Annotated in this window: 44 protein-coding genes (1 of these 44 running past the window's edge); 30 read left to right on the forward strand and 14 right to left on the reverse strand. The window is 60.5% G+C overall.

Annotated features, from left to right (window positions below):
* Positions 1-157: 157 nt before the first annotated feature.
* The gene (locus LAN70_17835) at positions 158-613 is read right to left on the reverse strand and encodes a YbhB/YbcL family Raf kinase inhibitor-like protein (GenBank protein ID MBZ5513011.1); all 456 of its coding nucleotides are present in this window, start codon (positions 611-613) and stop codon (positions 158-160) included.
* A 347-nt stretch (positions 614-960) separates the two neighbouring features.
* On the opposite strand from LAN70_17835, the gene LAN70_17840 reads away from it, so the two are divergent.
* From LAN70_17840 to LAN70_17885, 10 genes are all read left to right on the forward strand, one after another.
* Positions 961-1,680, forward strand: a complete 720-nt coding sequence (locus tag LAN70_17840) for a Crp/Fnr family transcriptional regulator (GenBank protein ID MBZ5513012.1) — start codon at positions 961-963, stop codon at positions 1,678-1,680.
* 177 nt (positions 1,681-1,857) lie between these two features.
* Positions 1,858-2,376, forward strand: a complete 519-nt coding sequence (locus LAN70_17845; GenBank protein ID MBZ5513013.1) for a cyclic nucleotide-binding domain-containing protein — start codon at positions 1,858-1,860, stop codon at positions 2,374-2,376.
* A gap of 291 nt (positions 2,377-2,667) precedes the next feature.
* Complete coding sequence (locus LAN70_17850; protein MBZ5513014.1) at positions 2,668-3,627, forward strand: DmsE family decaheme c-type cytochrome; 960 nt, start codon at positions 2,668-2,670, stop codon at positions 3,625-3,627.
* Positions 3,628-3,643: 16 nt separating this feature from the next.
* Positions 3,644-6,271 (forward strand): MtrB/PioB family outer membrane beta-barrel protein, encoded by a 2,628-nt coding sequence (locus tag LAN70_17855; protein MBZ5513015.1) that lies wholly within the window; start codon positions 3,644-3,646, stop codon positions 6,269-6,271.
* Between the two features lie 310 nt (positions 6,272-6,581).
* Entirely contained in the window at positions 6,582-8,606 is a 2,025-nt protein-coding gene (locus tag LAN70_17860; protein MBZ5513016.1) for a hypothetical protein, read from the forward strand.
* A complete protein-coding gene (locus LAN70_17865; GenBank protein ID MBZ5513017.1) occupies positions 8,593-9,546 on the forward strand; it encodes a cytochrome b/b6 domain-containing protein in 954 nt (317 codons plus the stop codon). The genes LAN70_17860 and LAN70_17865 overlap by 14 nt, the downstream gene beginning before the upstream one ends.
* Before the next feature lie 28 nt (positions 9,547-9,574).
* Positions 9,575-11,599, forward strand: a complete 2,025-nt coding sequence (locus LAN70_17870; GenBank protein ID MBZ5513018.1) for a cytochrome b/b6 domain-containing protein — start codon at positions 9,575-9,577, stop codon at positions 11,597-11,599.
* Between the two features lie 183 nt (positions 11,600-11,782).
* Complete coding sequence (locus LAN70_17875; protein ID MBZ5513019.1) at positions 11,783-13,327, forward strand: NapC/NirT family cytochrome c; 1,545 nt, start codon at positions 11,783-11,785, stop codon at positions 13,325-13,327.
* Positions 13,328-14,047: 720 nt separating this feature from the next.
* On the forward strand, positions 14,048-15,292 hold the full coding sequence (locus LAN70_17880) for a radical SAM protein (protein ID MBZ5513020.1): 1,245 nt from the start codon (positions 14,048-14,050) through the stop codon (positions 15,290-15,292).
* A gap of 149 nt (positions 15,293-15,441) precedes the next feature.
* Complete coding sequence (locus tag LAN70_17885; protein MBZ5513021.1) at positions 15,442-16,293, forward strand: YwiC-like family protein; 852 nt, start codon at positions 15,442-15,444, stop codon at positions 16,291-16,293.
* Between the two features lie 37 nt (positions 16,294-16,330).
* On the opposite strand, the gene LAN70_17890 is transcribed toward LAN70_17885, so the two are convergent.
* From LAN70_17890 to LAN70_17900, 3 genes are all read right to left on the reverse strand, one after another.
* Positions 16,331-16,672, reverse strand: coding sequence for a histidine triad nucleotide-binding protein (locus LAN70_17890; GenBank protein ID MBZ5513022.1), 342 nt, complete (start codon positions 16,670-16,672; stop codon positions 16,331-16,333).
* A gap of 141 nt (positions 16,673-16,813) precedes the next feature.
* Positions 16,814-17,575, reverse strand: a complete 762-nt coding sequence (locus LAN70_17895; GenBank protein ID MBZ5513023.1) for a septal ring lytic transglycosylase RlpA family protein — start codon at positions 17,573-17,575, stop codon at positions 16,814-16,816.
* A 17-nt stretch (positions 17,576-17,592) separates the two neighbouring features.
* Positions 17,593-17,826 carry a hypothetical protein gene (locus tag LAN70_17900; protein MBZ5513024.1) on the reverse strand — a complete coding sequence of 78 codons (234 nt, stop codon included), beginning with the start codon at positions 17,824-17,826 and terminating at the stop codon, positions 17,593-17,595.
* Between the two features lie 434 nt (positions 17,827-18,260).
* Between LAN70_17900 and LAN70_17905 the strand changes: the two genes are divergently transcribed.
* Positions 18,261-20,414, forward strand: coding sequence for a radical SAM protein (locus LAN70_17905; protein MBZ5513025.1), 2,154 nt, complete (start codon positions 18,261-18,263; stop codon positions 20,412-20,414).
* Between the two features lie 150 nt (positions 20,415-20,564).
* Here LAN70_17905 and LAN70_17910 read toward each other — a convergent pair whose 3' ends face one another.
* Positions 20,565-23,528, reverse strand: coding sequence for a hypothetical protein (locus LAN70_17910; protein ID MBZ5513026.1), 2,964 nt, complete (start codon positions 23,526-23,528; stop codon positions 20,565-20,567).
* Positions 23,529-23,871: 343 nt separating this feature from the next.
* On the opposite strand from LAN70_17910, the gene LAN70_17915 reads away from it, so the two are divergent.
* The 3 genes from LAN70_17915 to LAN70_17925 all read left to right on the forward strand — a co-directional run bounded on the left by LAN70_17915 (position 23,872) and on the right by LAN70_17925 (position 26,808).
* Positions 23,872-25,491: a radical SAM protein gene (locus tag LAN70_17915; protein ID MBZ5513027.1), complete on the forward strand. Its 1,620-nt coding sequence runs from the start codon at positions 23,872-23,874 to the stop codon at positions 25,489-25,491.
* Positions 25,492-25,573: 82 nt separating this feature from the next.
* Positions 25,574-26,299: a hypothetical protein gene (locus LAN70_17920; GenBank protein MBZ5513028.1), complete on the forward strand. Its 726-nt coding sequence runs from the start codon at positions 25,574-25,576 to the stop codon at positions 26,297-26,299.
* 77 nt (positions 26,300-26,376) lie between these two features.
* Entirely contained in the window at positions 26,377-26,808 is a 432-nt protein-coding gene (locus LAN70_17925) for a nuclear transport factor 2 family protein (protein MBZ5513029.1), read from the forward strand.
* Between the two features lie 92 nt (positions 26,809-26,900).
* Here the strand turns inward: LAN70_17925 and LAN70_17930 are convergent, their stop codons facing one another.
* The 5 genes from LAN70_17930 to LAN70_17950 all read right to left on the reverse strand — a co-directional run bounded on the left by LAN70_17930 (position 26,901) and on the right by LAN70_17950 (position 33,594).
* A complete protein-coding gene (locus LAN70_17930; GenBank protein MBZ5513030.1) occupies positions 26,901-30,014 on the reverse strand; it encodes a hypothetical protein in 3,114 nt (1,037 codons plus the stop codon).
* Between the two features lie 10 nt (positions 30,015-30,024).
* Positions 30,025-31,089, reverse strand: a complete 1,065-nt coding sequence (locus LAN70_17935) for a prepilin-type N-terminal cleavage/methylation domain-containing protein (protein ID MBZ5513031.1) — start codon at positions 31,087-31,089, stop codon at positions 30,025-30,027.
* 5 nt (positions 31,090-31,094) lie between these two features.
* Positions 31,095-31,670, reverse strand: coding sequence for a prepilin-type N-terminal cleavage/methylation domain-containing protein (locus tag LAN70_17940; protein MBZ5513032.1), 576 nt, complete (start codon positions 31,668-31,670; stop codon positions 31,095-31,097).
* On the reverse strand, positions 31,667-32,233 hold the full coding sequence (locus LAN70_17945; GenBank protein ID MBZ5513033.1) for a hypothetical protein: 567 nt from the start codon (positions 32,231-32,233) through the stop codon (positions 31,667-31,669). Before LAN70_17945 ends, LAN70_17940 begins: the two co-directional genes overlap by 4 nt.
* A 146-nt stretch (positions 32,234-32,379) precedes the next feature.
* Positions 32,380-33,594 (reverse strand): hypothetical protein, encoded by a 1,215-nt coding sequence (locus LAN70_17950; GenBank protein ID MBZ5513034.1) that lies wholly within the window; start codon positions 33,592-33,594, stop codon positions 32,380-32,382.
* Between the two features lie 454 nt (positions 33,595-34,048).
* Here LAN70_17950 and LAN70_17955 point away from each other — a divergent pair, with 454 nt between their 5' ends.
* The 13 genes from LAN70_17955 to LAN70_18015 all read left to right on the forward strand — a co-directional run bounded on the left by LAN70_17955 (position 34,049) and on the right by LAN70_18015 (position 48,461).
* Positions 34,049-34,630, forward strand: coding sequence for a hypothetical protein (locus tag LAN70_17955; protein ID MBZ5513035.1), 582 nt, complete (start codon positions 34,049-34,051; stop codon positions 34,628-34,630).
* A 390-nt stretch (positions 34,631-35,020) separates the two neighbouring features.
* Complete coding sequence (locus LAN70_17960; protein ID MBZ5513036.1) at positions 35,021-35,452, forward strand: hypothetical protein; 432 nt, start codon at positions 35,021-35,023, stop codon at positions 35,450-35,452.
* Between the two features lie 153 nt (positions 35,453-35,605).
* On the forward strand, positions 35,606-36,601 hold the full coding sequence (locus tag LAN70_17965; GenBank protein MBZ5513037.1) for an A/G-specific adenine glycosylase: 996 nt from the start codon (positions 35,606-35,608) through the stop codon (positions 36,599-36,601).
* A 120-nt stretch (positions 36,602-36,721) separates the two neighbouring features.
* Positions 36,722-37,216: a TlpA family protein disulfide reductase gene (locus tag LAN70_17970; GenBank protein MBZ5513038.1), complete on the forward strand. Its 495-nt coding sequence runs from the start codon at positions 36,722-36,724 to the stop codon at positions 37,214-37,216.
* A 340-nt stretch (positions 37,217-37,556) separates the two neighbouring features.
* Positions 37,557-39,350, forward strand: a complete 1,794-nt coding sequence (locus tag LAN70_17975) for a M28 family peptidase (protein MBZ5513039.1) — start codon at positions 37,557-37,559, stop codon at positions 39,348-39,350.
* A 36-nt stretch (positions 39,351-39,386) separates the two neighbouring features.
* A complete protein-coding gene (locus LAN70_17980; protein MBZ5513040.1) occupies positions 39,387-41,660 on the forward strand; it encodes a hypothetical protein in 2,274 nt (757 codons plus the stop codon).
* A 179-nt stretch (positions 41,661-41,839) separates the two neighbouring features.
* Positions 41,840-42,505, forward strand: a complete 666-nt coding sequence (locus tag LAN70_17985) for a hypothetical protein (GenBank protein MBZ5513041.1) — start codon at positions 41,840-41,842, stop codon at positions 42,503-42,505.
* Positions 42,506-42,520: 15 nt separating this feature from the next.
* Positions 42,521-43,216 (forward strand): PEGA domain-containing protein, encoded by a 696-nt coding sequence (locus LAN70_17990; protein ID MBZ5513042.1) that lies wholly within the window; start codon positions 42,521-42,523, stop codon positions 43,214-43,216.
* 249 nt (positions 43,217-43,465) lie between these two features.
* The gene (locus LAN70_17995) at positions 43,466-43,921 is read left to right on the forward strand and encodes a hypothetical protein (GenBank protein ID MBZ5513043.1); all 456 of its coding nucleotides are present in this window, start codon (positions 43,466-43,468) and stop codon (positions 43,919-43,921) included.
* A 68-nt stretch (positions 43,922-43,989) separates the two neighbouring features.
* Entirely contained in the window at positions 43,990-44,907 is a 918-nt protein-coding gene (locus LAN70_18000) for an alpha/beta hydrolase (GenBank protein ID MBZ5513044.1), read from the forward strand.
* 87 nt (positions 44,908-44,994) lie between these two features.
* Positions 44,995-45,642 (forward strand): hypothetical protein, encoded by a 648-nt coding sequence (locus LAN70_18005; protein ID MBZ5513045.1) that lies wholly within the window; start codon positions 44,995-44,997, stop codon positions 45,640-45,642.
* A gap of 199 nt (positions 45,643-45,841) precedes the next feature.
* Entirely contained in the window at positions 45,842-47,557 is a 1,716-nt protein-coding gene (locus tag LAN70_18010; protein ID MBZ5513046.1) for a DUF262 domain-containing HNH endonuclease family protein, read from the forward strand.
* A gap of 157 nt (positions 47,558-47,714) precedes the next feature.
* Entirely contained in the window at positions 47,715-48,461 is a 747-nt protein-coding gene (locus LAN70_18015) for a hypothetical protein (GenBank protein MBZ5513047.1), read from the forward strand.
* Positions 48,462-48,624: 163 nt separating this feature from the next.
* Here LAN70_18015 and LAN70_18020 read toward each other — a convergent pair whose 3' ends face one another.
* The 3 genes from LAN70_18020 to LAN70_18030 form a co-directional block, all read right to left on the reverse strand.
* Positions 48,625-49,011 (reverse strand): response regulator, encoded by a 387-nt coding sequence (locus LAN70_18020; protein ID MBZ5513048.1) that lies wholly within the window; start codon positions 49,009-49,011, stop codon positions 48,625-48,627.
* 131 nt (positions 49,012-49,142) lie between these two features.
* On the reverse strand, positions 49,143-49,538 hold the full coding sequence (locus LAN70_18025) for a hypothetical protein (GenBank protein ID MBZ5513049.1): 396 nt from the start codon (positions 49,536-49,538) through the stop codon (positions 49,143-49,145).
* 580 nt (positions 49,539-50,118) lie between these two features.
* On the reverse strand, positions 50,119-51,840 hold the full coding sequence (locus tag LAN70_18030) for a TonB family protein (GenBank protein MBZ5513050.1): 1,722 nt from the start codon (positions 51,838-51,840) through the stop codon (positions 50,119-50,121).
* Between the two features lie 267 nt (positions 51,841-52,107).
* On the opposite strand from LAN70_18030, the gene LAN70_18035 reads away from it, so the two are divergent.
* From LAN70_18035 to LAN70_18045, 3 genes are all read left to right on the forward strand, one after another.
* Positions 52,108-52,602, forward strand: a complete 495-nt coding sequence (locus LAN70_18035) for a hypothetical protein (protein MBZ5513051.1) — start codon at positions 52,108-52,110, stop codon at positions 52,600-52,602.
* Between the two features lie 369 nt (positions 52,603-52,971).
* A complete protein-coding gene (locus LAN70_18040) occupies positions 52,972-53,493 on the forward strand; it encodes a carbonic anhydrase (protein MBZ5513052.1) in 522 nt (173 codons plus the stop codon).
* 212 nt (positions 53,494-53,705) lie between these two features.
* On the forward strand, positions 53,706-57,221 hold the full coding sequence (locus tag LAN70_18045) for an N-6 DNA methylase (protein MBZ5513053.1): 3,516 nt from the start codon (positions 53,706-53,708) through the stop codon (positions 57,219-57,221).
* A gap of 46 nt (positions 57,222-57,267) precedes the next feature.
* Here the strand turns inward: LAN70_18045 and LAN70_18050 are convergent, their stop codons facing one another.
* On the reverse strand, positions 57,268-57,671 hold the 3' portion of the coding sequence (locus LAN70_18050) for a ferritin family protein (GenBank protein MBZ5513054.1). The gene runs 127 nt beyond the window's last position; only the last 404 of its 531 coding nucleotides appear in the window; its start codon lies beyond the right edge, outside the window; its stop codon occupies positions 57,268-57,270.

The following is a 57,671-nucleotide window of genomic DNA, read 5'->3' on the forward strand; positions in this document are numbered from 1 at the left end:
CGGCAGGTTTGCCGGGCCGCGCCCCTTTGGCCCTTGAGCGACGATGTGACCCAACTGCCGCATAACCTATCGCGACACGATAAAAGGGGAAAGATAGCGGGCGTAACCAGGCGCGGTTACCTTTGTGGATTAACTTGTCAACTACAGCGGCAGGCGGTCAACGCGCGTAGTGCCCCATCAGTTCGCCGCGGGCAAGAATATGCCCTTGCAGGGCGCGCTCAAGTTCGCCGCGGCCGGCGCCTGCTTTGACCGCGGGCGCGTTGTCGAGCGCAAATAAACGGAAGAAATAGCGGTGCGGCTTCCCCGGCGGAGGACACGGTCCGCCGTAGCCGACCTTGCCGAAATCGTTGCGGCCCTGGCGGGCGCCGTCCGCCAATTCCGCGGTCTTCGGCAGGTTCTCCGGCAACTCCTGCGTGCCGGCGGGAATGTTCCACACCACCCAATGGGTAAAGGTGCCGCCGGGAGCGTCGGGATCGTCGAGGATCAAGGCAAACGACCTCGTGGCCGGCGGGGCGCCGCTCCAAGCCAGTTGCGGGGAGGTATTCTGGCCGTCGCATGTTTCCCGTTTTGGGAATTCGCCGCCAGGGGATATCAATTTACTGTTGACCTGCATGGCTCCCTCCGGAGGCGCAGCGTAATTTGTCGCGTCAGCACCGGCGGTGAAACGCGCGGAACCGCCGAAACCCCAGATTTGATGCGCGTCTTCCGCGGTTCGCATGTACACCGATGCGGTGAGCAAGGTCACAATCAGGAGCGACATTCGCCTCATACCCAGCCATTTCATCAGAAGCCGAACGGATTGCCAAGCGGCTGTGGAGCGTGCGCCGGAAAACGGCGGAAACCCTGTGTCCATGCGGGTTTCCGCAGGCGCGCACGAACGTCCGTTCGGAGCGCCGGACGGCCCCTCGAAGTTTTTCCTTGACCGGAAGGGTAAGATGGAATGTCACAGGGGGTTGTGTCGTGTTATCACCTTATGGACTCGATATCATAGAAAGCTGCTTCACCTGTAAAATGCGGGCCGACCGGATATTCTGCGATCTGCCCACCGCCGCCCTGCAATCATTCGAAGCCATTAAATACGCCAGTGCTTATCCCAAGGGCGCAGTCCTGTTTGTCGAAGGCCAGGCTCCCCGGGGAATCTTCGTTCTTTGCAAAGGCCGGGTGAAACTCTCCATCTGTTCCACCGACGGAAAAACGCTGATCCTGAAAATCGCCGAACCCGGCGAAGTGCTCGGGCTCAGCGCCACCGTTTCCGGCAAACCGTACGAACTCACGGCGGAGACGATCGATCCCTGCCAGGTGAACTTCGTCAAGCGCGAGGATTTTCTGCGCTTCCTGCGCGAGCACAGCGAAGCCTGCTTCCGCGTCGCCGAGCAATTGAGCGACAAGTACAACACCGCTTGCCACGAGATCCGCTCGCTGGGGCTTTCCCACTCGGCGGCGGAAAAGCTGGCCAAGCTGCTGCTGGAATGGAGCTCGCGAAACGGGGAAGCGAACAAGCAGGAGCCGCGCGTGAAGATGGCGCTCACGCACGAAGAGATCGCGCAGATGATCGGGACCTCGCGCGAGACGGTCACCCGTCTGTTCGCCGAATTGAAGAAGCGGCAGATCGTGCACGCCAAGGGCTCGACGTTGCTGATCCGCAACAAGGCGGCCTTGAAAGCCCTGGCCAGCGTCTAGGGACGTCGCCAGTCTTCGCCCGAACTCCGCCGCGCCATGACCGGATGCGGCGGAGGAAGCGTCCTTCTAGTTCCTGCCGAAATCCGCTCCGAGCGTTGCTTTTCAGGTTATGCATCACTATAAACGGTGATAGCAGTCACTGTTTTGGTTCCCCGCAGCAAGCATGATTCCAGTGTTATGGAAAGCGCCAAGAACCAGAGCTGCTTCACCTGCGAGCTGCGGCCGGACCGAGTTTTTTGCGACTTGCCGGCCGAAGCGCTACAGGCATTCGACTCCATTAAGACCACCACGAGGGTGCCGCGCGGAGCGATCTTGTTCGCCGAAGGCAAACAGCCGCGGGGAATCTATGTCTTGTGCGAAGGGCGCGCCAAGCTCTCGGTGTGTTCCGACGCTCGCAAGCGCCTGATGCTGCGCGTTGCCGGGCCGGGCGAGGTGCTGGGCCTGAGCGCCAGCATGGCGGGGCGACCCTACGAAGTGACCGTGGAAATGCTGGACGCTTCGCAGGTAGCCTTTGTCCGCCGCAAAGACCTTTTGCACTTCCTGCGCGAACACCGCGTGGCCTGCCTGCAGGTGGTTCACCTGCTCAGCCAGGACCTGCACCAGGCGTATGACCGGGTGCGGTCGATCGGACTGTCGCGCGCGCGCCGGCCCCACCTGGTGCACCCCGCCTCGCACGCCGCCGCGCACAGCAACTGACAGATCACCGAGGATCCTGCAGACGCCCGCTCCGGCGGGCGTTTTTGCTGGTGCGGGAAGGTCGCAAGGCGCCGTGAGTTACGGCACAGGGGCATGTCCGGCCGGAAGAATTGGATCACTCAGCTATGTGAGCGGCCTCACAGCCTCTCCGCTCACAGTTGTCCGATGCTGTCGCTGCAGGTCCGGGGTCCGATGCGGATCCGCCCCGGTGCTGCCTAGGAGCTAATTGCAATGGACGAATTCAAAAATCTTAAGCGGTTCGCGGTCTCTCTGGCCGCTGTGATGCTGGTCATGCTGGTAGTGACTGGCGTCAGCACCGCCGGCACGCAGCCCAAGGCGGCCCCCGCCCCGGCCGTCGGCGGCGACTACGTCGGTAGTGACATCTGTATCTCTTGCCATGATGATCAAAACCGTCGCATGAAGAACACGGTGATGGGCAAGGTTTTTGCCAAGCCCCACACAGCCGACGAAAAACTCGGATGCGAATCTTGCCACGGACCCGGCAGGGCTCACGTGGAAGCCGGCGGCGGCAAGGACACCATCCCTGTCCGTTATGGCAAAGACACCCGGAACTCAGTCGAAGAACAGAACCAGTCTTGTGTGCAGTGCCACAAGAGAGGTAACCGCATGTTCTGGGCCGGCAGCCCGCACGAATCGCGCGGTATGCGGTGCGTCGACTGCCACAACGTAAAGCAGCAGCTGAAGAGATCACTGGCCGGCGAGACATTCTTGACTGAACCGCTGAAGGACACCGGAGGTCTGGTCAAGCCCGAGACCGAGCTCTGCTTGCAGTGCCACCAGATGCGGCGCGCGCAACTGCAGCGCTCTTCGCACATGCCGTTCCGCGAAGGCAAAGTCACTTGCACCAGTTGCCACAACCCGCACGGCTCGCCCAATCCGGCACAACTGAAGCAGGCCACCGTGAACGAGAACTGCTATAGCTGCCATGCCGAGCGGCGCGGCCCCTTCCTCTGGGCGCATCCGCCAGTGACGGAAAACTGCGACACCTGTCACGAGGCGCATGGTTCCACCAACCCGCAGTTGCTGAAAACGCGCATTCCGCGGCTCTGCCAAGAGTGCCACAACGAATTCGCGCACGGGACGGGAACAATCGGCTACCCCTTGGGCAATGTCTCCAACGCTGGTAAGCCCATGGGCTACCCCAACAAGACCACGAACCGTGGCTGTGCGAACTGCCACTCCAAAATCCACGGGACCAACGCCCCGTCGGGTAAATTCTTTTTGCGCTAGGAGATAGGAGAGAGCAATGAAACTTTTCAAGCTGTTTGCGCTTTGTACACTGCTCGCGCTCCTGCTTGTTCCGGCTGCGGTTATGGCACAGGAACAGGCTCCCGAGCGCGGCGTCGTGGAGTTCGGCTTCCGCGGGGTCACGGGAACGGTTTACGGTCGCACCAATCCGGGTGACGTTCCGTTCAGCAACAATTTCCGTCCCGATCTGTTGAACTCCGGCCTCAACACTTATTACGATTATCGAAACGCCTTCTACATTCCTAAATTCAACTACCAAAGCGATACCTTTCTTGGCTCCACGAGCTATCTCAAAATTCAGTCGGCCAGCAACGGCCTCGCCTTTGAGGGAGGAACTCTGGGTCGAGATCAGACCGTCCTGGTTACACTCGGTCAATACGGCCACTACAAGGCCCAATTCCGCTTTGACGAGACGCCGCACATCTTCAGCGGTACCACGCGTACGCTGTTCAGTGGCGGCGGGGGCGCATGGAACGTGAATCCTGCGCTGCAGAGCACGCTGTTCGGCGCCCTCTGCGGCAGTGTTAGTGCGTCCCATGGATGTACGGTCACCCCCTCTGTCAGCGCCATTTCCAACGCGTTGAGCAGCGCGGCAGCCGGTGCCACATACTTTACGCAACAGGAGAGCCGGAAAGCGGGTACTGGTCTGTTCAGCTGGAACATCAACCCCGACCTGAACATCTCTGCCGTGTTCTCGCGGGAGCACCAGCTCGGCACCCGGCCCATCGGCTTCGTCATGGGCAACGGCTCGACTGGCTACGCCGCGGAAGCGCCGGAGTCGATCGACTACTACACCAACAATGCCAAAGTCACCGCCGAGTTTGGTCAGAAGCACTGGGACGCACTGTTTGGGTACCAGGGGTCGTTCTTTAAGAACGACACTCCCAACATGGTGGTGATGAACCCGTTTTCGAACACTTTCACCCAAGTTACTTCGACCATGAGCAGCACGGTGGGTCCGGCCACGGGGCGAATGGATCTGTACCCGGACAATAACTACCAGCAATTTGTGAGTCAGGGTGCAGCCGAGCTTGGCAAACACATCCACTTGATGGCTAACATCACTCCTGGGTGGATGTCCCAGACGGCCAGTTTCCAGCCTCTAACGACGAATACTTATCTCACCTCAACCCCACCGGCCGGTTATCCGAGCTTCCTGCCGACGCAGAATCTCAACGGCAAAGTGGGCACGCTGGCCATGAACTACACCGCCGTAGTCAAGGCCGCGAAGAACCTGGTATTCACAGCGAAATACCAACATTATGGCTACGACAACAACACTCCGGATTTGCTGGTTAGGCCCACGGTGGCCGACACCTCGTTCTTAATCAGCAGCTCCTTCCACGGTTCGACGGCAAACTGCTATGACCCGGTGGCGGGGCCCGGCAGCGTGAATGTTGTTAACGCTGCTTATACCTACTACTGTCCCGGCGAACAAAGCTCGTTCACCAGTAAGCTGTTGGATTTGGGCGGCACCTGGTTCTTCACCAAGAAGAACTCGGTGAAGTTCGGCTATCAGCGGGGGTGGATGGATCGCACGAACCGCGAAGTTGCCGAGACCATCGAGGGTTCGTTCTACGGAGCGCTGGACATGCACCTGCAGAAGCATCTGTTGCTGCGGGTTTCGGCGCGTCACCAGAACCGCTTGCCGCAAGGCGGCGCCGAGGCCTACGAGGCCGATCCCAGCAACCTGTATGCGCGCATGCCCGACCAATCCACGCGCGTTCGTAACCGTGGCGATGTGTCGCTGCAGTGGGATGCCACTCAGAAGCTGAGCCTCTCGGCCTTCTGGGGAACGCTGCAGGACAACTACAACCAGCGCAACTCGGTCAACAGTTTGGTGCCGCTCGGGGATGCCACCTATAGCCAGGTGATAGTGGCCGGCACGAAGCCGACACCGATCTATGGACCGTATTACGCCTATGGGTTGCTGAACAACATCGGGCGGAACTACGGCTTCGATGTCAACTACGCGCTGACGCCCAAGGTGGTCTTGTTCGCGGAGTACGGGCGTGAGAAGAACACCGGCGCCATACTCCAGGGGAGGGGACTCAACACCCCCGCAACCTGTACACCCACGGGCACCGGCTTCGTCTATCCCAGCTCGTGCGACCCGATCAACGACCTCCTGACCGCCAACAAGGATGTGGTTAACAGCTACTATGGTGGAGCGGATATCACTGTTTCCAAGAAGTTCGACCTCAGCCTGTATTACAGCCTGTCGCTGGCGCAGAGCTTCGTAAACAGCGATGGTGTGAACTGCCAGATCGGCAACGGCTGGACGACAGGGACGTCCTATTGCGACACGCATTTCACGAACTGGAGCCTGGACACGGCTGCCAATCCTGCCGTGAACTTCGGTTATCCGCAGAATGTCAACCGAGTTCACGAGGTTGGTGCCGTTGCCAGGTTCAAGTTGACGCAGAACCTGGTGCCGAAGTTCCAGTACATCTTCCGGCAGTTCGGCAACAGCGATTGGCAGACCGGTGTCATAAATCCCTATAGCTTCAACATTGCCAATGACCCGACCGCCGCGACGGCCCTGCAGAAGCAGCTGTTCCTGGGGGCGGATCAGCCGTCCTACAGGGCGCACATCTTCTCGGCTACACTGGAGTACCACTTCTAGTTCGTAGTTATGTACTTACCAACCCTGCGAGGGCGGCCCACCGGCCGCCCTCTTTTTTGCTCCGCATGCCCCGCTCTTCGGGCGATTCATCATGATGCGACAGGTTGCGGCGCGGGCCGCTTGCGCCGGTGATGCGGCTCACGCCCGCTAGTGATGACCACAGCGGGGGTGACTGGAGTCACCTTCAGACGTGAGGCGTCTCACAGCCGGTTGGTCGCCGATCTGAGAACGTAGAGTTGACCCCGCCTGCGTGACGTACGTCACCGGCGCTAGGGTCGGGGCCGACCACGGCACGTCGAGCAGGTACTGGATGACCGTATTGCGACACACCAAGACCCGGACGCAAATCCCGTTGGCGCTGCTGTTCACCGCGGCCCTGCTGTTCGCCGGCGGCGTCGCCCGGGCCGAGGACAACCCCAACGACACCTGCCTGGCCTGCCATGCCGACAAGTCGCTCACCACCAAGCGCGCCGGGCGCACGGTTTCGCTGTTCGTCGAGGCGAAGAAGTTTTCGTCGTCCATCCATGGATCGCTCGCCTGCACCAACTGCCACGCCGATCTCGAGGGCAAGGACCTGCCGCACGAAACGCCGCTGAAAAGAGTGGACTGCGGCGCCTGCCACGGCGAGGAGGCCAAGCAGCACGCCAAGTCGCTGCACGGCCGCGCCGTGGCGCGCGGTGACGCGCTGGCGCCGCGCTGTGTGAATTGCCACGGCAACCACGACATCCTTTCGGTCAAGGACCCGCGCTCGCCAGTGTCGCCGCTGCAGGTGCCGTTCACCTGCGGCAAGTGCCATCGCGAGGGCACGCCGGTGCAGACCCAGCGCAAGATCGAGCAGCACAACATCATTGAGAATTATGCGGAGAGCATGCATGGCGAGGCCCTGCTGAAGAAAGGCCTGGTGGTGGCGGCGAACTGCGCCTCCTGCCACACGGCGCATAACATCCTGCCGCACACCGATCCCAGCTCCTCGATCGCGCGGGCCAACATCGCCAAGACCTGCACCAAATGCCACGCGCGCATCGAGGACGTCCACCGCAAGACGATCAAGGGTGAACTTTGGGAGAAAGAGGCGCACGTGCTGCCGGCGTGCGTGGATTGCCACCAGCCGCACAAAGTGCGGAAGGTCTTCTACACCCAGGGCATGGCCGACGCCGACTGCATGCGCTGCCACGCCAACGAGAACCTCAAATCGCGCGATGGGCGGCCGTTGGCAGTACACGTTGCCGAGGTGGCGTCTTCGCGGCATGCCAAGGTGGCCTGCAGCCAGTGCCACTCGGAAGTGAACGCCTCGCGCGTGCGTCCGTGCGAGACCATCACCACGGCGGTGGACTGCTCCAAATGCCACGAGCAGATCGGGCAGGACTATCAGCGCAGCAAGCACGGTCAGCTCTTCGCCAAGAAGGACCCCAACGCGCCCGTCTGCAAGGAGTGTCACGGCACCCATCGCGTGCTCGGCAAGCACGATCCGGAATCGGTGACCTTCCCCACCAATATCCCCACGCTATGCGCGCGCTGCCACCGCGAAGGCAAAAAGGCTGCGATGCGCTATACCGGCGTGCAGCACGACATCATCCCGCACTACCAGGAGAGCATTCACGGCAAGGGCCTGCTGAAGAGCGGCCTGACGGTGACGGCGACCTGCACCAACTGCCACACCGCGCACCGCGAGTTGCCCAAGTCGGACCCGGATTCGTCGGTCAATCCGCAAAACCTTCCCGCCACCTGCGGCCAGTGTCACCACGGCATCCAGGAGCAGTTCATCAACAGCATTCACTCGCGGACCGTTTCCAGCACCAAGGAAGAGCTGCCGGTGTGCAACGATTGCCACACCGCGCACCAGATTCGGCGCGCCGACGAGGACGGCTTCAAGCTGGACATCATGGCCAAGTGCGGCCGCTGCCACGTCGAGATTGCCAAGACGTATTTCGACACGTATCACGGCAAAGTATCGCGGCTCGGCTATACGAAAACTGCCAAGTGCTACGACTGCCACGGCGCGCACGACATCCTGAAAGTCACCGATCCGCGGTCGCACCTCAGCCGCGCCAACGTCGTGCAGACCTGCCAGAAATGCCACGCCAGCGCGACGCGGCGCTTCGCCGGCTACCTGACGCACGCCACCCACCACGATCCCAAGAAGTACCCGTTCCTGTTCTGGACGTTCTGGGGCATGACCTCGCTGCTGCTGGGGACGTTCGTCGTCGGCGGCGTGCACACGTTGTTGTGGCTGCCGCGCGCCTTCCAGATGCGCCGCGAACTGCGCGCCGAGGAAGCCGCACGGAAAGCCGCCGAGCAAGAAACGGCGGAGGAGAAGCACGATGGCGACCGCTAAAGAGCAGATCGAAACCGTCGTTGCGGAACCCAAACCCGCGGCCCCGATCGCCGCCGCCGCGCGGGACGCCGCGGTGATCGCCAGCGACGAATGGGGCCCGGAAGCGCCGCCCGACCGCCGCGAATTCGTCCGCTTCACTCACCTGCACCGGGCGCTGCACGCCTGCATGATCGTCAGCTTCATCACCCTGGCGCTGACCGGGTTGTCGCTGAAATTTTCCTACACCGGCTGGGCGCGGTTTATGTCGCGCATGCTGGGCGGATTTCAGACCGCCGGCTTCATTCACCGCACCGCCGCGGTGATCATGTTCGCCGCCTTCATCACTCACATCGTCGATCTGTTCAAACTGAAGAAGCGCGAGTACGGATCGTGGAAGGCGCTGATCCTGGGCCCGAACTCCATGCTGCCCATGAAGCAGGACCTGCTGGAGTTCATCGCCACCATGAAGTGGTTCGTGGGGCAGGGCGAGCGGCCGCAGTACGGGCGCTGGACGTACTGGGAAAAATTCGATTACTTCGCCGTCTTCTGGGGCGTGTTCATCATCGGCTCCACCGGCTTGACGCTGTGGTTTCCGGTGTTCTTCACGCGGGTGATTCCCGGGTCGTTCATCAATGTCGCCACCATCATTCACAGCGACGAGGCGCTGCTCGCCACCGGGTTCATCTTCACCGTCCATTTCTTCAACACCCACCTGCGGCCGGAAAAATTTCCCATGGACACCACCGTGTTCACCGGGCACATGCCGCTGGCGGAATTGAAGCGGGACAAGCCGCGCGAGTACCAGGCGTTGCTCGCCAGCGGCCGCCTGGAGCAGCATTTGGCGGATCCGCAGCCCGCCATCGTGGTGAAGACCATTCGCGTGTTCGCCTGGGTGGCGTTGTCCATCGGCTTCAGCATCGTGGTGTGGATCATCTACGCGATGCTGTTCGCGTACCGCTAGCCCGGTGCGCAGAGAGAAGGGTCCTGGCATGTTGAAACCGAGCCGTGCACGGATGGCGATCGCGCTGGCATTCATACTCCTCTTATTCAGCGCGATTTCGTGGGCCGCGAAGCCGCCGAAACAGCCGAAAATCACCGACGCCGAATGTCTCGCTTGCCACGCCGACGCGAGCCTGACCAAGGAAGTGGGCGGCAAGCAGGTCTCGCTGGCGGTGGAGGAGGCGAAGTTCAAGGGCTCGGTGCACGGCATGTTCGCCTGCACCGACTGCCACACCGACATCAAGTCGGCGCCGCACGACACGCCGCCCGCCAAGCCCAAGTGCGCCACCTGTCACGCCGATGAGGACGCCGCCTATAATCGCGGCTTCCACGCGCAGGCGGTGAAGAGCGGCGACAAACTCGCCGCCTCCTGCCAGGATTGCCACGGCAACGTGCACCAGATCCTGCCCGCCACCGATCCCAAGGCGAAGGTGCATCGCTCCAACATTCCGGCCACCTGCGGCGTCTGCCACGGCCAGAAGTTCGTGATGGAGGCAAGCGGCCACAGCGCGCAGCCGTTCATCAACTACGAGGAGAGCGTGCACGGAAAATCGGTCGCCAAAGAAGGCGACAAAAGCAAGGCCGCGGTCTGCACCGATTGCCACGGCGCGCACGAGATCCTGAACGGCGGCAATCCGAAGTCCTCGATTGCCAAGGCCAACGTTCCCTTTACCTGCGCCAAGTGCCATGAAAAGGTCGAGCAGGAGTTCATGAGCAGCATTCATGGACAGGCGGTGACGCGCGGAAACTGGCAGGCCCCGGTGTGCACCGATTGTCACGGCATTCACACCATCAAGGCGCCGAGCGATCCCGCATCTTCGGTGAGCGCCTACAACCTGGCGCGCAGCACCTGCGCGCGCTGCCACGAGAGCGTGCGCCTGGCGGGCGAGTTCGGTGTCGAGGGCCGTCGCGGCAGCACCTACCTGGCGAGTTATCACGGGCTGGCGTCGAAGGCGGGATCCAACGTGGTCGCCAATTGCGCCAGCTGCCACGGCGCGCACAACATCTTGCCGTCCTCCGACCCGAAATCCACCATCAACCACGCCAACCTGATCAAGACCTGCGGCCAGTGCCACCCGGGCGTCACCGAAAAATTCATCCAGGGCAAAGTGCACGTGGACGCGCCGCTGTCCGCCGATATCGGCAGCGTCGCGGTGCGCTGGATCCGCCGCATGTACCTGACGCTGATTCTCTTCACCATCGGCGGCATGCTGCTGCACAACCTGATTATCTGGCGGCGCAAGTCTCTGCTCCGCCGCGACGCCCACCGCCGCATCGTGCGCCGCATGGACGCGAATCAGCGGGTGCAGCACCTGACGCTGCTGATCAGCTTCTTCGTCCTGGTGCTGACCGGCTTCGCGCTGAAGTATCCGGACTCCTGGTTTGCCGAGTTGCTGAGCTTGAATGAGACCGTGCGCGGAATCCTGCACCGCACCGCCGGCGGTGTGCTGATGGCCGTGGGCTTGTACCACGTCGCGTACCTGATCCTCAGCGCCGCGGGCCGGCAGCTCATGTTTAGCATGCTCCCCGAGCCCAAGGACGCGCTCGACGCGCGCGACACCATGCTCCACTACCTCGGCTTCAACGTTTCCAGACCGCAGTTTAAGCGCTTCAACTATGCCGAGAAGGCCGAGTACTGGGCCCTGGTCTGGGGCACGATGGTAATGGCCAGCACCGGCCTGGCGCTGTGGTTCAAGGTGCAGGTCGGACACTTGTTTCCCCGGTGGTGGCTGGATGTCGCCACCGCCATCCATTTCTACGAGGCTGTCCTGGCCACGTTGGCCATCCTGGTCTGGCACTTCTACCAGGTGTTCTTCGACCCCGACATCTACCCGATGAATTGGGCGTGGTACGACGGCCGTATGTCGGTGGAGCACTACCAGGACGAGCACGGCCTCGACAGCGAGACTGTCCGCCGCGCCGTGGATGCCGCGGCGGCGGAGAGCGGCGCGCCCGAGCCGGTGCCGGCGCCGGAACCGTCCGAGGACAAGCAGCCGGTCGGCCCGCGCCCTTGAAGAGCCGGAATGCAATCCGGCGGGCAGGGATGGCCTGTGGCACAGGTCACACGCGATTGTGACTTGCACCACAGGCCATCGTTTGTCAGCGGTTTACATTTGACGTAAGCTGCGCGGTTGCTTTTTTTGCCGGCGCAGCCCTGCCGGTGCAGTACTGCTACAGGAAATCCAGGAGGATTTTGGATGGCCGACCAGCCCCCCGATGCCGTAGCCTCGCCCGCTTCCCCGCAAAACCCGCCGCCGGGCCTGTTCCGAAACCCGATCAGTCTGATCGGCGTGGCACTGGCGCTCATCAGCGCGGCCAATATCGCATTCCTCATTTTTATTGATTACATCTCCGCCCGGCCTAGTCCTTACATCGGCATTTTCGCCTACATGATCCTGCCCGCGTTCATGGTGCTGGGACTGCTGCTGATCCCGGTGGGCATGTGGGCAGAGCGCTCGCGCCGCCGTACGCAGGCGCCGTCCATGGCGCGCTACCCGCGCATCGATCTCAATGATCCGCAGCAGCGCGGCGCCTTCGCGTTTTTCGTCACCTTCGCCATTGTGTTCGTCGCGCTGAGCGCGGCCGGCAGCTACCGCGCCTACGAGTTCACCGACTCGGTCCAGTTCTGCGGCCAGCTTTGCCACTCGGTCATGAACCCCGAGTTCGTCGCCTACAGCCAGTCGCCGCACGCGCGCGTGCGCTGCGTGGATTGCCACGTCGGCCCCGGCGCCGGATGGTACGTGCGCTCCAAGCTCTCCGGCGCCTACCAGGTGTATTCCGTCACCTTCCACAAGTATCCCAAGCCGATCCCGACGCCGGTGCAAAGCCTGCGCCCGGCGCAGGAAACCTGCGAGCAGTGCCACTGGCCGCGCAAGTTCTACGGCGCGCAGTTGAAGGTGTTCTATCACTACGGCAGCGACGAGAAGAACACGCCGCGGCAGATCCGCATGCTGATCAACACCGGCGGCGGCGATCCCACCACCGGTGCGCCTTCCGGCATTCACTGGCACATGAACATTGCCAACGAGATTACCTACCTTGCCAGCGACAAGCAGCGACAGGTGATTCCGTGGGTGCAGGTGAAGGACCAGAGCGGGCGCGTCACCATCTACCAGTCGAAGGACAACCCGCTCAAGCCGGAACAGATTGCCGGCATGCCCAAGCGGCGCATGGACTGCGTGGACTGCCACAACCGTCCGACGCATATCTATCCCTCGCCGGACCGCTCCGTGGACGAGGCCCTGCTGGCGAAACGCATTGATCCGGCGCTGCCGTTCATCAAGCAGCAGGCGGTGGAGGTGCTCAGCGCCAAATACAACACTACGCCGGAGGCGATGCAGGCGATCGCTACCAGCCTGGAAAAGTTCTATAACGAAAAATATCCGGCGCTGACCAAGAGCAGGGAACTGGAGATCCGCAATGCCATTGCGGAGGTGCAGCGGATTTTCAAATCCACCATCTTCCCCGAGATGAAGGTGGACTGGCGCGTGCACCCCAACAATATTGGGCACTTCCTTTCCCCCGGATGCTTCCGCTGCCACGATGGCGACCACGTCAGCGCGGGCGGCGGCAAGGCGCTCACGAAAAATTGCGACACTTGTCATACCGTGATCGCGGAAGTGGAGAGCGGACAGCCCGTCTACGGCAGCACGCAGGGCATGGCGTTCAAGCACCCGGTTGACCTGGGCGACATGACCGCCGTCAATTGCTCCGACTGCCATACCGGCGGCGTCGGACCGTAAGGCAAGTTTCTAGTTGCTGGTTTCTAGTTGCCAGATCGCGAGGGCAGCGGATTTATCGCTGCCCTTTGTTTTGTCTGTCTAGTACTGGTTTCAAGAGTCGGTTTTTCGGAAGGGCACGGCTTTAGCCGTGCTGCTGAGGCCGCGAAAATAGTGGGCTTTAGCCCCTGAGGGACATTTTTCCTGAGGACTGTGGCCCACATCTGCCTCGGCCAATGTGGGTCTTTTTCTGTCGTGGTGTTCAGCGCGCGAGTCGCAGCGGCGGATGAGAATAGCCCGGCGCTGAAGCAGGTAGGAGCGGACGCGATTGCAGTTGGGCGGCTCCGTAACTTGTGCTAAGCCGATTTATCGCTAGTTACGGAAGTCGGTCAAAAACAATCCTGTGAAGAATGGCAAAACCTACTGTCCAGCCAACAGCTTCGAGAGCCGAGATTCCTACGTTCGTCCAAAATGGTGTTGTGCGCCAACTCCACGCCATCCCGCAGGTAAAGAAAACAACGAACGCAATTGGCCCATCAATAACGAGGCGCTGCCATGTCTTAAGCTTTGACCGTTCGGCGCTCATTCTGAGCCGCATTATGCTCCCTGCGTAACTGTCGTAAACACCCTTATTACAAGTTACGCCCCAAAGCCCCCGTGACCCTCCTCACACCAATTTGTGACAACTGTCACGGCCTCATGTTCTCCCCGGGTCTACGCTGGAGCAGGTAGAGGAGACCGAGGATGGATACCGGGACCGCGCAAAATCCGCAGCCGTCGAAGCCGCGGCTGATCTTCTGGGAAGTCACCAAGGGCTGCAACCTGCGTTGCATCCATTGCCGCGCCAGCGCCACCGAGCTGAGCTCGCCGACCGACCTGCCGACCGCGCGCGCGCTCGACATCATCACCCAGATTGCCGCCTACGCCAGCCCCATCCTGGTGCTGAGCGGAGGCGAGCCGCTCTACCGGCGCGACATCTTCCAGTTGGCCCGCTTCGCCACCGATCGCGGGCTGCGCGTTGCCCTGGCCACCAACGGCACCATGGTGACGAAAGAACTGGCGCGCCGCATCGTGGACTCCGGCGTGCGCCGCGTTTCCATCAGCCTGGACGGCGCCGACTCGCTGACCCACGATACCTTTCGCGGCATCCCCGGTGCGTTTGACGCCGCCGTGTACGGCTTGCGCAACCTGAAAGAACTGGGCATGTCGGTGCAGATCAACATGACGATCGCGCGCCACAATGCGCGCCAGTTGCCACAGGTCCTGGAGTTGGCGCGCGGCCTCGGCGCCGACGCGCTGCACACCTTTCTCCTGGTTCCGGTCGGCTGCGGCGTGGACATCGCCGCCGAGCAGATGGTTGCGCCCGAAGAATACGAGGCCATGCTGAACTGGTTCTACGACCGCTCTCTGGAAGGCGGCATCGAGCTGAAGGCGACCTGCGCGCCGCACTATTTCCGCGTCGCACGCCAGCGTCGCGCCGCCGAACGACGCGCATCCGAAAGCACGCCGCAATCCCCGGCGATTGGCCCCGCCGACATGATGATGCCGGGCTCGGCCGGCGTGGTGATTCATCCCCACGGTTCGCATTCTCCCTCGGTCGCGAAGAACGCGGAACACGCCGGCATGGGCGGTCACCCCGACGGCATGCACGCCATGACCAAGGGCTGCCTGGCCGGCACCGGCGTCTGCTTCATTTCGCACGAGGGCGAAGTATTCCCCTGCGGCTATCTCCCGGCGGTCGCGGGCGACCTGCGCAAGCAGAGCCTGGCCGACATCTGGGAAAACTCGGTGGTGTTCAACCAACTCCGCGATACCGACAACCTGAAAGGGAAGTGCGGCTGCTGCGAGTTCCGCAATATCTGCATGGGGTGCCGCGCGCGCGCCTACGCCGCTACCGGCGACTACCTGGACGAGGAGCCGTTCTGCGTATACCAGCCGCGCAGCGAGGCACTCAAGGCCCGCAAAGCGGCTGCCGTGGCCAACGAGTGAGTCTTGTACGATACGGGAGATCGCGCCGCCAACCATGCCAACCAGCCGTTCCGGCGCGGTCTCCTGCAACCCACGCGGGTGCGGATGTGGGGACGTGGCCGCGACTAAAGTCACAGCGTGGCGTGAGAATCATCACTAGGATCTCGGACATGGCTGCCGCCGCCGTCAAACCCGTTCCGGTTACGCCCGCTCGCTTCCGCGCTCTCATCATCCCGCGCGAACACGGCGCCTGGGGCCTGCTGCTGATTCCGCTGGTCACCGGGGCCTGTGCCGGCCTCGCGGTGGCGCAGAACTGGATATCGCTGGCGGAGTTCACCGTCGCCGCGCTGGCGTTGTTCTGGATGCGGACTCCGGTGGAGAGCGCGCTGGGCACGTCGCCGATCCGCGCGCAGTCGGCGTCGGAATCAAACCGGCTGTTGTTGGCGATCGCGGCCCTGGGCTCGGTTGCCATGGTGTGCATCACGGCGCTGCTATGGAATGGCGCCGATCGCGGGCTGCTGGTCCTGGGCGCGGTCGCCGCCGTCGCGTTTGTCGCGCAGGCGCTGGTCAAGCGCCGCGGCCGCAGCGCGCGCATGCCGGCGCAAATGATCGGGTCGTTGGGCCTGACCGCCGCCGCGCCCGCCGCCTGGTACGTGCTAACCGGCCAACTGGATGCACGCGCTTTCGGGCTGTGGCTGGCCAACTGGATCTTCGCCGGAAACCAGGTCCATTTTGTCCAGCTCCGCATTCACTCTGCCCGCACCGCAAGTCTCGGTGAAAAATTTCTGCGCGGGCGCTGGTTCTTCTTCGGGCAACTCGCGATGGTCGCCGCGCTGCTGTTCGCCTGGCGCGTCCACCTCCTGCCTGGATTGGCGTTGGTAGCCTTCCTGCCCCTGCTCGCACGCGGATTCCTGTGGTTCAAGTCCGGCGCGCAATCGCTCGCGGTCAAACGGCTGGGCTGGACCGAACTTGCCCACGGCGTGGCTTTCGGCTTGCTGCTCATCGCCGCCTATCGCCTGTAATGCGATCCTTGGCGAACGCCGGACGCTGCATTTCTGCTTATCCCGGCGGCCACTTCATGTCGCGCCCGCCCAGCAGGTGGAGATGCAAGTGGAAGACGGACTGGCCCGATCGCGCGCCGACGTTGTACACGGTGCGGTAGCCGTCCTCGATGCCGCGCTCGCGCGCAATCTGCGCCGCGACCAGGTGCGAATGCCCGATGATCTCCGCATCCTCCGCTTTCGCTTCCTTCAAGCCGCGAATGTGCTTCTTGGGAAGAATGAGCACGTGCGTCGGCGCCCGGGGGTGAATGTCCTCGATTACCAGCACCTGCTCGTCTTCGAAGACCTTCCGGCACGGCGTCTTGCCGGCAATCATGTTGCAGAACAGACAGTCGGACATAAAAGAAAGTGGTCAGTCGCTAGTGGCCAGTGGCCAGCAAGACCGTTGAAGATACTAACGATGGCGAGGGTTGTAGATCAAATTTGACCACTGACCACTGGCCACTGACCACTGACCACTGGCCACTGACCACTGACCACTCTAATCCAGCCTCACCAAAAACGTGTGATCATGCGCCGCGGGGCTGCTGTCGGCGACTTCTTGCGCGCGGCGTTTGTCGTCACCCTGCACGCGGACCCTCACCCACCAGTCGCCGACGGGGCTGCTGAAGGCGAGCACTTTCGCAGTGTGATAGCGCCGGGCGAGTGTGCTCTGGATGCGGCGCGCCTCTTCTTCCTCGGGAAAACCGCCAAGCTGCACCGCCCAGCGCCCGCCGGTGCGGATCGTGGCCGGCGCCTGCAGCACTTCCAGCTTCACCAGCGCGGTGCCGCGGCGCCAGACATCAATCGCCTTGGCGGCGGCGGCGGAGAGATCGATGATGCGGTCTTCCACGAACGGGCCGCGGTCGGTGATGCGCACCGTGACACTCTGCCCGGACTTCATGTTGGTGACGCGCACGATGGAATTCAGCGGCAGGGTCAGGTGCGCCGCCGTGAGCGCGTTCATGTCGTAGGTCTCGCCATTGGCCGCCTTGCGATTGTGAAAGGGCGCGCCGTACCAGCTCGCCTTTCCCATCTGCACGAACAGCGGTTTCACGTTCGGCTCGAAAGGAGGCTGGGTTTCCGCCGGAGTCTCAGCCGTTGCAGGCGGAGGTGGCGTCGGAACCGGCACGCGCGCCTGCTTCTTGTGTCCGCAACCCAGAGCACCGAAGAACACAGAGACACAGAGACACAGAAGGAAGAATCGCCGAATGCCGAATGCCGAATGTCGATTATGGAATTTGTGGAGGGGCCACGCGGCCATCGGCCTGCGGCCATCGACTACCGACGTTTCTTCTGCGTCTGTTCCAGAAAGTCCGCGAACTTCTCGATTTCCTTCGATGCCCGGCGCAGTCCGCGGCTGGAGTGCTGGCGAACTTCCGGCACCACCTCGTCGTTGAGGTAGCGGATGAACTTTTCGGTCTCCTGCTCCAGCCGGCGGGCAGCTTCTTCCAGCTTGCGTCCGGCGTCCTCGAAAGCAGGTCGCGGAGAACGGCGTTTGTCGGATTGAGTCATTGCAGTCTTCCACGCTCGCAGCGCAGGGCCAGGCCCATTCATTATCAGCCTTACGAGATTGCACAATCAATCGCTCGTACCTCTTGCGTTACTGAGGTAGGCTGCGGAAGGACCATATTCCTCCCGGTGCCAACTCCCCGATCAGATGCGGCTTCCATCCGAGGAGAACGAGCCCACCAATTCTCCTTGTTTTCAAGCAGTTAGCCGCTCAGTTGTGGACCCCGTTTAATGCACATGCGCTCCACTGGACAGCCAAATCCTCCCTTTTCATGCTTTATGAATGAGGCAGCACGCCAGAAGCCGCTACCATAGCCACAGTGGGGCCGCAGTGTGCCGGGCCGTGGGGCCGGCGTGCGGGAGTTTCTCCATCTGCGATGGGGTGCATTTCATCTCTAGTTGGTTGTGGTTGTGCCACCGCGAAAGGGTGATTGACGATGCCAAAGCCGATCAAGTTTGTCGAGTTGGGGTTGGTGTACGCCGCTAAGGCGGCCTGGGGGGTGTTTGAATTCGGCAACCGGTTCAACCAGAAGCCCTCCTTCACGCCCAAATGGTCCGACAAACCTCTTCTGAAATCCTACGAAAAGCAAAAACCGCCGCTCGGTTGGCCGCGCGCCACTGACTCGCTGTGCCCGAAGTGCGTTCCCGAGATCCGGCAGCAGATCCTCGACGGCAAGCTGCCGCACGAGATCCTGCTCAACGAGAAGGTCGGCGAAATCAGGGCGCAGATTATCGAGCGCGACGGCAAGATCCTGATGGTCAAGGATTGCCCCAAGCACGGCCACTTCGAAGACGTCATGTCGATTGATTCGGCGATGTTCAAGCACATCGAAGCCGTCTTCCCGGGCCGCGACATGCGCTCCCACAACGACGAGAAGCTGCACCACCACGGCACCAGCACGGTGAAGTGGGGCCGCGGCGCCGTGCTCACCATTGACCTGACCAACCGCTGCAACATGATGTGCGATCCCTGCTTCATGGACGCCAACCAGGTCGGATTCGTGCACGAGCTGACGTGGGAAGAGATCAAGACGCTGCTCGATAACGCCATTTCCATCAAGCCGAAGCGCCAGATGTCGGTGCAGTTCTCCGGCGGCGAGCCCACGCTCTCGCCCTATTTCCTCGACGCCGTGCGCTACGCGCGCAAGGTCGGCTATACCTCGGTGCAGGCGGCGACCAATGGCATCGAGTTCGCCAAGAGCAAGGAATTCTGCAAGCAAGCGGCGGAAGCGGGCCTGCGCTACGCGTACTTGCAGTTCGACGGCATCGGCAATGCCGCCAACGCGCACCGCAAGGTCGGCAACCTGTTTGACGTGAAGTTGAAGGCGATCGAGAACCTGTTCGAAGCGGGCGTGGACATTGTGCCCGTGGTCACCATCGTCAACGGCATCAACAACGAGCAGGTCGGGAACCTGGTGAAATTTGCGCTCGACAACCCGAAGGTGATCTCGTTCATCTCCTTCCAGCCCGTCTCGTTCACCGGACGCGACGAGGCTATTACCGACGATCGTCGCGCCGCGCAGCGCTACACCCTGTCGCACCTGGCGCACGACGTTAAAGACCGGACCGGCCTGGGCGAACCCGCGCGTGATTGGTTCCCGCTTTCCTTCATGGGCACCTTCTCCGACTGGGCTGACCTGGTACACGGGCCCACCGCCGAGTGGGGGCAACTGAGTTGTGGCTGCCATCCCAATTGCGGCGTCGGCATGGGCATCATGGTGGACAAGATCACCAAGGAAGCCGCGCCGATCACTGCATTCATCAATGCCGACCAGTTTGCCAAGGACGTCGCCAAGGTCACCGACGGCGGCCGCACCAAGTTCTGGTCATCGGTCGGAATGGCGCTGGCGCTGATGCGCAACTACAACCCGTTCACCACCACCACCCACTTCACGATTTTCGAGTTCCTGAAGAAGCTCGACAAGAGCTTCGGCGTCAGCAAGAAGGCGCAGAGCGGCGGCTATGGCAAGGTTAGCGCCGACCGCACTCTGGAAGACGTGGAGAAGCGCCGCAACGACCGCTGGAACGTCCTGTTCGTCGCCGGCATGTGGTTCCAGGACCTCTATAACTACGACTTCCGGCGCACCGAGCAGTGCATCATCCCCTACGCCACGCAGGAAGGCGAGATCAGCTTCTGCGCCTACAACACCGGCGTGGGCTGGCGGAACATCATCGAGAAAATGCACATGACCGCCACCCTCACCAAGTGGTACGAGGAGCACGGGCGGCACGAAATCTTTGCCGGCGGCAAAAAGGTCTCCATCAGCGACGGCGTGCAACTGAAAGCGCTCAAGCTGAACAGCGACCTGATCACCGAAGAAGAGCAGCACGATCTCGAGCACCTGGGCATCGCCAAGAACGCGCGCGAGGAGAAAACCCGCGCCCGCGACGCCAGGCAGAAGAACGATCCCGCCTACAACCAGAAGATGGAAAAGTTGTACCGGGAAGTCGTGCTCAAGGAAAAGCAGCCGGAAGGATTCATCCCGCTCACCACTCTCGTGCCTGCAAACGGCAATGGCAACGGAAACGGCAATGGCAACGGGAACGGTCACGCCAAGCACGAAGAGCACGAGGCCGTGCTCGGCGACTGAATTCTGGGTGTCACCTCCGTACAGGCCGCCGGAAATCCGGCGGCCTTTTTTCGGCTCAATCCTGAGTTGTTGTCATCCCGAGCGCAGCGAGGGATCTAGGTTTGCTCGGTGTACTGCACTGAGGCGTCGCATCGCCAGCGAGCTCAGACATCATTTCTGCTGAAGCTGTTGCCCCATCTTCGCCCGCAACTCCTGCCACGCTTCCTGCGCCTGCTGGGTGGGCGCAGCACCCGCCGTGTCCACCACCTCGAGCAAGCTTGCTAGATTGTTGAGCGTCCGGGCGAGCGGGTTGGCTTCTCCGGGCGTCTGCGCCTGCTTTGCCGACGCAAGCTGTCCGCGCTGCTCCAAAGCCGCATACGCCTGCTGCATTGCCGCACCAATCTCGGTTTCCAATTCGAACTGCTTTTGCAGGTCGGCGGCACTGACCTTCAATCGAGGGTCGAGTTTCACCGCGAGCGGCTGCGAGTAACTCTTGCCGTCAATCGTCATGCGCACCTCGTACTTGCCCGGCATCACCAGCGGCCCGCGCGGCGGGCTATTTACCCCAACCCCGTAGACGGCGGAGATGTCGTAATTCTTATGCAGGCTGGGCGGGTCGGGATAACGCAGGTCCCACACGAAGCGATGCTCGCCCGCGGTCGTTTCCACTCTCGTCGGCGCGACAAACCAGGAACTCGTGAATGCCACATTCCTATCCGCCTCGAACGGCTTGTCGGCGGATGAGAACCGCCGCACCAGCTTTCCGCTGGCGTCCAGAATTTCCAGCGTGACTTCCTTCGCGGGTTGCGCGAGATAGTAGTCGAGGATCGCGCCCGCCGGCGGATTCTGCCCGGCCGGTTCTTCTGGAGGAAGCGGCGTGTCACGGCCGACGTCGCTGCGCACGCGCAGCGCGGTCTGCGGCGCGAACAAATACGCAGCGGATTTCGCAAGCTCGGTCGTGATCTGCCGCAGCGGCGTGAGGTCATCAAGAATCCAGAACGACCGCCCATGCGTGGCGATCACCAGATCGTCGTCATGCACCACGAGATCATGCACCGGCACGATCGGCAGGTTGAGCTGCAACGGCAGCCAGTTGTCGCCGTCGTTGAACGAGACATACACGCCCATTTCGGTAGCCGCATAGAGCAAGCCCTTGCGCTTGGGATCCTCGCGCACGGCGTGCACGAAAGCGGGCGTGCTGATCCCAGCCGCAATCGGCTGCCAGCTCTTGCCGTAATCGCGCGTGCGATAAATGGCTGGTGCGTAGTCATCGAGGCGGTGCCGGTCCACCACTGCGTATGCGGTGCTGGCGTCGAAAGGCGATGCCTCGATCATGCTGATCTTGCTCCACGGCTGTAGATCGCGTCCGGTCCACGTGTTTCCCCCAGCGCGCGTAACGAAAATCCGCCCCGTGTCCGTACCTGCCCAAATCACATTCGCATCGAGCGGTGATGGAGCGATGGTGTACACCGCGCCATAGCAGCGCTCGATTGCGTTCCGCGTGTTGGCCGGCTCCTTCGCAACCGAGGGCGGCCGCGCCACATCGGCAGCAGAGCATCCCGTCAAATCCGGGCTGATCGGCTGCCATGAATTTCCGCGATCGGTGGACCGCAGAACATACTGCGCGCCCATGTAGAGCGTGTGTGTATCCTGCGGCGAGAACACCACCGGCGACGTCCAGGTAAAGCGCAGCTTGCGTTGGCTGATCTCCTCGCCGAAGCTGGTGACCGCGGTCGGCGAAATATCCTGCGACTGCCCGGTGATTTTGTCGAAGCGATAGAGCCGTCCATAGGTGTCACCGGCGTAGACGGTGTTAGGGTCGGCGGGGTCGGGTGCGATGTAGCCCGCTTCGCCTCCGCCAACGGAATACCAGTCGCGATAGGTGATTGATCCGTAATCGCTGCGGCTGGCGGTCGCCACCGTGCCGCTGTCCTGCTGCGCGCCGTAGACGTAATAAGGAAACTGGTTGTCGGTGGTGACGTGGTAGAACTGCGCCGTTGGCTGGTTGAACCATGATGTCCAGCTCTTGCCGCTGTCCACGCTCACGACCGTGCCCTGATCGCTGGCGACAATCATGCGCGCGGTGTCGTCGGGATCGAGCCACAGAAAATGATAGTCGTCGCCGCCGGGCGCGCCCTTCAGCGCGGCGAAGGCCTTGCCGCCGTCGCTGGATTTGTACAGCGCCACATTGGGCACATAAACGACATCCGGGTTATTCTGGTCGGCGGTGACCTCGCCGAAATACCATTGCCTTCCGAAGATGCGCCTGTCGTTGCTCACCCGCCGCCAGGTTGCGCCGCGATCGTCGGATCGATAAAGTCCGCCTTCGTTGCCGTTCAGCGTGTCGAGCAGCACGTACACGACATTGCGTGACGTCGCAATCCCGGCGCGGCCCCAATCGGCGGCGGGCAAGCCGCCTCCTTTGATCTGCGTCCACGTCGTGCCGCCGTCGGTGGATTTGTAAAGCCCGCTGCCGGGACCCTGGATGGGCGCGTAGGTGCTCCATGGCGGCCGGTGAGCGTTCCACAGCGTGGCATAAATGATCTTTGAATTATCGGGATCGAATGCCAGGTCAATCGCGCCCGTGTTCTCGTCTTTGAACAGGACCTTTTGCCAGGTGCGGCCGCCGTCGGTCGTGCGGAAGACGCCGCGGTCCTGGTTCGGCCCGTACGCATGCCCCAGCGCCGCCACAACAACAATGTTCGAGTCCTTTGGGTCAATCAGTACCCGGCCGATGTGGCGCGTGTCTTCCAGGCCGATGTGCCGCCAGGTCTGTCCGGCATCGGTGGATTTATACACGCCATTCCCGAAGGAAATGTCGGAGCGGATGGACGCCTCGCCGGTGCCGACATAAAGGATGTTGGCATCCGAAGGCGCCGCCGCCAGCGACCCGATCGAGGCGATCGGCTGCGCATCGAAAACCGGGAACCAGGTGCGGCCGCCATTGGTCGTCTTCCACACTCCACCGCCGACCGCGCCGAAGTAGTAGACGTCACGCTGGCCGCGGATACCCGTGGCCGTCAGGCTGCGCCCGCCGCGGAACGGCCCGATCATGCGCCAGCGCATGCCGGAGTAAAGCGTAGGAGGGATGTTCTGGCTGGCAGCACGAACGGAGAAAACAAGGAGAGCGAGCATCAGCCATGCGGCGCAACCGGCAGATTTTTGACGGAGCATAGGTCGGAGTACGAAGTATACCAACCGCGTCCGTACGCTGGCTGAGAGCTGAAAGCTGACAGCTGGCAGCTTGATTGTGATCCACCTCACATTCATGCGTGACGAACCGGCATTCGCGGCCGGTTTCCGGGTGTGAACGGCCCTGCCGCCGCAGCGAACGGCGGCGGGCCGCATTGGAGCGGTTTTGGGGATTTGTCCCCGCCGGGGTTCTAATCAAGCAGTCAGCGGAAGTGTGCCGGACCGCCGGTCCGCCGATGCCGAGGACTAGCCAAGCGAGGAGGATCCTGCCTTGAGCACGCAAACTATTCCAACATCGCCGAAACCGGCCTTCGCCCCGGGCCGCCGCGCGCAATTCAAGGTCATCCAGCCGCAGACGACCTACACCGGTTCGCCGATCACACCCCTGCAAAAGGGCCTGCCTCGGACCACGCAATCGCTGTGCCCGGAGTGCAGCGAGTTGATCGAGGCGATGTTGATCGAAGACGAGGGCAGGGTGTACATGGAGAAGTCCTGCGCCGCGCATGGCCGTTTCCGCGACCTCATTTCTCCCGACGCGAAACTCTATCTGAAAATGGAGAACTGGCACTTCGGCGACAATCGCGGCCTCAAGAACCCGGCCATTCGCAACGCCACGCGCTGCCCCGAGCAGTGCGGATTGTGTTCCATGCACATCTCGCACACCGTGCTCGCCAACGTTGATCTCACCAACCGCTGCAACCTGACCTGTCCCGTTTGCTTCGCCAATGCCAACGTGCAGGGCTACCTCTACGAGCCCGACATCAACCACGTGCGCCGCATGCTGCAGGCGCTGCGCGACGAGCAGCCGGTGGCTGGACGCGTGGTGCAGTTTTCCGGCGGCGAGCCGACCATCCATCCGCAATTCTTTGAAATCTGCGCCATGGCGCGCGACATGGGCTTCTCCCACATTCAGGCGGCCACCAACGGCATCCTGCTCGCCGACCTCGAGTTTGCGCAGAAGGCGAAAGAGAACGGCCTGACCACGCTGTACCTGCAATTCGACGGCATCTGCGACGACATCTACCGCCGCACCCGCGGCGCGTCGTTGATGGAAAAGAAGCTGGCGTGCATCGAGAACTGCCGCCAGGCCGGCATCAAGATCGTGTTCGTGCCCACCATCGTGCGCGGCATCAACGATCACCAGATCGGCGACATCGTGCGCATGGCCATCAGTAACATCGATTGCGTCTCCGGCATCAGCTTTCAGCCGGTCGCCTTCACCGGGCGCATCAACCGCAACGAACTCGAAGCCAAGCGCTTCACCCTCGGCGACTGGGCGCATGCCATGGCCGATCAGACCGGAATCTTCGATCCGTACCAGGATTTCTTCCCGCTCTCCTGCGTTTCCCCGTTCTCGCGGCTGGCCTCGTCGATGCGCGGCGAAGAAGTTCCCACGCTCACCTGCAACCCGCATTGCTCGATGGGCACCTACCTTTTCATTGACGATAAGACCAAGACCGCGGTGCCCGTGACCCGCTTTATTGACGTCGGCGGCATGCTCCAGGACATGGACGAGTTTTCGCGCTCCACGCGCCGCTCCATCCTGCAGATCTTCACCAAGGTGAAAGCGTGGAGGTCGCTGCGGCGCCACTTCAAGCCGCAATTCGCGCCCCCGGGGCTGACCTTCGAGAAATTTCTCCAGACGCTGCAGGGCATGACCGACAAGAAACTCGGCCGTGACGGCATGGATGGCCGCTACACCTACCGCACCCTGCTGGTCGCGGGCATGCACTTCATGGACCTGTATAACTACGACGTCGAGCGCGTGAAGCGCTGCGTCATTCACTACGCCGCGCCCAACGGACTGATCTACCCGTTCTGCGCTTACAACTCCGGCCCCACCTTCCGCGAGAAGATCGAGAAGAAGTACTCAGTGCCGCTGGAAAAACCGCTTTGCAAGTTGTGAGTGTGAATGCGTTTCCCGGGAGGGATCTGCCCGCTTACTCCATACTTGCGGTGAATCGGCTGGCCGAAGTGGGAAGTATCCGATGAACGCGAGAATTTCAGTGGCTCTGGTGTTGTTGGCTTCACTGTCAGCCGCGGGGCAGCAGACTTCCCGTAATGCGCTGCCACCACTCCAAACAGTGCTTAGCCGCGACGTTACGCAGAGTTGGATGCTGGCGGTTACTTCCAACGACCTCAGCGTTAAAGCGAAGGGGTCCAGTCATCTAATTCCGGCTGCTAAGCAGTACTTCGACACATCATCGACCGAGCGGCAACACGTCCTCTTGCGCGCACGGCGGGACGCGGTTATGCATCTCGCCGGCGCGGACGGCGTGTTGGGGTCGTCGGATTTTGAAGGGTTCACCTATGATCCGGCCGATGTGCCATTCCGAGTTGCCGCTCACGCCGGAGCACCTGTCTTCATTGTGGTTGGACTCGTGATCGAAACTACGTTCAATTCCCGCTTGACAACGCCAAGGGGCCGTGCGTCCACCGTCGCATCACGCCACGCTCTTCCGGCCTTGGCCAGGATCGCCCGCGAGAAGAGTTTGGGGGTGAAATTCTGCGGCGTCCAAATCCTTTACGGTGTGCATGACAGAGACGCTCTTGATAGTGTCGGTGAGGCCGTCACGATCGTTGTGCCTCTGGTCTCTGCCTTGGCTTTTGCAGAAGGTCGGTTAAGCGAAGATCGGTTGGTCCGCGCCGCCGATGCCTATGTCACCTCGATGCACGCCGGGACCTTTCGGAAGGTCGAATTACAGCCCGAGTAATTGCGTAAGTCGTTCTTCAGTAGCGAACACCCACAACTCAGAACTCACAACTCACAACTGCTGTTACAATCCCACCCATGTTCAAACGCCTCAGCCCCATTGCCCTGCTGTTCATCTTCACGCCGGGATGCAACATGTGGAGCAAGCCGGCCTCCGGCTGGACCGGCGCCACCGGCGGCGAACAGATCGAGAAGCTTTTCTGGAAGGATGTGCAGGCCAGGAATTGGGCCGAGGTAGACCGGCGTGTCGCCGACACCTTCGCCGCCACCGGCCCGGGCGGGACCATGGACCGCGCCGCCTTCCTGCGCGATCTGCAAAAGGCGCCGCTGGCCGATTATTCCCTCAGCGAATGTACGTCCCAGCTCAATGGCGGCGACATGATGGTCACCTGCACCCTGCGGGCGAATTGGGCCGGCCAACCCTCGAATGCCTCGACGCTGAGCGTCTGGCAGCAACTGAAAAAGGGCTGGGTCATGGTGGCGCATTCGGAGAGCAAACTCGGCGGGTAAGGCTCCCGTGAACACCACCACCTCTCCCGCCGATGTGCCCCTTCCGTGCGCGTAGAATGCGCGCCATCAATGGAGCTTTCGATGGCGCACGGCTAGAACACCTGTTGGAACCCAACGTCCACTACATCGCGGAACTTGGGAGTTCCGGGCGGTAACTTCGTCAGGTCCAGGAAGTCCTGATCGAAAGTATACTGACGCCTCGGCGGCGAGTAGACCGTGTTGCAGCACTTGAAGATTCCCGTCGCGTACTGCGAATAGTACAGGCTCACCATCGATCCCATGTAGTTCGAGTTGGTGCCGCCCCAGTTTTCCAGATAGCGCAGGAAATTGTGCACACCGCCGTCGGTGCCGTAATCCGGCGGCACGGGGGGTGTTCCGCCCCACGTCGGCAGGGGGAAGTTGATATTTTTCCCCGATGCAATCGCAACCCGGAAGTAGGTGGTGGCCCCAGTGCGGCCGGCAACGTCCGTCGGACTGGTAAAGCTTTTCAGGTCGGTCCAGTTAATGGAAAGGAGTGTCACGGTGTCGGCAATCACGGCGGAGGAAGCGTGCGCGCCGGTGAAGTTCCAAGTGCCAATATTAGTACAACCCGCACCCGTGCAGTTCGCGGCGTTGGCATTGTAGTCGCCCAGGATGTAAGCCGGGTTCTCGGTGGCCAGGGTGAAACCACCGCCGCCAACGGGCGTGGAATCCCAGCGCACTGGAACGTTGCCCTGGCTGCCGTCGACCAGTCGGACCGCATGTCGCGCACCGGAGATCCAATTCTTGCGCGCCATGTTCATACAGTTGACAGAAGTGTTCGGGTTGCCGGAGTTAGCTGCGCCAAAGCCCAGGCCAAGGTCCGTGGCGCCCCAAACGTCCAATTTGCCGTTGCCGTCCGCATCCTCGCCGGTATCCGGGGTTCCATTCGGTGTACCGGCGGCGACGGCGGGATTGATCACGTCTTCAAACCCATACTCGCCGTTCTTCACACTCCCGGCGTTTGGATTGGCCAACATTCCGCGCCGATCCGAGAAGTACAGCACGTATCCGTTTTGCGTCACTGCTTCCGTCGACTTACCGTTGGTGCCGGTCGTGCCATTGAGCCATCTTTGCAGGTTCTTGACGTCAATTTCGACCGCGTTCATCACGCCGCTAACAAAGCAAGTCGTGGAAGCGCGCTGATTTTCGCGCAGTTCGCCTTCGCGAGCATCATAGAAGTTAATCGGATACCAGTTGTTGCGGGTGGCGCTGGTGGCGTCGTTTCCGTCGCCGTAATAGACGCTGTTCGAGTGGGTATCGGTCTGTGCTTCGGCTGGCTTCTCAATGCCCTTGCTGACCACGGTTTGGTAAATACAGGCTGGCTGGCGAAAGCCTCCGCAGGGCGGGTTGGTAGCTACTTGTGCACTGACTTGAACCCCATCCACCCGGGGGTCCAGGGAACCGTTTCCATTGCGATCTGCCGGCTGCTGAAACAGCAGGATTGCATTGGGATGCACCAGATTGGGGGCGGCGGCCGTGGGAGGAGTCAGGCCGCGTGCGAATCCCAGTTCCAACCACTCCTTCGTCACCGGCAAATAGGTGCCGTCGGTTTGGCGAATCTCCACCCGCAAGTAGCCGTCGATCAGATTCCATGTGGTCGGCGGAGCCGGTGGAACGGAGGGAGCGGGGGCCACGGGAAGTAACGCTGCGGCCTGTGCCGCGGTCGCGAAACAGGCCGGAGGGGCGGTCGGATTGCCGGTGCTGACGAATGGCGCATAGCCCGTGGTGGGCACCGTAAAGACCGCGGCCTTGGCGTTGGTAACATTAACCGGCAGCGTCTCGTAGTTCAACAAGGTGAAAGCGGCGCTCGCCGGTGCGGGGGTCGACGGCAAAGTTGTCCAATCGGCGGGTAGGCATCTCAGAGTGCTAAGAAAGGCATTGGTGCCCTGCCACCCGCTCGGGTCCTGCACCGCAGTCGAGGCTTCGGCAAAGTACGTCATGTACGGCTTGCCCGAACCGGAAGGCATGGCGGGCAACCCGGCTGGCACTGCCGCCGGTACACCTTTACTGTAATCAGGGGTGGACGCATTGGTCTGCACGTTAGCCAGGCGGATATTATTGGCGTCGCTGGCGCCTCCCGGAGAGAGTTCGGCGGGATCATCCGAGAGCAGCACGCGAATTTGTGCCTGATTGTACAAGCGCGATTCACCCAAAGCCGAAGTCACCGCCTCGCCCGCTGCCGGACGCCGCAAAATTTCGATAGGATTAACGCCACTCTGCACAAATGACAGGGACAGGGGCTTGACGCCGGTGCTGCCGCTCAAAATTATGCTGTGATAGGTTGACGTCGACACCGAAGTCCAATTGGGGTTGACATGGCCCGTTCCGCCATAGGTAGGGGTCGGACCACCAATCGAGCTGCCCTCGTTCGTCGGGGTTACTTGAAGGTTTCGGCATGCTGGTTTGGCGCCGTCACATCCGGCGGTCGTCGTCGGAATATAGACGGGTGACGTGCGGCCCTGGGCAACCGTACCCGCTCCATTCGCTATCTGGTCGCGGACCACATCTCCCGCGGCGCGGATGAAGGTGTGGAAGGTGAGGGAGGCCTCATCGGCCAGAAACAGATTCCCATTGGTCTGCGTACGACCGTTGAAGTCGAAAGCAGGACCGGGGAAAAAGCTGAGATCGCTTTGGGAAAACACTCCAAATTGGAAAACGGGGATCAAGGCCACTTCAACCTGACGGACCATGCTCACTTCTTCGCCGCCGGGCCGGTCCGCCGTCACCGTCAGTTTGAGAGGGACGATCTGTGCGATCAGGCCCGCGTTGGGCCCTTGACTGATGGTCTGCTGGCGCATATCAGGAGGCGTACAGGTAGATGGACGTCCAGGGGGATCTGGGAGCACGGGGCTGGTGATCCGGTATCCTAACGGGGCGTACGTCACTCCCACGTCCGCAGCCGAGGGAAACCCGTTTTCCAGTTTTATAATGTCACACCAATTCGGGGCGGCATTGAGCGTATATAGGTTACCGAGGTCGGCAGTGAGTTTTTCCATACCTGCCTCAGCTCCGTAATAGGCCAAGTTGTTGCCCGAATCGGTTTTCTGCAGGCGCTGATCGGTATTCACCTTGATCAGGACGGCAACTGCCAATGCCGACATCAGCAACAACAACAACAAGGCCGAGATCAGCGCAATACCGCGCTGGGCGTGGGTGCGATGCAAGCGTAAATGTTGGTCTGTCATTCCTGAAACCTCAGTTGTAACGGTCGTGGAAGCTCAGGTTGCGCGGACCAATGGAGGTGGTGAGGGAGAAGTGGTCGTAACCTCCTTGAGCATTGGGACGGGGGGAGCGCACCGACATGGTGATGTTGATTTTTCGAATCTGGTTCGGTACCGCAACGGCAGGAGATCCGACAGCCGCGTCGGGCAAGGCTGCCGTAAGAGTGCTGGTGTTGGTGTCGAAGACGTCGTAGGTGAATTGCAAATCCTCAATGTGGTCCGCTACCGGCGTCGGAGTTCTCGCACCAACTTGCCGCATCAACTGCGTATCCGGACCGTTGGGAGTGGTGATCTGCTGGATGAAGTAGGTGATCATCATGACGCGAGAAACGGTAATCGCAGGGTAATAGGGAGCGGCTCCGGGCACCGGGCTAAACTCCAAGGACTTGATATTGCCTGCGGTAGCGCCGGACTGGTTCATGTTCAATGGATCAAGGTTGGCAAAGGAGATCACGCCGGTGGCGGCGACATAGTTGGTCACCACCCCGACCGCAGCGCCGGTCGAATTCTGCAGCAGCAACACGTCGCCGACATTCAACCCGACATCGGAAGCATTGAGCGCCGGGGTTGTGCCGGCCGGCATGGTAATGCTGCTGCCATTTAGGGCAGCCACCTGAGTGGGGTAGGCACTCCAGTTCAGCCCAGGGTCAATGTAGGTGATGACAATAGCGTCACTCGCTCGCACTACGTTCGGCCCGACGCCGTTCGCAGGAGTGACCTTGTATAAGTATCCTTGCGTAAAGGCGTTGCCCGCCGTCAGGTAGCATTTAATGCTGTCGCAAGCGAATTTGGGATTCGTCCCGGAGGCTGCGCTGGGAATGGGAATCCCCCCAATGGGGATCCCGGTCCCTGCCTGGTTCAAATCACGCGCCAGTTGATTGGCCGCCCCTCTGAGTTCAGTCTGCATTTCCGACTGTTGATTCACAATCGTGGAGACTTGCACGGACTTCTGGTACAAGCTCGTGGCCGCCGCCATCACCACCAGCATGACGGCGATGGCAATCATCAGCTCGACGAATGTAAATCCCTTTTGCTTCATGGCGCTTACGGGTAACGAGAAATGAATCCGGTGACTACGTAGTCGCGCTGTGGACGTCCGGGACTGGTCACCCGCACCGTGACCGCGAGGCGCCGCAAGTCCGGATTGGTGCTGCCATCCGCATTCGTAACACTTGTGATCAGGATCTGGCGCCGGTAGTTAACCAACGGGACGGTTACATCGTCGGCGGTGCCAAGCTTGCCATCGGGACCGGGCAAAACGATGCGATCCAAAGTGGTTGTATCTTGCGCAGTTCCCACGATGCCGTTAGCCCCGGGCAAATATAAAAGCTGAAACCCGTCATTGAAGATTCCGCCGTTGGATACATTTTGGATGTCAGAAAAGGCAATCGCGGTATCATTGCGGGCGGCGTACACGCTTTCCAGCGCCTCACGCGCCTTTTGCTTGGCGACCAGATCCTCGCGCGAGTACCGCGCTGCCGATACCGCCTGCGCAAACACGGCCAGAAGGGCCATGAGGCCCACCGAGAGAATTACCACGGCGAACATGACTTCAATCAGGCTGAAGCCGGGCGAGGGCTTCGCCCTGGTTGGCGGACCCGATGTTGGCAACTTGTTCATTCGGTCCATACCTTCGCACCACCGCTCTCAATCAGACGCCATCCCTTGACGCGCCCGGTGGCGCCCAGAACCGAAACGGCACGGCTGGACATCAATTCACCCGGCCGGGCGACGTACACCACCCCATTGTTGAGGCGATTTGCCGAATCCAGGGCTCGACCGTCGGGCTGAAAAAAAATTTGCGTGCCACCGCCCCCAAAATCCAAATCGAAATCAATCGCCGCTCCCGTCGTCGGCAAGGAGTCCGGGGTCGTTCCGCTGCCCGAGGTCGGGATTCCCGTAATCGCGATAAATTCTGTGTCCACGGGCAAGTCGATGGTGCTGACGAAAAGGAACGACTGGATGTTGGTGGCTGGATCCACCACCACCTGATCCAGTTGAATGGTTCGAGAAGCCAGGAAGCTGAGGCGGTATTTCCTCCGTTGGTCAATCGCGAGCCCGCGAGCATTGCGGACTTGGCCGAGAGTCGTCTGCAGCGCATTTTCCGCTCTTGCGCTCTTCAACACGGGCGTGAACTGGATGAGCGCTCCCGCAGTGATGATCAGCACGATTGCGATCACCATGATCAGCTCAATGAGGCTGAATCCCCGCTGCGCTTGGCGACACTGGTTCACCCTATGCACCCCGCTCAACGTCGCAAATTTATCCCACTTGTCCGGGCAGCGCAAGAGCCAGCCCTTGACCAAAGTAGGGGTACCTCGGTTCTGGGCTATCTCGCAGAAAGGCTTTGGTAATCCTTCGGCCTACCAGACAGCAGGTGTAAACCACTGAAAAAGAAGATCGTTGCTGTCTCGGGTCCCTCCAATCTGCGCACCACCAAAATCCCGTCGCTGTCCGCTTGCCCAACCGGTGCGCGCCCCGTCCACTGAATGGACTCAATAGCATCGAGACGAATGGGAGCAACGATGCCAAGCTCCGGCAGAACGAGATCGAATCGCAGCCGGCCGTCGGCGAACAGCACCAGGCGGCCCGAACGGCCGTCGGCTCCATCAATTCTCTTCAGGATGTAGGCCACCCCGCCTGTTGCACTGTTAGTAAACGAGACAGGGATGCGGCCCGTCGACCGCGACCCGCGCTGTTGCATCCACGACAACGCACCGGGTTCGAAGTCAGCCGGTTGTGCCAGGCGCCATTGCTGAATGTCCGGTATCTGCGCGGCCTCGTCCCCTGAAATCCCGGCCGGATACAGTACCTGCGGTGCAGGGGCGCGGGGCGCTTTATGGGTTTTAGCAAGAACAAATAGCGAAAGAATCAGCAAAATCGGGATGCCGACATACGCAATGCGGAACCAGTTCCATTGCCGCGCAAATCCTGAGCCGGCCTTGGTGGCGGCTCCGCCCGGCATTTGTGCCGTAGCGTCGGCGATCTTCACCATGCCTTCGATCCGGCTGAGGACGTGTTGGTACACGCGATCCTCCGGCAAAACCAACTCGCTCAGCTCCAGGGTCCGATTTTCCAATGCGAGCAATGTTGAAATCGAGGAGCACAGCTTTTCGACTTCCGACATCACGTTAGACGTGAATACGATCCTTGCTTCCAAAGGGTGGTCGGTGCTGATGCGAAACCGTGCATCAAACCTCGGGTCGGCCGTGTGCAACGGCACTCGGCCAACTTCGCGCTGGTTCCGCGGAATGCAATACAGCGTAATTCTGGAAGGGATGGACATCCTTATATTGAGACCCGGTTTCAGATCCGACCGGGAAAACCGCACGGAAACCGGCCAGGAATGCGCATTCCCGCGGAGTACGACGTCTTCGCCGTCACGGTCGGCCTTGCCGTGAATCGCTGCACCGAGCAACCGCACATCGTGGGCGATCTGCCTGTACCCGCGCAATCTGAACTTGCCGAGCAAGACCTCGACTATGTACCCGAGCAATAGGATTGCTACTGCAAGGAAGATCACGATCGGCGCGCGTGTGTCCATGTGGCCTCGCCGGCGGCGCTAGGGAAATCCGCCAGGCAGGAAAGTTACGGCACTGGTCTTGCTGGTAATTCTATTCCACAGTGTCAATCTCGCAGAGCCATCATCGACTAGCGAATGAATAGCAAACGGGTTCTTGCCGGCAACCGGCACATGACCTGCATAACACGGGAGATGGCTGCTGCGCAGGGGTGGAGGCGAAAGGGGAGAGCGAACCTCCCGGGACGGTCGCTGTCCAGCGGACCGATTGCGCGTGGGGGGACCGAGTTCATACGTGCCTCTCCATTGGTCATTTGGGACGTTCGTACTCAACCGGATCGACATAACACTTCCGTAACCACGTTTTCGTGCGCCGTCGTGGTACCCGCCGGTAGTTATTGCTACCATCCGTCTTGTGCCCCGCAGAAGCAACTACAAGGCGCTGACCGCTCACGATATGAACTACCGAGGCAGGAAGATGAAAACACTTCTATTGGCAATCGCTGTACTGGGCTTTGCCTCGCCGGCAATTTGGGGGCAGGAAGCCGCGCTTGGAGACGTCGCCAAAGCCTCACGCTCGCACACCGGAAAAGCCGCCAAAGTGATCACCAACGATGACATACCCAGCAGGCCGCCCGAAGTGCAGCCCGCCGCGGCGGCGAAAGATGATTCCAAGCTGGTGGCGAAGAGGGCTTCTGCTGCGGGGACAAAGCCGGCAAGCTCTGCCGAGGATGGTGTCCCGTGCCCAGCCGACCAGTTGCCATACTTATTGGATCAGCAAGGCTCGATTCAATCCGGGATTGAAGTGTTGAAAGCAACCATCGCCTTCGAGTCGGATCCCAACCGTCTGGTCAGCACGGAAGCATTGTTGAGAAACGAGACCGCGAAACTCGCGACCCTGCAACAACAGATAGAGGCAGCCAGGAAAAGCGCTGCCAGCCCGCCCGCCAATTGCATCAAGGCGCCCGCAAAAGATGTGGCCGATACTTCAGGAGACAAGCAGCCGGAGGCACGATTCGCGCTTGGCGCAAGACCGGCTCCGGCGGCAAGTCTGAAGTAGATGTTTCGCGCCCCGGTGCGCCCGCTTGGTGGGGCTTACTTTCGGGAGTTGAGCCGCGCAAAGAGTGAATCGGTCCTCGCCTCCGGCACCCTTGCAGGCGCCATCCTTCAGGGCGACCGCATCATCCACCGCGCCATCGTAAAGTATGATTGACAATTACAATCTTGACAGTTCCATCGCGAAGGCATAAAGGTTCAACCCTGCAATGATGAGCACCAGGGCAAAGTTGGTATTGCTCGCCGCGTTCGTGGTGATTATTTTCCTCGTCTGGTTGGTCTATGTCGCGGGTACGTAGAGGCTGCCCACCGGACTTCTTGGCCCACCTGCAGGTTACTTTCGGAATCCAGCCCGGCATCCGTCCCTTGCTAACTGTGGTACAAGAGACTCGAGATGCCGACCTTTGACGCCAATGTCATGAACGTCCAGCAGCGGTTGGGACGCCGCCTCAACGCGCAGGAGCTGCGTCTGCTGCAATTGTGGGACTCGGTCACGCAGTCCGAATCCCGCAACTCTCACGGCGCCGCGGAACAGCAGGACGGTGACGAGCCGCCCCAGGAACAGCAGCACGAGGGCCGGTTCAAGGTCGCGTTCACCAGCGGCCACTTCGAAGTTTTTTTTGTTTGCTCCTCGGTCTTGTTTCGTGGCGTGGCGATAGACAAAAAAGAAGATGTGATCAGCTTCCTGACTCAGGCCCCCATCAGCATCGATGAGTTGCTGGTCAAGCAGGCCATTGCGGGTGCGGAACGCTTCCGGCCCACCCAGATCCCGCAAACCGTCAACGTCCCCGACGTGGTCTTACGCAGCATGGGCTTCGAGAAATAAGCGCTGTCCGGGTCGGGCCCGTCCAGCGGCGCCACGATGTAGGAATCGCCGGGCAGCAGCCCCTGGATGGATGACTTTGCGCCCCCGCACCTTTAGAATGCGCGCAACCTCTTGCCCACCAACCCTATTTCGTTGACCTCCGCCGAGCAGCGCATGGTTCGCGCCGCCCTTCTGCGCTGGTTCGCCGCCCACCGCCGCCCTTTGCCGTGGCGTAAAACCTGTGACCCCTACCGCATCTGGATTTCTGAAATCATGCTACAGCAGACCAGGGTCGGCGCCGTGCTCGAGCATTACGCCGAATTTCTCCGCCGTTTTCCCGACCTGGACTCGCTCGCCGCCGCCAGGCTGCATGACGTGCTGGCCGCCTGGAGCGGCCTCGGGTATTACCGCCGAGCCCGAGCGCTGCACCGCGCGGCGCGCATCATCGTGCGCGACCACGGCGGTAACCTGCCTGGCAACGCGGACGCTCTGCAATCTCTCCCCGGCATCGGCCGCTACACCGCCAGTGCCATCGCCAGCATCGCCTTTCATGAACCTTGCGCGGTGGTGGACGGCAACGTCGAGCGTGTCCTACGCCGCTTGCTCGGTTGGCGCAAGCAACCCCTGTCGCGAATCTGGAATGCCGCCCAGCAATTGCTCAGCCGGCAGTCGCCCGGCAACTTCAACCAGGCGATGATGGAATTGGGCGCGCTCGTCTGCCTGCCCGTATCCCCGCGCTGTGAGGCCTGCCCGGTTCGTCGCCTGTGCGCGACCTGCGGTCCGCTCCAGCGTCCCGCCAGGCCGCCGCGCAAAACCGCCGAGATCACCTACGGCCTTGCCGCCCGCGACGATCGTGTCTATCTCGTCCGCCGTGGCCGGCGCGAGTCGCTTATGCCCGGCATGTGGGAGCTTCCCCAACTCAACGGCGATTGTGCCGGCAACGGTGCGGGCGATGGTGCCCCACATCTGCCGGGGTTCGGCGGATGTGGGTCCTTGAAGCCCGACTTCACCCTCCGCCACTCCATCACCGTCACTGACCACACCGTCCACGTCTGCCGCGTTCCCGCCGCCGGTCTGCGCGGTGGCCGCTGGTTTCGGCTTCAGGACGCCCCGACTCTTCCCCTCACCGGATTGGCGCGCAGGATTCTCCGCCGCGCCGCACTGATTTAGAATCATTGCTTCAACACTGGAGCCCGATATGTTCGGTAAGTGTTGAGTCTCAGCTTCAGCCGTCTCCCGCTGAAACTGAAACTGAAACTGAAACTTGAAACTGTCTTTCGGAGGTTCAGGATGCCTGCGCTCTCCGCGGGAAAAGCGGCGCCCGAGGTTTCGCTTTCCGACATGCGCGGCAAACAGTTTTCCCTGCGCGACGCCCTTCAGCACGGGCCGGTGGTGCTGGCCTTTTTCAAGGTCACCTGCCCGGTGTGCCAGTACGCCATGCCGTTCCTGGAGCGCATTTATCGCGCGCACCGGGGCAAGGCGCAGATCGTTGCCGTGTCGCAGCATCCCAGGAAAGAAACGCAACTGTTCCTACGCGAGTACGACATCACCATGCCGGTCCTGCTCGACGTTCCCGAACACTACCCGGCGTCGAACGCCTATCACCTGACCAACGTGCCCACGGTTTTTCTCATCGCGCCCGGAGGCAAAATCGAAGTCTCCAGCGTGGGTTGGGAGCGCAAGGACATCGAGAGGATCAACCGCCGCGTCGCCGAAGAAGCCTCGCTGCCCGTACCGGCGCTGTTCCACCGTGGAGAAAGCATTGTCGATTCCAAGCCCGGTTGAGGCTCGCTGAACTGACCCGCGGGTCGCGGGCAAGAAATTTAGTTGGAGCGCGTTTGCCCTCGAACGCGAATCCCGGTTGGATGGGACGGAACGACACTGAGGTTCTACGGGTATGTTGGACGATCGCATCCGAGTATGTATGACGATTGCCATCTGAACTATGCATGATGATCGCACCCGAATATGTTGGACGATCGCATCATCAGCCCGCGAAGCGGGCGGAATTCGTTAGCCCACCGCGGCAGCGGTGGGAAACCTGGCAACAAGAATTCCGAGCGCCAGCGGCGCGGCACTGTCTTGAACTGATTCTGAAGATTTACGAATTCGTAACAAGGACCTAATGCGAAAAACCGCTCTCTTAATTGTCATCCTCGCACTGACCACCGCGCCGCTGCTCGCGCAAAAGTCCACAACCTCGAAACCGAAGCGCGCAACCTTGCAAGCCGCTGCCCCGGCAGCGCTGCCGCCTGCCGCCGCCGCGGCCATGAAATCCATTGACCCGCAGCGCATTCGCGCCCATGTCAAGTTTCTTGCCAGCGACCTGCTGGAAGGACGCGGCACCGGCCAGCGCGGTGGCGACATCGCCGCCGAATACATCGCCACCGAGTTGGAGTCCTATGGCCTCAGGCCCGCCGGCGATAACGGCACCTACATGCAGAAGGTGCCGATGGTCGGCATCCTCACCGAACCTTCCACCAGCCTCTATTTCTTGCAGGCGGGCAAGACCCAGAAACTCAAGCTGGGCGACGACATCGTCGCCATGGATGAAACCCAGAACGAGGCCGACGACCTTGATGCCGACGTCGTCTTCGTCGGCTATGGCATTGAGGCTCCCGAATACCAGTGGAACGATTTCAAGGACGCCGACGTCCGCGGAAAAATTCTGCTGATGTTCGTCAACGAGCCGCCCTCCGACGACCCCAAATTCTTCAAGGGCAAGGCGCTCACCTACTACGGCCGCTGGACTTATAAATATGAGGAGGCGGCGCGCAAAGGCGCCGTCGGCGTCATTCTGATCCACCAAACCGACATGGCCAGCTACGGCTGGGACGTCGTCAAGAACTCCTGGGGCGGCGAGCGTTCCTACCTGCGCGCCGACGGCCAGCCCAAGCTCAAGCTCGCCTCCTGGGTGCAACTGGAAATCGCGCGCAAGCTGCTGGCCGATTCCGGCCAGGACCTGGAAACTCTGCTCAAGCAGGCGCAGTCGCGTGACTTCAAGCCCATCCCGCTGCCCGTGCGCGTGCAGGGCCATCTGGTCAGCAAGATTCGCCCCTTCGTTTCACAAAACGTGATCGCCATGCTGCCCGGCTCCGATCCCAAGTTCAAAGATCAGGCCGTCCTCTACAGCGCTCATTATGACCACCTCGGCATCCATCCCGAGCAGCCGGGCGACAACATTTACAACGGCGCGGTGGACAACGCCACCGGCTGCGGCATCCTGCTGGAAATGGCTCGCGCCTATGCTTCCGCGGCGCAGCATCCCAAGCGTTCCATTCTGTTTGCCTCCGTCACCGCCGAGGAACAGGGCCTGCGCGGCTCCGAATTCCTCGGCAAGCATCCTCCCGTGCCGGCGGGAAACATCAGCCTCGGCCTGAACTTTGACGGCATCGCGCCCAACGGCATCGCGGAGGAGATCGAAGTCTCCGGCGCCGAGCGCACTACATTCTTTCCCACCGTCGAGGCCACCGCCAAGGAGTTCAACCTCGCTATCAAACCCGATTCCAATCCTTCGGCCGGCTATTACTACCGCTCCGACCACTTCAGCTTCGCCCGCGTCGGCATTCCCGCCTTCTCGGTGAATGAAGGCATGAAATTCAAGGGACACGATGCGGAGTGGGGCATTCAGCAAGAGCGCGAGTACAACGCCCAGCGTTACCACCAGCCGAGCGACGAGTTCCATGCCGACTGGGACTTCTCCGGCCTGGCGGAGGTTGCTCGTTTCGGCTTTAATCTCGGCTGGAAGGCCGCTACCGAGACCCAGGGCATCGGCTGGCAGCCCGGCGACGAATTCGAGGCTAAGTCTTGCGGTCGATCAGTCTCTCGGTCGCTCAGTCACCGATGGACTAATCGGCCGATCGAGCGAAGGACCGCAGGAAACCCACGTAACATTCTCCTGCGCGTCGACTCGTGCTAACCTCTTGCACCGCAAGCGTCCCCCCGCTTCGCACCCATGGCGAAGTTCCCGTTTCTCCAGCGCGAGAGCTTGTCCGAACTGGCGCGCCAGGTGTCGCTGACCGGTTACGTTCCCAACCTGGAGCTCGCGGGCCTGCTCGCCGGCATTGATAACGTCCGCCACGATGCCTACCTCAGCCCAACGTTGGTCGACGTCGTTCGCCAGCATGTTCACCGCCTCATCGCCCGCTACGGCAACGTCGAAGATCTGGTTGGCGCCGACGCTCCGGGAACTCCGCAGATCGCGCCGCCGACTTTTCTCTGGGGCAAAGGGGAGCCACCGCGCCCGCTGCCCAAACCCGGCGCCGATCCCGCCGATTTCAAACGCTTCGTCACCGACTTGATGATCCTGGCGCTCAACTGGGCCAAGGGCGACGGCAATGCCAGCCTCGACCTGCTCGCCCGCCTCGCCGTCATTAAGCTGCTGCGCTCCGAACTGAGCGCGCAGTTTAATGCCATCCTTGGGCGTCTCCGTGCCCGGCAGGGTGAGTACGAAGGGCCGCGCCAGGCCGCCATCCAAAAAGGCATCGAGATTCGCGAGCGTTGCGCCGCCTTCCAGCTCGCCAAGCGCCAGTTGCTGCGCAAGGCCGGCCAGGAGCTGCTTCAGACTCTGCGCGAAGTCGAAAAGGAAACTCTGGCGCGCATGCGCCGTGCCCTGTTCGGCGCCGCCGATCTTCCCGCCTACGTCCTGCTGCTCAACCGCCTGATGTTCACCGAGGACGGCCGCGACGACTACATCAACGCCGAGCACTATGTCATGGTCGGCAACTTCGATCGTGACCCCGACCGCTTCGCCACCCTGCAGGAAATCGCGCGCCTCTTCCTCGCCTCCCTCGACTTGCCCGTTCCGGAAGGCCAGGACCACCTTGATCTTGACTCGCTGCTCAGCGTCCCGGAAAACGCGCAGGAGCTGGTCGCAGCCGGAACCCCCGAAGAATCCACGCCCAAGGGCCGCGCCCAGAAGGCGCTGCTCGCCGCCTGGACCGACACCCTGGAGCGCAACGGCGTCATGGACCACATCATCGCCGCCTACGAAGCCGCTTCCTTGCTGGCCGAATATTCGCCTGTCATCCACCCTCAGCAGCTCAAGAACGCGCTCATTAACCGCACCGAGCGCACCCGCGTCGAGCGCCTGCTGGAGCAGCACAGCCGCCTCTCGCCGGCCAACTTCGAGGTCGCACTGCGCCGCCTCAACAGCTACCGCGCCGCTGATCGCGCCAAGGTTGCCGGCCAATTCCTGCGCGACTTCATCTGCTACCATCGCGATCTCCGCAGCCTCGAGGCCCTGAACCGCGCTCTCGACACCATCAACATCATTGGCAGCGACCGCCTGCGCGAGCTCTCCGCCATCAACAACACCCTGTACGAGTTCCTCCTGCCCCAGGAGCAGAAGCCCGCCGAAGACAAGCTGGCCACCCACGTTGTTCTGAAAGCCGACGTGCGCGACTCCACCACCCTGATCCGCACCCTGATGGAGCGCGGTCTCAACCCCGCCTCCTACTTCAGCCTGAATTTCTATGATCAGGTCAACAAGCTGCTCCCGAAATACCAGGCCACCAAGGTTTTCATCGAGGGAGACGCCATCATCCTGGCGCTGTTCGGCTACGAGGGTAGACAGGGCTTCCCGGTCGCGCGCACCTGTGTCATGGCGCGCGAGGTGATTTCCATCGTGCACGCTTACAACCAGCTCTCGCGCAAGGACGGCCTGCCCACCCTGGAACTGGGCATCGGCATCTCCTTCCAGGACTCCGCCCCCATGTACCTCATGGACGGCAGCACGCGCATCATGATCTCCAAGGCGCTCAACGAGAGCGACCGCCTCTCCTCCTGCAACAAGGGCGCGCGCCGCTTTCTCGCCGACGCCGAAACCCTGTTCAACGTCTTTTCCTTCAAGACGGTCGAGGACGAAGACACCGGCGGCAATCCCGACGAGTTCCTCATGCGCTTCAACCTCGGCGGCGTCAACTTGAGCGAATCCGCCTTCCTCGCCCTGCAACACGAGATCTCGCTGCAGACGCACGAAGTCGAGCTGCCGACCTTATGGGAGAAAGAGCTCGTTCATCTTCACAGCGGCTTGGTGCCGCTGGGCGGCGGCATGTTCCATCGCATCGTCGTGCGCGAAGCTTGCATCCCGCGCATTGACGCCAGCGACTTTTCCTTCAAGTGCTGGACCGACCTGAAGTATTACGAGGTGTGCACCAACGAAGCCATCTACGAGTACGTCGAGAGCCACCTCTCCCAATCTGCCCACTCCGCCAACATCGGCGACTGACGCGCGTGCAGGCGCCAGCCTAATCCCATTCTGGAACTCACATCTTGAGCGGGCGCTGCATTTCTTGCGCAAAAACCACTTCCTGCCGTCCGCCTCGGTAGACAATCAAAGGGCGAATCGAACGAGGGCCGTTTGATCCCGGCCCTCGATTCCGACACCTTCGCACGGGAGAATCAAGCATGGGTGCACACATATTTCGCAGTCCTTTATTCCATTTCATTGCACGTCATCTCGCGCTGCTGTTGGTCCTGTCATTCGTGGCCATCCCCCTGGCGGCCCAAACACCGCCCGCCAGTTCGGCGCCGCGCGTGGTGGTGGTCTTTAACCTGCGTTCCAACGAGCTGCAGCTGATTGATCACAAGTACCGCGTCTTCTACAACAAGTTCGAGAAGAAGAACCTGCCCATCGAAGGTTACGACCTGCGCGGCGCCATCCAGGACGAGGTCATGAACACGCTCGTCACGGACAGCCGCTATCAGTGGCGAGTAGCCACCGAGGCCGACAAGCTCGACGCCGCCCAGCTCGCCGAGGAGAAGACCCGCACGCCCGAGATGCTCTCCAACGCTCAGGCCGACCGCGTCCTGGTGGTGGACGTCAACGCAATCGGGGGAATGATCACCGGTTTGGGGAAGGACCAGATGTGGATCGGGATGGTTGTGACCATGCTCGACCGCGCCAGCGGGCGCAAGCTCTGGAAAAAGGGAGTCGGGGACACAATCCCGTTCTCCGGCGATCTACAAAAGCTGCAAAGCGAGAACCAGAAAGAGTTGAAAGAGGGAATCAACACCCTGATCGAGAAGACATGCGTGAAGCTGAAGGCCAAGGTGGCCGAGTCCAAGATCTGAGGCGCGGGGGGAACCATGCTCGCTCATCTGCTGCTGATTGCTCTGCTGGTGTGCCCCGCGGCACTAACCGATGACGGCACATTGCGCGTCAAGACCGATGTCGCCGACGTGGAAGTCTTTCTCGATGGACAGAGCGTGGGCAAGGCTCCCTTGACCCTGACACCGGTAGCGGTGGGCGCGCATCATCTCGCGCTCACCAAGCCCGGCTACGTGGACCACGAGGAGGAAGTGCAGGTCCAGGCCGGGGCAACGGCCAAAAAGTTCGTCATCATGAAGGCGCTGCCGGCGGAGCCGCCAAAACTGCCGGCGCAGTTTTACGCCATCCATCAGCACTCGGCCGGGACAGCGTGCAGCGGCATTCTGACGGTGACCGCGGAGGCGATTGACTACCGTTCCCATGACGGCCATGACGTCTTTCACATTCCCATCCAGCAGGTTCGTTCGTTGTCGCGCTCCATGGGCACGGCGTGGTGGACCTCGGGACCTTTGAAAACCCCGTCGCAGTACAGCGCCTGCCGCCTGGAAGTGCCGGGAAAAAGCTATGGTTTCTTCGCTTACGAAGAAGACCCCAAGCTGGCGGGCACGCCCGCGGAGAATCGCGTCACCAAGGAGGCTACGAGCGCCAAGACCAAGGAAATGTTTGAACTGATCTACCGCCTGTGGTCGGAATCGCTGGAGCAGCGGCAACATCCCAAACAAGCCGCCAACTGAGGACCGGCTAGGCGGCCATCGCGGGCGGCTTCGTCACCGGCGGGGCTTGCTGCTGCTGCGGCCGCTTGCAGACAACCGTCGTAACCAGCTCGATCAGGAAGCCGAGTATCGCACTGCCCGCCACAGTCATGGCGACAGGCTTGATCGCTGATTGTGCAGCCAACGTGCAGGAGGGGCAACAAGGGGGTACGATGATTGCCGTTCTTAAGGCCAACAAGGAAATTCTTGTTGATCTCAGGGAGATGCGACATGCGAAATATTATGTGCTTGGTTACAGTCCTGGCGCTGTTCGCGCTGCCCGCCGTTTCCTCCGACAAGAAGGACGCCGATCCCGCCACGGAGATTCGCGCGGCCATGGCCGACCCGGAGAACGTCGTTGTGGTCATCGCTGACCCGATGCCACGGCAGTACGTGCCGCGCCCGGGCAACATGGCGGTTATCCCCGTGTCCGGAATCGCGAACCTGGACGGCAGCCGCGTCACAGTGAAGGCCGGCACTTTCGTCATTGCCGACATGCAAGAAGTCGAAAAGCCGAAAAAGGCGGCCGAGCAACTGCTGGCCAAATGGAAAAGTCGTACGGGCGACAACTACATCGTGGTCCCGGAGGGCGCCAGGAAGATGATGTATACCTTCTTCTTCGGTGAGTTGAAGGCAGACCGCACGTTCAACGTCGTCAACGTAGTTCTGGCGGCCAAGCCGAAGTAATACGGACTCGCAAGTCGAGAAAGGCCGGCCCTCGCTGCGCTCGCCTCATCGCAGGTAGAATTCCAGACATGAGCCATCGATTTTCCGTGCGTGTGCGACCGTCCTATTCCATCGCTATTGCACTCCTGCTGTGCGCCGTGGCTGCCATCGCACAAGCGCCGGCCAAGCCCGGGGTAACGCTCGAGCAGGTTGCGCTGACCACTTCCGACGGCGCGCGCCTCAGCGGGATCGTGTACCGCCCCGCCGCCGCGCCCAGCCCGGTTGGGCTCATGTTGGTGCATGGCTTTGGCGGAACTTTTTACGGAGCGTATTTCCCCTATCTCGGCCGAGCCGCGGCGCAACAGGGCATGGTCGCTCTTGCGCTCAACATGCGCGACCACGATACCGGCCCCAAGACCTCCGACTTCACCGACAACCAGGCCGATATCGCCGCCGGGGTCGAGCACCTGCATAGCCTGGGAGTAAAGAAGATCGTGTTGCTGGGGCAGAGCATGGGCACCAACCGCGTACTCTATTACCAGGCCGCATCCGGTGATTCGACCATCGCCGCCACCGTGCTGGTCAGCGGGCCGGGCAACCTGTTCCAGTGGAATGTCTGGCAGTTTGGACAGAAAAAGGCGCAGGAGACGGTGAGCGAAGCGCTTCGCATGCAGGCCGAGGGTCGCGACCGTGATCTGATGCTGGTGGATTTGGGCCCTCTGGGAAAAGCTCTCTACACCTCGCGCTATCTGCTTAGCTTGCGCGGCCCCACCGCCAAATCCGATCCCTACCAGAACATTCAGAAGGTAAAGAACCCGGTCCTGATCCTCCAGGGCAAGGCCGACAAGTTGATCGAGCCGGAAATTGCGGAACGCCTGCACAAAGCGGCGGCAAATAATCCTAAGGTTGAAGTGCAGTACGTGGACGGCGCCGACCATGGCTTCAGCTCGCAGCAACCCCTGCTCGCCGACCGCGTGCTGGCATGGATTAAATCAGTCCTGCCTTAACGTTGTCGGGGGAGATGCCTATGCACTCCCTCTTATCGAGGGCCACCCGCCGGCCACATTTGGGTAACACGGGGAAGGATGGGCCACATGCCTATGCCCCTGGCAGGCGGTCGCCCCAAGCAAGAGTTAGACCGCGACTCAGAATGCATTTATCCTATGTTCACTATGACAACAGGCGACTTGATTCAGACGGGGATTCTTCTCGCGGCAACGGTCGCGGTTCTTCTCTCTGCGTGGCAGACGCGTTCGCACAACCGCCTGTTGAAGGCGCAGTTGGTTCGAGACCGCTTCGAAATGTACTGGCAGACATACCAGCCGGTAACTGAAGAACAAGTCGACGGTCTGAAACTATATCCAGAAGACTACATGAAGCTGGATCGGTATCAAGCCAGCTACGCGGGAGATGACGCTGCCATTCGGAAGTACATCTACATGTCCGCCCTATACGAATACCTTGCCTTTGCCCACACACTCCACCATGTCCTGAAGGTGCCAGACCCTGTTGGCCCAGGTTGGGTGACCAGGTGGGCGGAGGATCTGGCAGGTAGCGCTCAATTCCAAGATGTCCACGACGAATACCGGGGTTATTACCCGAAATTCGAAGCGTTCGTTGACGGTATCTTCACCCGCAATCCGAGCCTTCGGAAGAGCATATGGTCGCCAGCTAACACGGCATCGGAGCCGATAGCACCAAAACCCTCAAAGAGCCGCAGTGGCCCAGCTCCACATCGCTAGGCATTAGGCACGTATGGACGGCTGGCGCACCATTTCAGCTCTCGGTCCTACCGAATGTGAGAATAATTGACTTTACTCATCCACTCGGGTAGGAGCAGGATGGGAGGCGAGTCGGTGGGCCGAACCAAGCCCCCGCTAGTTACGCGCCAGAAGCCCGCTGCTGGTCGTGCGGCACTTGGGCGCTACGAGGTGCTTGCAAATGGCTGGCCGCATAGATGAAATCAACATTCATCCGAAGGGTATAGGACAACTTCTTAAAGACGAAACGATCTGGGTTCCCCCGAATCAGCGCGACTATTCGTGGAAAGACAAACACGTTGAATCCCTGTACGACGATCTGAATCTGGCCATCAGTAAACATGCTGCGGAATATTTTCTAGGAACCATCGTTGCCATTCATGGAGCGGATGGGAAAGTACTGGTTGTTGACGGGCAGCAGAGGTTGGCGACAACCCTTATCCTGCTCGCTGCTATCCGGGATTTCCACGACACCAGCGGCGATGCCAACGGAGCACGACTGTTCGAATCTACTTACGTGCTCTCGCAGCATTATTTGAAGAAGTTACCTCAACCGCATCTATACCTCAATGAGCGCGACCGCGATTATTTCCTGAAGCGCGTTCTTCTGCCGAAGAGCGATGCGCGGCGAAAGCAAGCTAAACCATCAAAGCGCGATTCCGGAATAGCAGTCGCGCCCTCGCATCGCCTTATTGACAAAGCCGCCAAGATCGCCGCGAAACGCATTCAGACAATCATTGCTGGGTTTACCGGCACGAATCAGGCGGACAAACTAGATGAATGGGTTGAGTTTCTCCGCACAAAGGCCAAAGTCATTTGGATAACCGTGCCGGATGAAAGCTCAGCATATCTGATATTTGAAACGATGAATGATCGCGGTCTTGAGCTATCGGCCAGCGACCTCATCAAGAATTATTTGTTTGGGAGAGCCGAAGCAGACAATTTGGACACCGTTAAACACAATTGGTCGCAAATGCTCGGCGCCTTGGATACCGTCGCTGGAACAGAGGTCAAGGATTACGTTAGGCATTTCTGGGTATCGAGGCATGGCATTGTGCGTAGCCAAGAACTGTTTGACGCAATCAAGAATGAAGTCAAGAGTCCTACAGATGTACTGGAAACATCAGCGCAGTTGCAGGTAAACGCGGTCAAGTATGCTGCGCTCCTGAACCCTACGCACTCAACTTGGAACAGATATAGCCGTCAAGCGCGGAAGGCCGTAGCAACGCTGAAGATGCTTGGCATCAAGCAGACTCGGCCGCTGCTGCTTACGGCCCTGGACACTCTGACGCCAAAAGAAATGGCCAAGCTGCTCGACATGGCGATCATATGGTCGGTAAGGTTGCTCATTGGAGGGATTCAGGGCAGCGGCCCTGTGGAAGCGGCTTATGCAAACGCGGCGCAAAATGTGAGCAATAAGACATACACAACCGCAGCGCAAGTGAAGGACGAAATGATGCGAGTTGTTCCCAAGGACGATCGCTTCCTCCTCGATTTTACAGAGGCGTCCGTCACTCAAGCGGCCCTCGCCAGATACTACTTGGCGATCTTGGAGAGGCGGCTTAAGGGCAGCAAGGACATCTACTACTCCACCGACGAAGATATAACCGTCACTTTGGAGCACATCATGCCAGAGGCCAGAACTGCTAAATGGGCCCATGTTCCAGAGGATAAATATGACGATCACACGAACCGGATTGGCAATCTCGCGTTGCTGGACGCGACGGCTAATTCAGCCATCGGTTCAGAGGGTTGGGACGTTAAAAAGCCAGTTCTCCAATCCGCCAAAATCCGCCTTACAAAAGAGACGAGTAAATCTACAGCGTGGGGAATATCCGAAATTGATGACCGGCAAGAGCGACTGGCGAAGCTGGCCGTGAAAGCGTGGCCGCTGTGAAGGCACGAGATTCGGAGTTTGAACAGTTTGACGGCGGGTGGCGCACCCTTTCAGCTCTCGATCTAACCCCGATAGTGGGTGCCCGATCCTTGTGCAGACAGTGTCGGCAACCAAGAATGCTTGGTGATGACTGTACGCAGCGGTTCGAGACGCACAAATGAGCGCTGAACGGCATAATTCGACCGATGCGTTTTTTCGGTGGAAGATCGCTATGTTCAACACGGTCGGGTTCTTGGTCCATGCGGGTCTGACAACATATGTCGACGCGCGTTTGCCAAACCGCGTGATCTACGGTGCGCGACACTATCCGCTAGGATATTGGGTCTGTCTATTGGCTGTTCCTGTATTTTTCGCTGGATTGTGGGGACTTAAGTCGAAAACTCTCTGGGCGCGCATCTTGGTGCCGATATCGGGGATTGTTTGCGCCACTGCAATCGCCCTGTGGAATTTCCGACCGGAATTCCCGCACCTCAATGTCGGATTCTGGATGGGCTTATATGCACTTGTCAGCTTGATATCCTGTTGGATTCGGTTTTCTGATGAACGCGCAGCTTTTCTGTCGGCCGATGACATTAGTCCGACCGCCAAGATCGAACGGATAAAGGAAATGGTTACGGTGTGGCGGACAATTGCGCTGTCGCTCGCGATCGGCTACATCGCAGGAGCATTTCAATGGGTGAAGATGGATTACGATCTTGCGCGTCAACTGATTGCCGGGAAAACCGGCGATCCGCTTTACGAATTCCAGGTGCAACGGCTCATTGCTACGAACAATGTGCAACTGATGTTATTCTCCGCCTACGTCGTAGCGGGTGTCCTATACGAATCGTTTCGTAAGTCAAAGAAAACTGCCGATCTCATGTTGAAGGTCAAAATGCCAGAAACACCTGGCAGCAAAGCATAACTGAGAATCAATGGCGACCAAACGGGCGGGTGCCGCGCCCTTTCAGCTCTCGATCCTACCCGAATGTGGGAACCACAAACGCCGCACAACACCCGCGCACAAACCCATTTTCCGCCCTCCGCAAGAGCCCACCCCCACAGTCCGGCCCACCCGCCGAGGAAAACTAAGCGAGGCGAGTGGCGCGCTGGCGCCGTTTGCCAAGGAGCTCGGCAACGGTCTCGAGCAACTGCGCCATGCTGCTGGGCTTGGAAGCGACGGCGGCAGCGCCGGCGGCCCGCCAATCCTGCGCCAGGAGCGGGTAGCCAGTAAGGATCAAGGTCACCGGTGGATTGGGCAGGGCGCGAGCGGCGCGCACCACGTCGTAGCCGGCGGTGTCGCTCTCCATTTTCATGTCGGTGATGACCGCCTGGAAGGAATCGGTGGAGAGCAGACCTACCGCCTCGGCAGCGGAAGCCGCGGTGACGACGGTGTACCCATCGTTCTCGAGCACGATCTTCATCATGGAGGCAACGGCTTCTTCATCATCCACGACGAGAATTCGCGTTTCCATATACTTTTCATTCTTTCTGATGCGGATTCGGGGACAATGTATTAATACTTTTTCGCTTCGTGTGCGACTTCTATAACCTGATACATCCAGGTCAGAACAGATTTCGTCTGCGTTCCTCTGCCGCCGAATGCCTAAAGCTTAGGCAGAATCTCCCGCAGGGCCCAGTCAACCCGGTGCAGTGAGTCGTCGATGGCCTTCACCGTCTCTTCGTTCTTTGGGATGTAGGAGGTGAGCGCAATCGTGTGAACCGCGTTGCGGATATGGTGGTTCAGATCGCTGATGGTCTCGAGGCGGCGGCGAATGCCCTTGCGCCGTTCCCGTTCTTGCCACAACATGCGATAGAAGAGCAGGGCAGCGACCACCGCGGCCACCACCGCCGAGGCGTCGATGTTGCCCAAGAACGACCGCGAGCGTTTTTCCAGGAGGAAGTCCAGTCCCGTGGCGGTGAACAGAACAATGCCGCCGAACAGCAGGGCCAGGCACCAGGCGGGCATGCGATCCACCAGCATCCGCGCCGGCATGGCCAAGGAGGGCTGTTCCGTTTGGCTCGATGGTAGGGAACTGGAGTCCATGGCGTGCCTCTCACCGTCTGATCATTTGGGCGTCGGCTAGTTAGCTTGCGAACTCCTTAACTTTGGCGAAACCGAGAGAGAATATCTACTAGAAGTTTCTCCACCTGCGCATCTTCCGCCGTCACGGTCAAACGGAAGGACACAATACCACTCCTGGCGGGTGGCGCACCCTTTCAGTTCTCGATCTGACCCGATTCTGGGTGCCCCATCCTTGTGTCTCCCGGTGGAGCCTGCCCTGAGCGCAGTCGAAGCTGAGCCGTTTTGCGGGCGTGAGCGCAGCGGGAGCCCGCTGCCGAAATCCCGAGCGCAGCGAGAGAGCCATAACCCCAGACGCCGGCACAACACCCGCGCAGAAACACATTTTCCGCCCTCCGCAAGAGTCCAACCCCCACAGTCCGGCCCGCCCAGGTAACCTGAGGTTTTCTCCAGGTTACCTGCACGTAAGTTGCTGGTTCGATTAGAAGAGGAGGGGGAGGGGGGTATCTAGAGTTAACCAGATGGTTACTAATCTCTCAAGCTGAGATTCAGCCAACTTTCAGAACTGCATTTTCCTCACGACAAACGGAATCTGCACCACGGTTTCCAGGTCAACCGCAGAGCCATTCTTCGTTCCCGGATGAAACTTCCACTTCGCGAGCGCCACGCGCGCACTTTCATCCAATTTGTCTTCCACTCCGCGCAGCACTTTCACTTCACCCACGGTTCCGTCTTTGCGGATGACCGCGTACAGCATCACCGTTCCTTCCACGCGGTCGCGCATCAGCTCCGGAGGATACGCAGGATCAACTTTGACCATCGCTTGCGGCGCGGTCACTTCGCCCTTCACTGTCGTCTCGTTCAGTTCGGCGAAGCGCATGATCCAGCTTCCGCCCGCGCTCGCCAGGTTCGGCATGTTCAGCGTCATCGAGTAATAGCGCTTGACGCCAAATACCTTCTCTTCAATCTTGGATGGCGCGTTCGGCGTCGCCGGCGACATCCGCTCCGCGCGCCCAATGTCCGCCATTCGCGGACGCTCCAGCCTTGCCACCGTCGTCGGCTGCTTCGGTGTGTTCGGGTTCGACATGAGCGCAGCCAACGGATCGCCTTGCGCCACCACGCCCGATGTCGGCTTCGACGGACCTGGTCCAACCGAAATTCCTGGAGGACCCACTGCTGTTCCGCTGCCGCCTCCGCCATTCGTGCCGTGTCCGTTTCCGCCGCCGTTCGTGCCTCCTCCCTTGATCTCAGGCGTTCCCGGCGCGTTGGCATTTCCTTCCGGCGTGGCCGCGAATTGTCCTTGTCGGCTGCCGTTGGGCACATTGATCGGACCGTTCACCGCCGCGGGGTCGAGGCCGAGCGCGATCAATTGCCCGACCGCGCGCTGGCCGTTGCCGATTCCCGCTACATTGGGCGGAGGTTGCACGGCTGCGTTCTGACCGCCGTTCGCGCTACTCGCCGGATTCGCCATCACGGCGCGTTGTGGCGCGACTGGAAGAGCGGGCGCGGCAACCGTCGGATCCAGTCGCGCCACGTTCATCGCGCCCAGCGGACGCGCTGCCGCGCTGCTGGAAACTGGCGGCTCAATCACCGCTGGTTCGGGAATATTCAGCAGGCGGTTCCTCGACTTCGCCGACTCGATTGCCGGCGGAGGCGCAATCACGTCCGGCGTCATCGCCGGCAGCTTCAGTTGCGATGGCGTTTGCGTCAGCGCGGCTTCCGGGACAGCCGAGGGAATTGGCGTCCAGGCGACCAGGTTCGGCAGCGGCACGTCGTTGGGCAGCTTGATATGGCTTGGCGTTACGATCGTCTGGCGGAAATTGTCGGGCGCTGGCGGAAGCGAGATGATCCTCTGCTTGGCGTACTTCGGTTCGCCTTTGCGCGGCTTGACCGCGGGCGCGGCAACGCTGCCAGTGTCAATTTCCGGCAGGTATTCGGAGACGGCGTAATAGGTGATCTTGCTGTTGTCGAACGGGCTGCGGGTTGGCAGCGGCGCGCGCTGCGCCCAGGTCACCGACATCCCGTAAATCACGACGATGCCGAACAGGTGATACAGCGCGGACGAGGCCATGCTGCGCCACGCCACCGGACGATGCACAAACACGTCAGGCCAGAACTCGGCAACCGTGCCGCGCGGCTTCGGCGACCCGCGAAACAGCACGAGGTCGCGCAGATTTTCCAGGAACACCCGATGTCCTGCCGGCCATTCGACCAGCAGAGTTGGCGGCCGCAGGCTCGGCTTGGAAGATTCAGGTGCTTCGTGACCGGGAATTTGCTGCATCCAGCCTCAAGACAAAGTCTTCCAGAATTATAACGCAGCAAATGCCGCGCAAACTCGCCGCCAAGCGCGCCTCGGCTTGTGGTTTAATCACAGCAGCAGCTCAGGATTCCTGTTATGCACACATTCATTCATCCCTCCGCAAAGTACCCAGTACCTGCTACCGAGTACCGAGCAAGTGCTCGTGATATGCGTCGCTCCGCACGAAATCGTTTCAACCAGATTTTCCGACTCGGTACTTGGTACACGGTACTCGGTACTGTGTTTGTGATGCTGGCGAGCGTGGCCGCGTGGACGCAGGCGAATGCGCCCAAGAGCACCCCCGAACGCGCCACCGCGGCGCAATCTGTGGCCCCCGCGCCAAAACCGGACGATGTTTCCGGCATGTACACGTTCCTGCGAGAAGGCGAGTTCGTGGAAGTGGACGTGGAGCCGGACGGACGCGTCACCGGATTCATCTCCCGCTACGGCGAGCGCGACAGCGACCGCGGCGCCTTCCTGGACCACATGTTCACCAAGGGCTCGATGCAGGGAAACAAACTCGCGTTCACCACGCGCTCGGTGCACGGCGTGGCATTCGAGTTCAAGGGAACCGTGGACCGCGGAGAAGGGAAGACGCCGGGCGCGGAGGCTTACCACGTTATCAAAGGCACGCTGACGCAAATCACCGAGGACAAGGACCACAAGACCTCGGCGCAACAGCGCGAAGTGGTGTTCAAGTCGTTTCCGGCGGAGGCGATCATGCCGCCGCACAAGAAAGATTGAAACGCAGGCCTCAGGCTCCAGGCTTCAGGCTTCAGGAAAGTCGAATTACTCGCTGGCTGCTGGTGTCGGATTTGTCACAGACGCCTGCGGAGCGCCGTGCATAATTCAACTCATCCATGCCGAGTGGCCGCTTTCCGGTAAGCCCAAGTGTTTTGTAACCGAACCGCGGGTCCGATCATCTGATGCACTCGACACCGATGTTCGTCCCTGTCTCCATGATCGCGCCGGCGCTTTGCTGTTGTAGTCGCGGCTGTTGTTGCGGCCACAGCGGCAAGGGGCATGGGCGCGTTTCCTGATCTGAATTTGAGTACCAGCCTCCCAGCCGCTCGCCGCGAGCGGCATTTTCTTTTTGTGCGAAAGGAGAAACACATGAGCACGACAGACGAGCTGCTGCAAGCCAACCAGCGATACGCACAGGCATTCAATCTCGGCGACCTGCCGATGCCGCCGGCAAGAAAAGTGGCGGTCGTGGCGTGCATGGATGCCCGCCTCACGGTGGAACAGGTGTTGGGCCTGAACACCGGCGACGCGCACATCATTCGCAACGCCGGCGGGATCGTCACCGAGGATGCGTTGCGGTCGCTGATCATTTCCCATCACCTGCTCGGAACCCAGGAGTTCCTGATCATCAACCACACCGATTGCGGGATGCTCACATTTCACGACGAGGAGCTGCGCCGGCGCCTGGAGAACGAAACGGGCACGGCGGTGGACGCGCCGGTGCACTTCCACGCCTTCTCTGACTTGGAGGACAACGTGCGCCGGCAGATTGAGCGGGTGCGGTCGCATCCGTGGATTCCCCAGCAGATTCCGGTGCGCGGGTTCGTCTACGATGTGAAGACGGGAAAGCTGCGCGAAGTGCAACGGACGGCGGGCGCGGTCGCCGCGTGACCACGCTGCGAAGAGAATAGGCGGATCGATCCTGAGTGCGCGCCGCGCACTTTTCGCGGCGCGCGCTCAGGATGCCTTTGCTGCTGATCGACAGACAGCTCTACCCAGCTTGTAAAACTTGCACCTTACGCCGCGCGAAAGGGTGAGCCACCCGCCGTCTCAGGTCAGAATGTCCTTGCGTTCTTTCCGGTCCTCTTGTCTAAATAGCACACGTGCATCCTCTGGAAACCTACTTAACGTCTCTGGCCGAAATCCGGGCTTCCGCTGCGGGAACAAAAGAAACATCGTACTACCCCGCATTACACGCACTGCTCAATGAGGTGGGAAACAACCTCAAGCCCAAGGTGCGCTGCATCCTGCAACTCGCGAATCGTGGTGCAGGTAATCCGGATGGCGGCCTGTATACGCCGGACCAGTTCCAGAAGTTGACGGATGAAGAGCCGCTCCCAGGACAAAAGCCCGCGCGTGGTGCGATTGAGATCAAACCCACGAAGGGCGACGCGTGGGTCACTGCTGATAGCGAGCAAGTAACAAAATATTGGAAGGAATACGGCCAAGTTCTGGTAACCAATTATCGCGACTTCGTTCTTGTGGGTCGTGACAGCGAAGGCAAACCGCTAAAACTCGCTTCTTGCCGCTTGGCGGCCGACGAAAAGTCATTCTGGAAGCTCGCTGCCCATCCTCGCAAGACGGCACAAGAGCAAGGCGACCGCTTCCTCGACTTCTTGAAGCTGGCCTTGCTTTCCCCGGCCATATTGGCTGCGCCAAAGGATGTAGCCTGGGTACTTGCCTACTATGCTCGCGAGGCAAAGTTCCGCGTCGAGGCCAAGGCAGAACTCCCAGCACTGGCCACTGTACGCGCAGCGCTAGAGCAGGCGCTGGGCCTGAAGTTTGAAGGTGAAAAGGGGGAGCACTTCTTTCGCTCCAGCCTAGTGCAGACCCTCTTCTACGGCGTCTTTTCCGCCTGGGTGCTGTGGAGCAAGGAAAATCCTCCAATCAGTAAAGCGAAGTTCGACTGGAAACTGGCACAGTGGAAGCTGCGTGTGCCAATGATCCGCGCACTATTCGTGCAAGTGGCGACGCCGGGCCAGCTTGGACCTCTCGGATTGGTCGAGGTGCTGGACTGGACCGCCGCCGTGCTCAACCGCGTGGACCGAGGCGCATTTTTTACGCAATTTCAGGAGCAGCAAGCCGTCCAGTACTTCTACGAGCCATTCTTGGACGCATTCGACCCAGAACTGCGGAAAGACCTAGGGGTGTGGTACACGCCGTTGGAAGTGGTGAAGTACATGGTTGCACGGGCAGACATGGCGCTGCGCGAAGAGTTGGGTTTGGAAGATGGCTTAGCCGATAAGAATGTATATGTGCTCGACCCTGGCTGCGGCACGGGTGCGTATCTCGTTGAGGTGTTAAACACGATCACGTCAACCCTGAAAAACAAAGGGGATGACGCCTTGGCGGCGCACGAGGTCAAGCGCGCAGCAATGGAACGAGTTTTTGGCTTCGAGATCCTGCCGGCCCCGTTTGTTATTTCTCATCTACAACTCGGAGTCTTGCTACAAAACGTGGGGGCACCGCTAGCAGAGGATGGAACCGAGAGAGTCGGCGTGTTTCTCACCAATTCGCTGACTGGCTGGGAACCACCGAAAGGGCCAAAGCAACATCTGATTTTCCCCGAAATGGAAGCCGAACGAGATGCGGCCGAAAGGGTAAAACGCGAGGAACCGATTCTAGTGGTCATCGGGAACCCCCCCTATAACGCATTTGCAGGGGTCAGCCCAGCGGAAGAGGAGGGTCTGGTCGAACCGTATAAGGAAGGCCTCATCTCCGTCTGGGGGATTAAGAAGTTCAATCTCGACGACCTATACGTCCGTTTTTTTCGTCTGGCCGAACGCCGAATTGCCGAGAAGAATCCTGGTAGAGGTATCGTTTGCTACATCTCTAGTTTTTCGTATCTCAGAGGCGTTTCCTTTGTAGTGATGCGGAATCGCTTTCTTACCGAGTTCGACAAAATCTGGATCGACTGTATGAACGGCGACAGCCGAGAAACGGGCAAATTAACTCCAGAAGGACAGCCTGACCCAAGCGTCTTTTCTACCGACGTCAACAAGGCGGGGATTCGCGTTGGAACCGCCATCGCTCTGCTGGTCAGGAAGAGTCCGCACCAATTTGGCGCAAAGGTGTATTTCCGTGGCTTCTGGGGCACCAAGAAGAGATTCAATCTGCTGAAGAGCCTTGACGATTCACCTTTTGGATCTGAGTACGTGCAGCCGCAACCTACTCACGCGAACTTCTTCTCATTTCACCCCGGTGTTGTTCAGGCAGCGTATTTGAAATGGCCAACTGTACCGGACTTGAGTTCTACGCCACTACTGCAGGGCTTGGATGAGGATCGGGCAAATGCCCTAATCGAAATTGGGAAATCCGCTTTAGAAACCCGACTGGAGGCGTACCTGGATCCGGATGTAGAGTGGGATGAATTTGCAAAGGTCGGAGGCGGCCTCAGCAGAAAGAGCGCCGGGTTTAACCCAGCGAAGACGAGAGCAGCAGCTCAGAAGCGCGAATCCTTTGATAAAGCAAACGTTGTTCCCTATGTGTTCAGGCCGCTCGATACTCGCTGGTGCTACTACACAACGACTCCCAACGTATGGAAGCGTTCTCGACCGGAACTTGGGCGGCAAGTGCGTGCGAGAAATACGTTCTTGATCACACGTGCAGCAGGGGTGGCCAAGCCCGAGGGTGTGCCATTTTTCATAGTCGACTCTCTGATAGCTCGGGATTGTCTGCGCGGCCATGCAGTTGCCTTCCCGTTGCAAGTCGATACTGGTCCGCTGCAGAATGCAAAACAGGCGACTATCCCGGCCCGTGCTGATGTTCCGGAGGCACACACCGAGGCGAATCTGTCGGTGGGGGTTCACGAGTATCTGAATGCTATAGGGCTCTGGCCGGTGGATCAAACAACTGCGGCTTCAGTTTGGATGCACGTCCTGGCAATCGGATACTCGCCCTTATACTTGCGCGAAAATGCAGATGCCGTCCGGCGCGACTGGCCGCGCATTCCACTGCCCAGTTCGAAAGTCGAGCTATTGAAATCAGCGGAACTAGGATCAACGATTGCAGCCTTGCTGAGCAGAGACGCTGGTTTGATAGGGATAACCTCAAGCGTCCTCCGCCCGGAACTGAAAGTCATGGGTAATGTCAGCATAGCTAACGGCAAGCCGCTGGACACCGCTGAGGATCTCAAGATCGACGTGGGATGGGGACATGCAGGCAAGGACGCGGTGACGATGCCCGGAAAAGGCAAACTCGTCGAGCGTGATTACAGCAAAAAAGAGCGGGACGCCATCAACGAGGGAGCTGCGGCCCTCGGCCTTACGCTTGAGCAGGCGCTGGCGGCAGTGGGTGACAAGACCTGCGATGTGTACCTCAACGATGTCGTTTATTGGAAGAACATCCCTAACAACGTGTGGGACTACACGATCGGAGGCTATCAGGTAATCAAAAAGTGGTTGAGCTACCGTGATGTCAAGCTGCTGGGCCGCCCAATTACGCCCGAGGAGGCTCACTACGTCCGCGACATGGCGCGCCGAATCGCTGCCATTTGCCTGCTGCAACCTCAGCTCGATGCCAACTACTCAACCGCGAAAAATACCGCGTATGTATGGCCAAATACGACGAACGCAGCGGTAACACCCGAAATTATCGAACCCCAGCCGGAGCACAACTGAAATGCCGATTAGGCTGCTGGCATCAGGCTGCAGGCTTCAGGAACAACTACACCACGTCCCCGCCGGTGATGGCGCGCTTGACTTCGTTGAGCCTGCGGCGCAGAAATTCGGTGTGGTCGGCCTCGAAGTTCGCCAGTTCGGCATACATGGAGCGGAGATTGCGGTCGGGGGTTCTTTCGACCAGTTGCGCGTAGTAACGCATCGCGGTCTCCTCGGCCTCGAGCGCGACCTGTAGCGCGGCCTTGCTGGGCGCGACGCTGGCGTGGCCGCGGCCGACGGTGAACAGTTCGCCGCTCTCCAGTTTCGGCACTTCCAACATCTCGCAGATGTCTTCCTCGGTCACCACACAAGCCTGGGTTCCGTAGCGGTCGAAATAGCGCTCCTGCAGCATGGTGCCGTGACCGCGCTCCTCGTTGGACATGTCCCAGAAAACCTGCGCGATCTCCAGCG

The sequence above is a fragment of the Terriglobia bacterium genome, assembly GCA_020072845.1.
Classification (GTDB): Bacteria; Acidobacteriota; Terriglobia; order Terriglobales; family Acidobacteriaceae; genus JAIQGF01.

Bases quoted from the DNA above. Each gene is read 5' to 3' on its own strand.
- LAN70_17985 (MBZ5513041.1), top strand. From the start codon at position 41,840: ATGGGTGCACACATATTTCGCAGTCCTTTATTCCATTTCATTGCACGT.
- LAN70_17930 (MBZ5513030.1), bottom strand. From the start codon at position 30,014: ATGACAGACCAACATTTACGCTTGCATCGCACCCACGCCCAGCGCGGT.
- LAN70_17860 (MBZ5513016.1), top strand. From the start codon at position 6,582: ATGACCGTATTGCGACACACCAAGACCCGGACGCAAATCCCGTTGGCG.
- LAN70_17910 (MBZ5513026.1), bottom strand. From the start codon at position 23,528: ATGCTCGCTCTCCTTGTTTTCTCCGTTCGTGCTGCCAGCCAGAACATC.
- LAN70_17865 (MBZ5513017.1), top strand. From the start codon at position 8,593: ATGGCGACCGCTAAAGAGCAGATCGAAACCGTCGTTGCGGAACCCAAA.
- LAN70_17960 (MBZ5513036.1), top strand. From the start codon at position 35,021: ATGCCGACCTTTGACGCCAATGTCATGAACGTCCAGCAGCGGTTGGGA.
- LAN70_17895 (MBZ5513023.1), bottom strand. From the start codon at position 17,575: ATGGCCGCGTGGCCCCTCCACAAATTCCATAATCGACATTCGGCATTC.
- LAN70_17870 (MBZ5513018.1), top strand. From the start codon at position 9,575: ATGTTGAAACCGAGCCGTGCACGGATGGCGATCGCGCTGGCATTCATA.
- LAN70_18015 (MBZ5513047.1), top strand. From the start codon at position 47,715: ATGAGCGCTGAACGGCATAATTCGACCGATGCGTTTTTTCGGTGGAAG.
- LAN70_17875 (MBZ5513019.1), top strand. From the start codon at position 11,783: ATGGCCGACCAGCCCCCCGATGCCGTAGCCTCGCCCGCTTCCCCGCAA.
- LAN70_17995 (MBZ5513043.1), top strand. From the start codon at position 43,466: ATGCGAAATATTATGTGCTTGGTTACAGTCCTGGCGCTGTTCGCGCTG.
- LAN70_17935 (MBZ5513031.1), bottom strand. From the start codon at position 31,089: ATGAAGCAAAAGGGATTTACATTCGTCGAGCTGATGATTGCCATCGCC.
- LAN70_18010 (MBZ5513046.1), top strand. From the start codon at position 45,842: ATGGCTGGCCGCATAGATGAAATCAACATTCATCCGAAGGGTATAGGA.
- LAN70_18040 (MBZ5513052.1), top strand. From the start codon at position 52,972: ATGAGCACGACAGACGAGCTGCTGCAAGCCAACCAGCGATACGCACAG.
- LAN70_18030 (MBZ5513050.1), bottom strand. From the start codon at position 51,840: ATGCAGCAAATTCCCGGTCACGAAGCACCTGAATCTTCCAAGCCGAGC.
- LAN70_17855 (MBZ5513015.1), top strand. From the start codon at position 3,644: ATGAAACTTTTCAAGCTGTTTGCGCTTTGTACACTGCTCGCGCTCCTG.
- LAN70_17900 (MBZ5513024.1), bottom strand. From the start codon at position 17,826: ATGACTCAATCCGACAAACGCCGTTCTCCGCGACCTGCTTTCGAGGAC.
- LAN70_17950 (MBZ5513034.1), bottom strand. From the start codon at position 33,594: ATGGACACACGCGCGCCGATCGTGATCTTCCTTGCAGTAGCAATCCTA.
- LAN70_17850 (MBZ5513014.1), top strand. From the start codon at position 2,668: ATGCTGGTAGTGACTGGCGTCAGCACCGCCGGCACGCAGCCCAAGGCG.
- LAN70_17920 (MBZ5513028.1), top strand. From the start codon at position 25,574: ATGAACGCGAGAATTTCAGTGGCTCTGGTGTTGTTGGCTTCACTGTCA.
- LAN70_18000 (MBZ5513044.1), top strand. From the start codon at position 43,990: ATGAGCCATCGATTTTCCGTGCGTGTGCGACCGTCCTATTCCATCGCT.
- LAN70_17975 (MBZ5513039.1), top strand. From the start codon at position 37,557: ATGCGAAAAACCGCTCTCTTAATTGTCATCCTCGCACTGACCACCGCG.
- LAN70_17965 (MBZ5513037.1), top strand. From the start codon at position 35,606: ATGGTTCGCGCCGCCCTTCTGCGCTGGTTCGCCGCCCACCGCCGCCCT.
- LAN70_17835 (MBZ5513011.1), bottom strand. From the start codon at position 613: ATGCAGGTCAACAGTAAATTGATATCCCCTGGCGGCGAATTCCCAAAA.
- LAN70_17845 (MBZ5513013.1), top strand. From the start codon at position 1,858: ATGGAAAGCGCCAAGAACCAGAGCTGCTTCACCTGCGAGCTGCGGCCG.
- LAN70_17885 (MBZ5513021.1), top strand. From the start codon at position 15,442: ATGGCTGCCGCCGCCGTCAAACCCGTTCCGGTTACGCCCGCTCGCTTC.
- LAN70_17880 (MBZ5513020.1), top strand. From the start codon at position 14,048: ATGGATACCGGGACCGCGCAAAATCCGCAGCCGTCGAAGCCGCGGCTG.
- LAN70_18005 (MBZ5513045.1), top strand. From the start codon at position 44,995: ATGCCTATGCCCCTGGCAGGCGGTCGCCCCAAGCAAGAGTTAGACCGC.
- LAN70_17955 (MBZ5513035.1), top strand. From the start codon at position 34,049: ATGAAAACACTTCTATTGGCAATCGCTGTACTGGGCTTTGCCTCGCCG.
- LAN70_17980 (MBZ5513040.1), top strand. From the start codon at position 39,387: ATGGCGAAGTTCCCGTTTCTCCAGCGCGAGAGCTTGTCCGAACTGGCG.
- LAN70_18035 (MBZ5513051.1), top strand. From the start codon at position 52,108: ATGCTGGCGAGCGTGGCCGCGTGGACGCAGGCGAATGCGCCCAAGAGC.
- LAN70_17990 (MBZ5513042.1), top strand. From the start codon at position 42,521: ATGCTCGCTCATCTGCTGCTGATTGCTCTGCTGGTGTGCCCCGCGGCA.
- LAN70_17970 (MBZ5513038.1), top strand. From the start codon at position 36,722: ATGCCTGCGCTCTCCGCGGGAAAAGCGGCGCCCGAGGTTTCGCTTTCC.
- LAN70_17890 (MBZ5513022.1), bottom strand. From the start codon at position 16,672: ATGTCCGACTGTCTGTTCTGCAACATGATTGCCGGCAAGACGCCGTGC.
- LAN70_17925 (MBZ5513029.1), top strand. From the start codon at position 26,377: ATGTTCAAACGCCTCAGCCCCATTGCCCTGCTGTTCATCTTCACGCCG.
- LAN70_18020 (MBZ5513048.1), bottom strand. From the start codon at position 49,011: ATGGAAACGCGAATTCTCGTCGTGGATGATGAAGAAGCCGTTGCCTCC.
- LAN70_17940 (MBZ5513032.1), bottom strand. From the start codon at position 31,670: ATGAACAAGTTGCCAACATCGGGTCCGCCAACCAGGGCGAAGCCCTCG.
- LAN70_17905 (MBZ5513025.1), top strand. From the start codon at position 18,261: ATGCCAAAGCCGATCAAGTTTGTCGAGTTGGGGTTGGTGTACGCCGCT.
- LAN70_17945 (MBZ5513033.1), bottom strand. From the start codon at position 32,233: ATGGTGATCGCAATCGTGCTGATCATCACTGCGGGAGCGCTCATCCAG.